The sequence below is a fragment of the Legionella impletisoli genome (assembly GCF_900639875.1).
Classification (GTDB): Bacteria; Pseudomonadota; Gammaproteobacteria; order Legionellales; family Legionellaceae; genus Legionella_A; species Legionella_A impletisoli.
This window is the reverse complement of sequence record NZ_CAAAIA010000001.1, coordinates 346,029-403,699: the sequence shown is the minus strand read 5'-3', so window position 1 is coordinate 403,699 and position 57,671 is coordinate 346,029. Positions and strand designations below refer to the sequence as shown.

Below are 57,671 nucleotides of genomic sequence, written 5' to 3'. Positions count from 1 at the left end.
ATATGCGTGTTCTTTGTAGCCTTTTAACGCAAAAAATAAGGGGCAATTGCCTGAATGATTCTGTTGTTGGTTAACCTCCCCACCATGCAGAATAAGCCAGTCCACATTGTTGACTTGACCTAATAAACAGGCAACCATCAAAGGTGTGAATAAATCTGCCTCTAGGGCATCAATCATTACATCATCCATTAATCTTATATAAGGAAGGTTGACTTCATCTGCGAAGACTTGGCCAATTGAGGTTAGTGGCTCATTGCAAAGAACTCGTTTTCCGATGGGAGTGGAATAATAACTTTGTCCTGGGCTTAATTCGATAGCATCAATGGCTTCAGGGCTGGTTTGTTTTTCGTACTGGTTTCTGTGGGCCTCATAAAATTCTAATGTCGAAAGCCAGGTATCCTGAGCATTTAAAAAATAAAAATATTTCGAGGCACGCTCATCGTAGGTATTATAATCTACTAATAGCTGCTCACCAGGCGCTATTCTTCTTGTTGCTACTAATATAACTCGTTCTTGGTTATCAAGTTGAGTACTTACGAATTCTACATTTGCATGATTATCTGAAAAATTAATATAACGAGTAAAATTACCCTTAATGCGAGCGTCAATAATTTTATCAGCTATCATCATAGCATAACTTCTGTCAGCGTCAGGGGTGGTTTCTAAATACCGATCAAATTCCTGGTGTGTAAATACTTGACCAGTATATTCTCCTATCCATGTGTTAGCGGAGATTTCCTTTTCCGCAAATAAACCCTGTCCAGCATGTTTTTTTAAAAGATGAACGATTCTTACAGAAAATAAATCAGGTTTATCAATAGGAGAGGAAATATAGTTATTATCCGTCATATTTTTGATGCCGAGGTTGGCTAAGAGATGTATATTGTTTTTAAAGTGGCGTATTGACTTTGCTTTTTTAGCATTTTTGTGTTTAAAAAATCGAGTACTGTCTGGTTTTGTAGAAGCTGTTAATTTACCCATAAATATACTACGCAGAGTAATAAAAGCACAATTGTATATTAATTGAATAGTTTTTTCAATTATTTACCTATTGGTTTTAGGGTAAACGCATCTAATAGCATTAAATAAAAACCAATCCGCGTTATGGTCTTTGTGGGCGAATCCAGCTCTGAACTTCACTCAAGATCGACTGGATACCCTGCATAACAAGGGGAAGTAGGCAAAAAAAGCGTGTAATGTTCAAAAATTAAATGCGTTTGTCCTGTTTTGAGTTCTTTTTGTATGGATCATGGTTTGAATGAAGGTGGTAAACATAACCGATCGTGCAAGGGTAAGCTGCTAAATAGTGTATTAATCCTCTAGGTGGATGTGAGATTTTATTATGTTTGAGAATTGTTTTAAGATACTTAAATCTTATTGCAAAAGGCAATTCAAATGTTTCGATGGTTGGCTATAAGAAAAGGATTGATACTCGCTTTACCTTGGAGTATTTGGTTTCTAGCCATGTTATTTTTTATTCATCAGTATTTTTTGCGACTTTCAATAAGCGGTTTGTCTCCTAAGCTGGTTGTATTGTTTCATTTAAATATGATGCAACTCTCAGATATTAGTAATGCTTTCTTTTATACCTTTATCGTGATGCAGCTTTTGGGCGGTTTTCTAATTGATCGTATTGGGGCAAGAATAATGCTCACCTTAGGTGCATTATTTATGGCCGCTGGTTGTTTTGTTTTTGCATCATCACCTGACTTAAGCCAGCTTGAATTTTCACGATCGCTCATGGGGGTGGGGGCGCCAATTGGAATAATTGCGTCAGTAAAATTAATCAATAGTTGGTTTAAAAAAGAATATTTTCAAATGCTAACGGGTATAACCATTGCCGTTGGTAGTCTAGGGGCCTTTTTAGGCGAGGGCCTCTTATCGGTATGGATACAAAATGTAAATTGGCGCCACTTGGTGGTTTTGGCCGGATTTATTGCCCTTCTATTAGCGGTGCTGATGTTTTTGATTATTCGTAATTTCCCGAAAGATAATGCTAGGGAGATGGAAAAAAAGGAAAAAATATCTCTTATTTTATCGAACGTCATGCATCAGTTAGGCAAAAAAGAGATTTGGCTAGTCATGCTTTCTTTTGGTTTATTACAAATACCGATGTATTCTTTTTTTAGCTTGTGGGCTATTCATTTTATCATGATACGATTTTCGGAGTCTGCTGAGCACGCAAGCTTAGTCGGCGCCTCGTTTTTTATATTCTATGCAATTGGAGTGATTTTCTTTTCTTCTTTATACAATAAAATTAATCACAAAATTTCTTGTATGATACTAGCAACATCAATTGCAATGGTGTTTTACATCGTCATGATTTATTCACCAGAGATAAATGAGCCATTACTGATTTTCTTTATTGCGGTTATAGGGATTTTATTAGGTGTGGCGGCATTCAGTTACTCTTTTTTACGGGAGTTATCGGATAATAATTCATTGGCAACCATGACAGCAATCATGATTGTACTCAGTATTATTTTATCAACCCTTAAAAATAACTTGATAGCTTGGTTAATTGACGACAAGCATTCAGTTATAGCAACGATTTTAAATTTTGCAGGATATTCTTTACATGTTTATGAACGAGGGCTAGGGTTAATTATATTGGATTTTTTATGTGCGATCGTATTGCTTGCTCTATTAGGTAGACATAGGAAAAAGGAAAAAAGCCTAAGGCATGCCTTATGAAAAAATATAAGAGAAAATTACGCTAAAAAATATGACTAAATCATTATGAACCATGTGTCTCAGTAAATCCCATCGAGTGATCTTATTTTAAATATGGGGGACAATGCTATGTCAAACGCTATCCACTTTAATAGAGAGCCAACAGAAATCCGACACAATCGCGTTAGACATCACGCGCGCAGTAATGCAATGACATTTTTTGGGGATTTGACCTCTGAGCGAGACGATACCTCCTTAATAGAAAATGAACCATCCCAACAAACTTCTCTAGAATCATCAAGTTTCGATGAAACAACGTTTAGAGCAAGAAGAATTAGCCGTTAGGAGTAAAAACGATCCTTCCTCGAGCAATATCTTAAATACTAACGCTTTAGCCCAGACTTTGGATACCTCTGCCATGAGTACCCTCAAACACAGAGTAGTCAATACAGATTATTTACACCTGGCAATTCTGATAGTTCTAATAAAAACATATCTCCAACAGACCAACTAAACATTAGTCCTTTAAAACATTAAAATGGAGAAAATAAGAAAAGATATCGACTCGAGGCATGGCTTAGGACTTCTAGTATTTTCAGAAGTTCTATTTGATCCCCTACTTCAGATAAAAGAGAGAGTAGGGTCAATAGACCCTAAAGATTACTCAAAAAAATCCACTTCACCCGTAGCGATATCATATAGGCCACCAATGAGACCGATTTGCCCCTGTTCAATTAGCTCTTTTAAAACAGGACTCTTTTCTTTTATTTCTTTCATACTGTGTTTAACATTTAATTTAGCGACGTCGTCAATAAATTCTAAATTACATTCTGGGTTGGATGATTCTTGTAATTTTTTTTCATGTATTGCTGGTTCAATTTTTTTCAGTAATGTGGTTAAGTGCCCAAGCTCAGCTTTATCACACGCGCCCTTAATAGCACCGCAGCTTGTGTGGCCTAATACCATAATGAGCTTTGAACCCGCCAATTTACAGGAAAACTCCAAGCTACCCAAAATATCATCGTTAATGATATTTCCCGCAATGCGAACACTAAAAATATCTCCAAGACCTTGGTCAAAAATTAATTCCGCGGGGGTTCTCGAGTCAATACAGTTTAAAATTGTTGCAAATGGGTATTGTCCCTCTGCAGTTTCATTCACTTGTTGTAAAAGGTTTCGGTTAAGTCGCAAGTTGTTCAAAAAACGCTCGTTTCCTCGGCGCAGTAATTCAATGGCTTCATTAGGGGTGATTTTACGCTGTTTTTCTTTGGTTAAAGTCTTCATGTATTTTTTTCTCCACTGTATTTATCTTTAAGTAAGATAGGGCAAAATGAAGCGAAGCCCAACAAATGCCCTGATATTAGAGATAACCAAGAAATAAAACAATAGTTAACAAGGATGATGGACTAATCCGTGAAACAATTCCTAATGGAGATAGCATCCATCAAAAAGAGAAAAATTGCCTTTATTGCTTTCGTGGATCACGAGTTATGGCTAGGTTTAGGGGGTGTGTTCTCATCGCCTTCTTTCTTTTTCATATATTCTTTCTGTTTCTTATGTGATTGAAAGAGGCCATTCCTGCCAATCATGCCTTCAGGTGGTTTTTGACTTTGGATATTCATGGCATTTTCAAGACTTGTAGCTAAGACTTTTGCGTTGCCTTTGAGGGGTTTTTTAGATGAAGCCATTATTTTTAAATCATCTAAAGTGATATCAGAAGAAAGGGAGATATCTGTCAAATCACTCAGTAATGGTGTCAAACCGGAGGTGAGCACATCAACATCTGATTTGGCCCCTAACGATGCAATTAAATTGATCGCTCGATTTAAAGTGGTTTGAAATCGGCTGTGTCCGAAGAAATTAACGGGCTTAATGGCTCGAAACGTAGAGCTTTGGTTTGCTTTAATATCTTTTGTTGCAATGTCTACTTGACTTTGGCTTAAAGCGGCTATGATGTCTTCCACAGAATTTGTTTGCTGAACCTGCTCTTTCAGCCCGAGTGCTGCTTCTCGCTTACTTTTACTGATAAACCAGCCGGTATCTAGATATTCGTCCAAAAGAGCAATGATAGCTGTTTTCATTACGTCTATATCTACAACGGGTCCATCAGCTAGATTGGCATACGCTTGAAACATGAGTAAGTAATTTTGGTTACTGGTAATTCTATTAAGATTGCTTTCAAAACCCAGCCAACGGGCTACAAAATTTTGTCTTTTTGACTGATGACGAAGATAATCGGTTAGAAATTCTTTATGCGCGCTTACAACGATCTCCTGGGTAGAGGGGTTGGTAAATAAATAGTGAAGATAATCTTGTGCGCTTTGGTAAAGCGTTTGGGTTTTACTTGCAAAAAGTTTTTCTAGTTTTGCTTGAATAGATTGTTTTGTTACCTCTGGAGCAGCATCTTCCATGGTAAAAGGCAAAAGTTGACACGCAATCACAGTGGTAGGGGTGCAATCACTAAATCGCACGTCAACATCATAGTGTCTGTATTTTTCTCTAAATGCGTATTCCTGCTCAGTTAAGCGGATTAAATCGTCTACTGATATCACAAGCTTTTTGGTGAGTTCGGCTTCAACCAGTTTGTTAAAGTCATTAAGCGTTTCTGTGATAAACTGCTCTTTATTATACTGTGAATCCCGTTTACTTTCCCTAAATCGCGTCTCGACTTCTTTGCTAAACTTTGCCCAAGCATCTGTTAGGAATTCAGATTTTCCTCTGATAAACTGTTCTGATGGTATGTTGTCTAGTTGTTCTAATAAATATCCCAGCACATCATATAATTCTTCGTTAAGGCTACGCTCAGAGGCTAACTGCTCGTCCACGGCGGTCTTGAACTCCTCGATGCTTTTATCATGAAGATCTTCTTGATTTAAAATATAATGCACCTGACCTTGTGAACCTTGTCTTCCCGTTCTACCAGCTTTTTGCCCCATACTGCGGGGTGAGTCAACATACGTATGCCATACATTAAGACCAATGTCTCTATTATAAGGGATATCCGTATTTCGACCGAGTGCAGAGGTGGTTATGGTGATCATGCCAGGTATCGCAGCATGACGGATGTATTCTTCTTCTTGTCCTAGGCCAATGTAAAGTTGCATAGGATGTTCTTTGTCATTGTCGTCACTGAGCTTACGATACAGTCTTTTCGCGGACTCAATGTCTTTACAAAAAATAAGATTCGGCGCAGTTGAATCACTTGGCGAAGTCTCTATTAATCGTTTGCTTAATTCAGCATATTGCTCATCTTCACTGGGCAATAGAATAGGGGTATGGAATTGAACCCGATTTTTTTGATGTGGTTCTCTTTTTGAAAAATCAAAGCCATATTTTTTATATTGCCAATCAATATCAAGATCTGAACCAACTGTCCCTGATGAGCCCCAAATATACCCTTTTCTTGAGCGATAATAGGCAAGTAAATTCTTATTATTTGATGAAATAATGGTTTTGTGTTGTGGCTCAATCACAAAGTCATTCGAGTTTTTTTCTTGGTTCAATCGTGCATAAAGAAGTTGCTGTATTCCGTTCCCAAAGGTTGAATCAGGGCTAACTTTGCCATCTTTCATAAGAACCTTGGCTACTTTTGTCGAGACTTCTTTACCATTAATTTTCTTTTTCAGAGGCTCATCCGGAATCACAAAATCTTCATTTTCTTTTAATTGATAATTCACAATAAGCGCTGATTCCAACCAGGATAAATATTGCGCATCGCTGAATTTTGAAACAATTTTTGGGGATTTTTTTAACGCTTTGGCTTTAACTTTTAAATACGCCTTCAAATCATCGATGTCTTCCTGCGCACTCGTTTCAGTTTGTTTAATAAATTCAGGTCTGGATACAAACTCATTGATGGCTGAATAAATCCATTCTTGACCAAAACTGACGCCAGCCCCATCGGAAGAGGCAAAGCGATAGATAGTATTATCATCCAAAATGGAATAATCAGACTCGTTCACCACTAACGATACCCGGCTTTCTGGTGTATCGAAGGAATGATTCATAACTTTTGCTTTAGAGAAAAACAATGCAAGTTGAGCAAAGGTGCTGTAATTAATCCCTTCGGTTTGAAAATCTTCAAGAGACGAGGTGGAGCTGATGGGATTTTGTGAAAAAGGTATTCCTAATAATTTAAAAAAAGGACCATAATTCGCAAGGTCTCGTTTTGCATCGACCAGTGAGGAGGTACTGACATCCACGCGTGAGGAATCCAGCCATAAAAGAACGGCTTTCATTGCATCAATGAGACTTTTGCCTTGCCCGGTATCAATATTGGAAATCACATCGCCTGGATGCATCATGGCATCAATTATCGCAAGCATTTGGGTTGAATAGGGAAGCTCGCCGGTGCTTCGATACATGGCCTCACGCATCAAACCTAACGCCAACAATCGCTTTTGAAAAGGTGTATGCTGGGTATCCTTTTTGAGGCTAGAAAACAACTCGGCCAACTCAGCGTTGGTTAAGTCTTTTGCGGGTTTATGGTTATAAACAGGTAAGTCATGGCCAATATCATTAACAAATAAAAAGGCTTCCATGAGTTGTTTGCGGTACAGATAAGGAAAAGGAGTGTTGTTTACTAAGTCTCTTGATGCATTTACTACCCGCTCAACTTCAGACGTATCGTACTGTTTTGGAAGATCTCTTGGACCAAAGGGTTCTTTTTCAAATCCCAGTAGAAAGTGTTCAAAATCGTCATTAACGTCTGGTGCTTGCAAAGCATTGAATAAACAGTCCGCACTGACGGGTGTGGTTTCAAAAAAAGTATATAACCGGTCCAGATTATCCTTAGACAATTTAGCTAAGTGATTAATTAGCGTCGCGTACTCTTTGACGCTTTTTAAAATAGAGTTGGTGCGGCAAAGTGCATGACCTTGACTGATTATTTCAAGAATTTTATGTTGTGAATTTGGTGGGCAGCTTATTAATCCATCTAATAATGTTTCCCATTCTTGGTTTCCTTTAAAACGAACAAATAACATCGCAATTTTATCGCGATGGTTTTCAATACCGTCTGTTATCTGAATCAGCTTGTTGATATTCTGATAACTGAGATCCGGTTGAGACATAACTAACTCAAATATTGGATCCTTATTGTCCTTTTCAAAGAGAGCAACAAGCTTCCCAGTGAGTAAGTAAAGCCCTTCATTTTCTTCTGTGGTTACGGCTAGTCGAGCTAATACTTCAAGGTACTGGGAAGGCAAGCAATGACTATTGCCTAGCGTTAATATATCAATGAGCAGAGTAAATCGTTTAGGATTAGCAACAAGGCTTGAATTGCCAAAAACCATGTTCGCCAAAGATAGGTAATTTCTTCCTGGCATATTGCTTAATAAAAAAAGCGCTGAGTAGAAGGATTCATAGCGCATCTTAGAAAAATCTACGCGCTTAAATAAAGCGATATAAGCTTGTTCATGTTGCTTAACAAAGGGATTGTTAAGAATTTGCTCAGTCAAATGACTGAGCGTTTTAGCTTGAAGTTGTATTTGATTGACTCGTTCAAAATCTTGATAAGATTGAAAATCAGGTAGTCCTTGCAACTTCTTGGCTAACTCTTCACGCAATCCTTTAGCCCCAGGCATTTTAAAAGCTGATTGGATGCATAATTCTTTTAATGACGTTAATATACGCTTAACAGCACTTTTTGCGACAACCGAGAGCAATGTGCCTGAGGTTAACCACTTTTCACTTAATAGGGTTTGCAACTCCTCCATCGACATGGATGATAGTTCACTGTCAGAGAGTGGTTTTTCATGGTCTTCCAACTTATCCAGTACGAGAATGAGCTCTTGCATTGGTTTTCTTAAATCAAGGCCTTCGCCGCTAAAAAAAGTCATCGGTGACGGTTGATTTGCCTTAATCTTATTGCGTATAAGAATTTCATCGACCTTTGAGGCATCAAACGTTTCGAGTTTGCTAATTTCTTGACATGCGCTGATAAATTCGGTGTAGGTCAACCGTTTACGGGCATGGATAACTCGTTGTATAGCGTATTGTAAGTTATTGGGGCTTTCTGTTACGGCTGATTGACGTAGATATTCTTTTACTTGCTTAAGCTCATCTTTAAGCTTCTCATCAATTTTACCCTCATAAAATAGTTCACTTCCTAAAAAAGAGGATAATAGCAATAAATCATCCTGATAAAACTGCGCAATATCGGAGTCTTTTGCAAAAAAATTGCAAGTTTTAATGGCATAAAAGGTATGAAAGGGACCACTGCAACCATAATTAAGAAATTTAAACGTGGCATACTTATTCTTTTTTAATTCATTAAACAGACCATCAATTACTGCCAGTTTGTTAATCTTTGTACTCTCAAACTCATAGGTATTCATGTCCGATATGAGTCGCAGAATTCGACGAGCCTCGTCATCATTTAATTTAATATCACGCTTATAAAGACTTTGGAGATTTCGAATGGCATCATAGAGCACATCTCGGTGAATATCAGCATGCTTTATATTTGTAAATAATCCCTCTAAAGGCTTACCTGTATAACGCTCATGCGTTATAAAACATAAGGTCGTTGCAAGTAATTTTTCGGAAAATAGCCGTAAGCTATGATGAAATTCAGTTTTATATGAGCGTCCAAAGTTTTGATTGATAAAGTCATCGATTTGCTCTGTTAAGGAACTTACCGTAATCCCAGCCATTTGCTGCCCTATAAAGCGAAGCGAAAGAGCCTTAAAATTATCAATCGGAATCGGGTTGTTGTCCGTAAAAAGCAATCGATATTCTTTTGATTTATCAAATTTGTAAAATAGTTTAAAGGGTGGTGTAAATTTGCCTTTGTCAAAAGGAATAGCCTGATTGGACTGCTTTAATTGTTCTAATTGATCTTCTGGAATGCTCTCTTGGTCACAGTCAACTAAATAGAAATCATAACGGTCTGGGTAGATTTTAGAATCATTCCATATTTCCCAGTTAATCCATTCTGCCAGTGTTTCCAGATCAGTACGGTAAAGAAATAAATTGGGATTAAAAGGCTCTTGACTTAGTTTTTCATAATCGTAATCAAAGTCCATTACAGCTGCGACCGACCTAAACCCTTCATATTTAGCAGCGTAATAAGCTCCATAATTATCCAACGTGAGGTCTTTTAGGCCCTTGAGTTGATCCTCTAAAGAACGAGCATTTTTAAGTATAAATAATAATCTTTCCATGTAAACAACTGGCTCACCGCCTTGTGGAGTGGACCAAGTTGTATTAATTGCTGCGGTGGATACACGATGTTGAGCACATAAGTGTTGCCATTCATTCCAGAATAACTCAAACCCCGCAACCGTTTTGGTTAAGTCATGCCTTGATGAGCCGGTATGTTCTAGAAATTTTTTAAAACAGGTAAGCTTTGGCTCATCATAATGGCTAATCCGTTCAAGAACGTTAAAGAACTCGCTATTGACCAGATGATCCCATTGCGGGATATAGGCAAGGTAGTTATGAAGTAAAAATGAAACGATGCCTGGTTGTTTTTCATAGACTGATTTAAGTTGACTAAAAAATTGCTTAACCCCATCTTCCCCAAACTTTATCCATAGATTAATCAGAGCGGTTGGTGTTTCAGCGCTAAGCAATTTAGAGTCGGAAAGAAGGGCATTCCAATTTAAGTCATTATGTTTGGGGTGTTCTGAAGGAGACACATATCCCATCCACTCTCGTGCCGCATTTGCTGGAAATTTGATCGCATAAATTGGATCGATCTCTGCATCTGGAGGAAAGCCAGAGGGAGTAAAGGGATTAGCGTTTTCATTTTCTAAATAAGTGTCATAATCTAAAACCCATTCGCCAATATCAGTTTTTTTTAAGAAAAACCCTTGGGGCAAATTATCTTTATTTAAGGTAATTAACTCCGGCAAATTCAGAGCCAATTGTTCTGCTGCAGAGGGTGTTAGATATTTTATCGCATGAGGTAAATTAGCAAACAATTCTTTTTTGAGTAGATCATATAAAGATTCGATGGCTTTGGGATCATGAACCCCAAGTTCAACCATTCGTCTATAATGTGGGGCTTGAAATGCTTCAAAACCAACGAGTTGTCCTGAGTATTGTTGTATTTCACTCAGTTGGACTTCAGCTTGTTGCTCTACAACTTCTTCTTGCACTACTTGCTGTTCCACTTGTTCAACGTGTTGTACTTCAAAGCTAACAAACTTGGCGCGTTCGTGCTGTCGTAAGCGTTTATTTGCAATTAAATCTTTGAGCGCTATTTTCTTTTGCGATAATTGAGTCTTGTATTTTTCTGTCTTCTCAGTAGGGAGCTCACTTTCAGCGGCATCAGTAGACGTTTGGTTATTTCTTTTTTGGATGTTTCCAATGATTGTGTCTTGAAATTGCTCTAAGGTAATTGGGATAAGATTTCCATTTTGCTCTTCTTTTATTTGTAAAGGAAAAGAAACAGTGGGTGCGATTGTATTTGTTAAAAATTCCGCTGCATGCTCTGATTCATGTTCACCAAAAATTAACTCTAAACCGATAGACGAGTGATTCAATACCTGGAGAATATTTAAAAAATGCTCTCCCTGAATCAACTCTGGATTGACGTAAAGAGAGAGCTTTTGGATAGGAAGAGATTTAGTTCGAATACGTTCTTCTAGTTGCGACAGCTCGCTCTCTGTAAGAATCCCATTTATAACTAGATGGATTTGATTGCCCGGTTCTTCAATCAATCGATTGAGTTGTTCAATGAGTGATAATGACTCAGTCGATCTCGCTTCCAAGAGTTTGATCATAGGAATAACTTGTAGGTGTGTATGTTTGAAATTTTAGCATAATGTTTTGTATTAAGCCAAAAACAAAGATCAACCCAGCATCTTGAAGTATTAAAACTTTCAAAAACCCATGAATTTACATTGGACGATTAACGATCCGGACTTCCTCTGAGAGAAGGGGAGGTATCCTCTTCTTCAATAGAGCGCGGACTTGCATCAGGGAAGAATCTTACAGTGCCTATTCTTCTAGTACTTGGTAAGGGATGTTCTGCAAGTTGACGAACTTCAGGAATTCGCAGCAAAAACTCTACCGCAGGCTGATTTCTGATATATGATGCTGCGTGAAGAAGCGAATTGTGAATTGGACTTGAATTGATTTCACCTCTAGGAGCTAAACGTCTAATAGCTGGGATATCTAAAAGGAATTCCATCTCGGAAGTTGAATGTTCTGGATGATGGATGAAATAGTGGACAAAGTGATAATAAAGTTCTGCTTCTTGTGAAGAAATATCAAATACCTCACCAGGAGTTTGTGGTCTAAAGGATGCCTTTCGTTCGACCAACGCTTCAAATTTTTCCGTCAGGAAAGGACGGTAATAGGGACCATAATGTTGTTCATAATCCCCCGAACAAGAGGTCATGCAAGCAAACACTTCTGGAATATTTAACAAGGTTCTATATGCCCTATCTCTTATTTCACTTTGTGGAGGCTGGCACAAGGCATCTAAACGAGCTTGGGTTAACCACGGGTTTTGAACTTGCCCTGGTTGTGGAACTTTGATCCATAATCCCTCAAGCCAATAATCAAATAATGTCGCCGCATAAGGAAAAACTATATTTTCCAAATTGGGTTGATTTAATAAACCAAACGCATCAATTATTGATATAGCTCTTGCTACGGATCCAACAAAAGGATGTTGCGCTATTTGTTCACGATTCCTATCTAAGAGTTCTTTATTTTGCAGCAAAATGAAAGCATCGATGACTCGCTCAGGGATCTCGCTTCGATTCGCTGCATCAATATAAACTTGTTGAAGATTATTTTGTCTATTTTCTTCATTAGAACGCATAATCTACTCTTATCTCATTACACTTGGCTGTCAAAATATTACAATTCTATACCATATGCAATGGGTTACAATAGTGCAAAATATTGGGCATTAAAACTTTTTCTGAATCAGAGGCGTTCGCTAGTATGTCATGATAAGTTTTAAACATAATAAATCATCAGTGATAAATGTAACAAATGTTATCAACTGACCAATAAGTTGTCACTGGATTTTAAACTTGATGTCCAGCAACCTAGAGTTAAACTATCTTAAACGATGTATCCCAAGGATTAAAAAGGACGACTGAGCTAGTCTGTATTAATAAAAAAAATTTAGGATGCTTTGGGAATTGTTTATTTTAAAAACATACGGTATGATAGTTATTCGCACAGAAATTGCATTCAATTAACGAATTGATAAGAATATGAAACATTGCGGCCACCAGTACCCAAACTGCATGCAAACAGTTAATTCTGTTACGGTAGTGCTTGGCCGGAATTTCGCATTATTTCTAATTAACCTTCTCTCTATCGTAATTATCCCACTCTCCTTCCCCTAGAGCAGTCATACTTTTTGATCATCCGCTTCTCTAGGGAAGATAGATTCGGATGATCCTAAGATGATTAATTATTTTGGAGAGTAATGATGACTCAATCGAATCATGAGAATAACACGACGCAAATCACAAATATTAATAAAGTTGAGCCTAAAGTAACCATAGCCCAAAGTTTAACAATTGGATCAATAGCTGGAGCGGCAGAAGTTTTGATTGACCACCCGCTTTGGACTATAAAAACGAGAATACAAAGTGGTCAGCCATTTACATTGAATCCTTCTTTGCTGTATCGCGGTGTTTTGCCGAACGCCGCCAGCATGATACCTATTACGTCTGTCCAGGTTGGCCTGAATCGATTTGTGCAAAACGTATGGTCTCATAAGACAAATAATCAATCCTCTACAGAGCGCATTTTAAGCAGTTTTGTGGCGGGGGTTGGATCTTCATTCATAAGCTGTCCCACTGAAATGGCTATGACTTATCAAAGCAAGGCAGGTGGAAGTTTTTGCACTGCTGTAAACTCTCTGGTCAAAGAAGGGGGCTGGCGATGTTTATTTACCGGTTTACCAGCTACAGCTTTAAGAGATGGTAAGTTTGCAGCGTTTTTTTTGGCAGGCATTCCTATGATAAAAACTCAAATAAGGCCATACTACTCTAATGAGGAAGAGGCCACATTTGTTGCAGGGCTTGGTGCCGGAGCTTGTGCGACATTAGTCTCCCAAGGGCATGACACCTTAAAAACCGAACAGCAAGCCGCCACTCCAGTTGGGTCACTTTCTTATCGTAATGCTGTTAAACAAATCTACTCTAATGCAGGTGGTTATGGATTTTTTAAAGGCGTGATTCCTCGAGGTTCACGAGTTGTCTCAGCAATTACCATTATGGGATTGGTTTGTGAAAAAATGGAAGCTAAGTTTAGTCAATATAATGCTGAACATATTCACGATGAAGAATGCGGGGAAAGTATGGGAAAAACATTATAGTTTTTAAGTACTTAATACGGCCAGGGTAACCTGGCCTTACTGATTGTTAATTTTAAAACAATAGGATTATACTATATTTCTTTGGTAAATTAATGAAAGGGATATCTTCATGCACCATAACATGATTAGGCTGGGAGGCTTATTTGGCATATTACCCCTTGTGCAAGGGCTGGTCGTTTCCTTTGTCTTTGATCTAAAGTTACCATCATCTAACATGAGTGTGGCCGAGCTTACCAATCATTTTGTTCATTCTAATCGAGCTGCCTATGCAGTTGATCTGCATACTTCGGTAATGTTTGGTGTTTCAGTCCTCATATTTTATGGCGTATTACGGACTGCTTGGAATCAACCTGGTGTAAAAGAGCAAGCGAGCATCTGGGGGTGGTTGGCTGATGCAGGAATTATTCTTTGCGCAGTCTTTGGGATGCTTACAACGATACTTTGGGAAAGTTTTACTTTAACGTATAAATCCTTTGAAGCATTTAAAGTACTTCCACCTGATATAGGACTTGCACTTGTACTCTATTCCGCAGGCAACTGGGCCATTTCATATTCCACCTTTATCTTTGGATTGGCAGCAATAAGTATTGCTGTAATCGCTTTAAAGACCGGTGTGATCGTTAAATGGATTGGTTGGATTACTATGATAGTCGGTGTTATTGCTATGATTGGATATTTTAATCCTAATACGTTTATTCTTATGTTGCTATGGTATCCCATACTTGGATTGGTCATGCTAATCGCCCCAGGTCATATTATCCCAGGGCGACCAAGTAGGCAAAATGTAACGGGGCTTTAAAAAATTAAATCATTAATTACAGGAATTTTACAGGAGAATTCATGACAAATTCTAACAAGCCTGTTTCAAACCGCACCGTATTTCTTGTGCTATTTTTGATTTTAGCTGCCATTTTACTTTGGCATTTCTTTCTTCCTATTCTCGGCATTGCTATTGGCATGACGGCCTTAGTATGGGGTATTTTGGTATCCGCATCCGTTTTAACCGTTATTTTAATCCTTTTATTTTTTATTTTTACAGGCATTGGAGTTATTGTTTTAAGTTTGGTCGGAATTGTTGGGTTTATTGTGGCAATCGTTATTGCACCGGTTGTATTTCCTTTTCTCTTGCCTTTATTGGTATTAATACTCTTTATTGCTTATATTAGACGTCGCTCTAGTAAGTAAGTGTTACTCATCAGGGCTTTATGCGCAGTATCGGTTTGAGGCTCCTAGCATGGATGTTGTGCTTAAAGCACAGCAGGTAGGTGATTATGGCTTGAACGTGGCAGCCCTTCGTCATCTCTACTTACTACCTAGTTAAAGTTTTTTCTTAAGACTGGTTTCTGGTTCGGAAGGTTGTTCTGATTGACGCAGTTTAGTTGCTTGCTCTTTGAAGTGATTAAAGTAGGTGGTTGTCGTTGTGCTAGGTCCAAAAAAACGACTAGAGGATTTTCGCTCACCGCTGTCAATGACTCGGTTTACTGCGTTATTCGTGGAAGCGCTGCCTTGTTCGTACTCTTTTATTGCTTGGTATTGCTCATAAATCCTTTTAGGGACTGGATAGGTTTTATGTTCAATGGTAATGCGATAGCGGCTTAGCGTATCCCACCCCTTTTTGCTCAGTGTTGTAACCTCAATATCTTGTTTTACCGATAATAAAAACAGTCTTTTGTTTGCTTCACTCAACTCCTGATATAACACCTCATCTGTAACCTCAGGCAGTAAAGCCTCACTTAATGAAAGTGCTTTGTTGACCAGAGAGTTAACCTCGGTGGCTTCCTCTAGATTTACTTGTATATTATCCGTTGAACCAATGGAATCGGCCAAGTTATTAAAATGGTGTATTAAATTTACTAAAAATGTACGGCCAGGAGACTCAGGTTCAAGATTTAAATTGACTGCTTTGGTAACGCTGGATACCGATAGGGGACCTGTTTGTTCCATGGATTGATAAAGCGCTTCAGTAACAAAATGACTATAAAGTGACTTTAATGTTTCGTTTTGTGTTGTTTGGGAGGAAGAGAGGTCTTTCGATTTCGAATTGTAGAGTTCCAGTGCTATATTAGCATTTGAAATCAAATCTTGCTGCGGTATGCTACCTTCTAAAAATTCTTTAGAGCGCGCTAGTTGCGTAAGTTCCTCAGTAAGAGCTGGCACAACTGGCTGAAGGTCAATCTTTTCTCGAAACGCCTTGAACAGTAATTGGTTTCTTGCCCCGATGAGAGATTGTTGTAAGCCTGGATCCTTTAGGACACTAATTAATTTAGTTGCGACGGTGAGCTGTTGAATGATGGTTTCGGGGCTTTGGGTTGATTCTTCGACACGATTAAGCTCATCTATTATGTCAAAAACAACGTCGCGATCAGGCGATTGAAGCCTAGGCGTGAAGTGAATTTGCTGAGTTATTTCATTGATTGAATCAATATTCTTTTTCATTGCAGCTTGTTGAAAAGCCTGCTTAACAATCGAGCTATAAAGTGATTTTAATTGTTTGACTTCAGGTCGAAATGCTTCAGCATCTTCATGCTCAAACATTTGTTTGGCATCGTTTGCTGTTGCAATTAATTCATCCAGTGAGGTTTCTGGATTATTAGCTTTCTCTAAAACATCCATTAGCCGCTCGAAGCTTTCTAGTTTTTCTTCGCGAATTTTGTCTATAGTGTGTTTCTTTTTTTGCTCAGCTTGGTTTGTTCTTTGAATAGCTGCTTTGTAATCCGTTTCATCAGAAGCCAAAGGAGTTACTAAATCGTCATCCACTTCGACAGTTAATGGAGTTTCTGGCTTTGTTTCAATCTCTGTAATTTTGTGTTCTATACGTTGAATAAACACCTCTTTATGTTCATGCAATTGCCTAAAATCGATATCTTGAAACGCCTCTCTCATGATTTCTTCTGCGTTACTTATTGCTTGTATCTCATCGGATGAATTAGAAGCCATTAGAAGAGTTACATCGGTTAACGAACTGGATATATCATAAAATAAGGCATCGAGTACTAATCGCTCTTCATCAGAAAGCGCATCCACTTGTTCTTTAGGAAGAAATTTATTAGGGTTTTGTAAATCGGAGCGATTGAGCTTAATTCCTGCAATGGTTGCGTTTTTTTCCTGAAATTGACCATTTGAATCAAAAACATCCCAAATGTTAGCGGTAGAAAGCGCTACCTTCCCGCCAAGATGTGAGCGTTCATCATACTCTAAACCCGGTTTTTTCAGTTTACCCGCTCGAAGTACGGCAACATCAATTCCTTCTTTCGATTTAGCCAGTAATTTCAAAGCATGTAAAGCATCTAACAACCGCTTCTTTTTGCTAATTCGGATGGTAGCCATAAATGCAATTTATACATTAGTTTAAGTAAATATAGCACACAATGACTAAGATATAATCAGGTTGTTGATGGCTAAGAAGTTTGAATCTTTCGATTGGGTGAATAGAGGTATTTAGATTAGACCGTTTCGGTATATCGGCGGTAGTCTTTTCCTCCTTGTTGTTTTGCTTGATACATGGCCTCATCCGCGTGAATCAATAATTTTTCCCGACTTGTTCCTGCTTCTGGATAAGTCGCTATCCCAACACTTAGAGAAATGGTGCGATCCTCTTGAAAATTGAGAACATTTTGGGTGACGATTTTTTCAGCTAATTTTTCAGGCGCAACAGGTGTCTTAATAGGTTGCATGATAATAGCAAACTCATCACCGCCTAATCGGGCAATAAAATCATCTATACGGATGCTTGAAGCAAGTCGATTGGCTATTTGCTTGATAAGTTCATCTCCTGCATGATGGCCTAGTGTGTCGTTGACTCCTTTAAAACCATCAATATCAATAAATAACAAGGCGAAATTTAGTTGATGGCGTTCGGCTCGAGCAATGGTTTTTTCCAACACTTTATCAAACTCCAAACGATTATTAAGCCCAGTTAAGGGATCCGTTCGAGATAAAACTTTTAATTTTTCTGTTATATCGATCAGTTGTGATCGCATATCAGCGATACGTTGCATTGCTTTGATTTTGGCGGCTAAAGTAACCTTGCTAATCGGTTTGGTTAAATAATCATCTCCCCCTGCATCAATGCCTTTAGAAATATATTCATCATCAATGGAGCTACTTAAAAAAATAATGGGGATCCATTCGCTTTGATTCAGCGCGCGTAATTTTCTTGCGCACTCAAACCCGCTCATTCCTTCCATCACTACGTCTAATATAATCAAATCAGGATGTTCAGATTGGAAAAGCGCGATTGCATCTTCACCACTAGTCGCCTCTAAGACCTGATGTCCCAGCTCATTCAGCGCATCGGATAATTTTTTTCGAGTTAATTTGGAATCGTCGGCGATTAAAATATTCATCTTCAGTCCTTTGATAGTCCTAGGCGGTTAAGTAATTTTTCTTGACTGCTTGGGTCAAACGACAATAAAAAAAATCCTTTAATTTTTTTATTTTTTATTGAAAACTCGGTATCAATTAGACTGACTTCATCCGTTTGCTCGGCAAGGCTAATGAGCATCTCTTGAATTAACGCACCAAGCATATCAATCGCCAAAGCAGGAGGAGTGCACATGATAGTATAGCCCGTTAGTTGGTTTAAGGCAGTTAAATACCCCCCTAAACAAATATTACTCATTTCGGTTAGAGCGGATGTTTCAAGTTCTTCTAAGGCATTTAATGACTTAGGCTGTTTTCCTAGCCAAGTTTCCAGTAGCATTAAGGGGGTATCGCCTGGATAAATGATTAATACAGTTCCGGATAAATCTCCTTCTAGTCTAGAGAAAACACCACAGGTTACTTGTTCTGCACTGCCTAAATAATCGGTTACTTCTTCAAGTAAAAGTTGTTTCACTTTGGGTGGGGTAATTTCAACCCGATGATTTAATAGTAGAGATAACCCTTTTGCCGCATGCCCCATACCGCTGGTGCCGACTTCTTTTAAGGTATCCAATATGAGTTGATTGGCTATATTCATTGTATTATCCTTTTTAAGCATCATCCTATATGATTAACTAATGTCGATGCATCCAAAATCAATGCCGCGCGACCATCGGCTAACAAGGTTGCCCCTGAAAAAATATCAAGATTTTCGATGGATGTTTCGAGAGGTTTAATGACAATTTCTTGCTCACCTAGGAATTCATCAACCAATAAGCCCAGTTTATGATGGTTCACTTGGCATACGACGATAGACATGAATTTTATGGACTCAGTTCTATTTTGTGGTGAAGAAAACTTTAATATTTCACCCAAACGTATTAGGGGGATCACTTCATTACGATAAGGTAAAAACTCTTGAGCCCCCACATTCCGAATGGACTTGGGGTCTAGTTTTACGGCTTCTAGAATATGATATAAAGGGATGACCAGGGTATCGCTTTCCAAACGAATTAACAAGGCATGAATAATGGCCATGGAAATCGGCAAACGCAGAGTAAAAATGCACCCTTTATCGGGTTTGTTTTGAATTAAAAGACTTCCTCCTATTGCATCGATTTTACGTTTAACGACACTCATACCCATACCGCGGCCAGAACGTTCAGTAATTTCTTCTGTAAGAGAAAAACCTGGCTGGGCGATCATCAATAAAAGCTCTTGCTCGGTGAGTTGTGTTAGGCTTTCTTTTGTAACCAAGCCTTGTTTAAGCAACTTGGTTTTTAATACGTTAATATCTATCCCAGCTCCATCATCTTCTACTTGAATGACAACTTGGTTCTGCTCACGATGTGCACTGACGTAGATATGCCCTGTTTCAGATTTACCTTTCTCTTTACGTTGTTCAGGGGATTCAATACCATGGCTGAGCGCGTTTCTTAAGATGTGTAATAAGGGATCGTTGATTTCATCTAAAATCATTCGATCTAGTCCTATATCCGAGCCGCTAAAGATTAATTCAACAATTTTATTTTCTTTTTGAGCATCATTACGAATCAGGCGCGGATAGTAATTGAAAATATACTGTAATGGTAGTAGACGCATTTGCATGGTTTCATTTTGGAGTTGATTGATAATGCGCTCCAACTCATTTACATTTTTTTCAAAGGCTTCATGTTCGATAGATTGAGAAAGTTTTATTAATCGAATCTTACTTAAATGCAATTCTCCAACTAAATTCATTAATGATTCCAGTCGTTCTAAGTTAATTCGAACATATTTTAAGCTAGAGGTGCTTTTAATCTCTTCAGCACCGGCAGGTTGTTCGTTGGTTATAACTTGTGAAGTGGCTTTAGGTGCATCTTCTTTGAGTTCTTGGAGTGTGGCAATTAGCGGTTTTTCATCCAATTGTGGTGCTTGGCCGGATTGAATTTCTTCAACCATGGCTTGGAGCAAGTCTACGCCATTCAGTAATTCTGTTGCTACTGATGCGGTATAAGTTAACTGACCTTCACGAATAAGACTTAAGGTGTTTTCCATGGCATGAGCTAAATTGACGACCCGCTCATAGCCCATTGCTGCAGCATTTCCTTTTAAGGTATGGCTCGCGCGAAACACCTCATCTAATGTATGAGTATCATTGGAAGACTTTTCAAGTTGAATTAAGCCTTGATTTAACGTCGTGAGTAATTCATGAGCCTCGCTGACAAAGAGTTCTAGGTATTGATCCGTATTCATGATGGCTCCTGCACTTCTTTAAGAATAGCTATAGGGATTTCATGAATCGGTAAAATACGATCGATGACTTGAGCAGCGATGGCCGATTTGGGCATACCAAATACCGCCGAGGATGCTTCATCTTGGGCAATCGTTCTACCTCCATAGGATTTAATGGTTTGACAGCCTTCAACCCCGTCTTTACCCATACCTGTTAAAATCACACCCAAGACACGGTTTTTGAGTAGTGCTGCGGCTGAGTTAAACGTGGCATTGATGGAAGGTGAAGTAGTGTAGACATTATTTTTATTCAAAATTATCCGATAAAGCTCATCAGATTTACTTATTTTTTCTAAGATTAAGTCAAAGCCATAAGGAGCGATATACGCATGCCCAGGTTGTAAAATATCTTCTGCTTCTGCGAGAACCACAGTTAGCGGGGAGGTCGCATTTAAACGCTTTGCAAAATTTGCAATAAAAAATTCTGGCATATGCTGAAGTACAATAACCGTAGCTGGAAAATCGTTTGGTAGGTTTTCCAAAATCTGGGTAACCGCTTTAGGCCCTCCTGTGGATGCGCCAATCAGGATAAGTTTTTGAAGTGGGGCTTTGTTGTCTGAAAGAGAATTATTCACCTTACCTTACCCTTAAAAACATATCGTTTTTCTATCGATTCCTTTGATTTTTTCAGCTTCACCTGGCCACGACAGGTATCAAAATAAATACTTCGACCGCTATGACCACCAATATCGCATCCGAGTACTGGAATATTCGCTAACTTTAATTCATACAACACGGCTTCAGCATTTGATTTTCCAATCGAGCGCTCTGGATTGCCTCGTTGAGGGAACATATTGGCCCCTCCAAATACGAGAGCCTGTATTTCTTCAAGCTTAGCACCTTTAGCGCGCATTTTTTTAAGTAATTCGGGTAGGGCTGTGTTAGCGAATTTTCCTGGATGAGTTATTGTGTCGACGTTTCTTGAATTTGGTAACATAACATGAGCAATCCCACCAATTTTTTGACGTGGATCATATAACACGAGCCCAATGCATGAGCCTAAACCAATGCATATTAATTCATCTGGGCATCTGGCAACTTGTAGATCAGCCATATTAATGTGTACTTGTTTTATACTCATTTAAGTAAATTATTAACCACTTCAATAATTTGGTTTTCTTGAAACGGTTTGGTAATAAAATCATCGGCCCCAGCTTGGAGCAATTCAACTTTGATTTCTTCTTGCCCCATTGCACTAACAATGATAATAAACGTATTTTGATTTTGACTTTTGATGGTTTTCACAGCCTTTAGCGTATTAATACCATCTTCTTCTGGCATAACCACATCGATAGTCATTAGATCTGGCTTTGAACGTTCATACAATGAAATCGCTTCTTTAGCTGTGGCGCCTTCACCCACGATCGTATGTCCTAATTTACTTAATATGTCGTTGAGCATTTTTCGCATAAACAATGCATCATCAACGATTACTATGTTACTCATGCGCTTCTCCGTGTGAGGCATTTTCTACTAAGTTTTGGTCGGCTAGAGAAAGAATTTCTGATAAATCGAGAATAATAATCAAACGAGTATCTAACTTTCCCACACCCTGTATGTACCAAGCATTTTTGCGTTTTTTAATGATTTCAGATGAGGATTCAATTTTGTCTTTAGCTATTCGCAGTATTTCGGGAACGTCATCAACCAGTAAGCCTATTGTGGCCTCATCCACTTCAACCACCACAATCCGTTTGGGTTGAATAGATTCAGAGAATTGAGATAGACCCAAACGTTCATTCAAATTCATTACAGGAATAACACGCCCTCGCAAATTGATAACGCCCTCAATATGATTCGGAGCATTAGGGAGACGCGAAATTATCATCATGGGGACGATTTCACGTACTTGCATGATATCAATACCAAACTCTTCTTGTTGGAGACGAAAGATAACCAGTTGTTTTTCGCTATCGCTTTGATTACTCATCATCTTTGTTCAATCCTTATGCGTAGATTCTTCTACTTTAAATCGCTTTACCATCTCTTGAAGCATTAATGCCATTTGCGCTAATTCTTGTGATGAAGAAGCGATTTCTTGCATGGATGCTGACATTTGCTGAGTTGAGGAACCAACTTCTTCAGAGCTTGCGGCAGATTCTTCAGCCGCTGATGCAATTTCTTCAATGCGAAGAACCACTTGATTATGTCCTGTGGCTAAATGCTCGGTCGATTCAGAAATTAGCTGAATGGAATCGGAAGTTTTTTCAACGGTGGAAATGATGTTTTCTAGTGCTTCACTGGTTTTAGCGGCTATTTCACGACCTTCCTCTACTTCTTCGCTACCAAGTTTCATAGCCTTAACGGCATTGGCGGTTTCTTTTTGTATGCCTATGATTAATTCACTGATTTGATCGGCTGCTTTGGCTGAGCCTTCTGCGAGTTTTCGAACTTCTTCTGCAACCACGGCGAACCCCCGGCCGGCTTCACCTGCCCGTGCGGCTTCAATTGCAGCATTTAGCGCGAGTAAGTTGGTTTGATCAGCAATATTAGTAATTGTTTCAACAATTTCACCAATTTGCTCGGAGCGTTGGTATAAGGTTTTAATGACATTAGCTGTATCGGTGACTTTATCATGAATAGAATTCATTTTACTTAATGTATTTAACATAGACACACCACCTTGCTGAGCCACTTCCGTTGCTTGATCTGAGGTGGATGCGGATTGTTGAGAAGCTTTTTTAACTTCGTCTAAATTTTTATTCAGTTGCTCAATCACCTGGCTCGTTTCTTGAACCTGTTGAGCTTGATTTTGCGATGCGCGAGAAATTTGTTGAACTGCAGCAGCTATTTCTTCAGTTGCTGCACTTAATTCCTCTGAAGATGAGGATAGTTGTTGGCTGGATGAAGAAACACCATCCGAGGTTTCTAAAACACGCTGAACAATTTCACGGATCCCAGAAATCATGCGGTTAAATGCTTCTGCTAGTTTCCCAATCTCATCTTGAGTTGTTATCTCGATACGCTGTGTCAAGTCGCCAGACGCATTGGCAATTTCGTTAATGCGTTTTGACATTTGATTTAAAGGTTTGGTGATGTATCGAGCTAAAAGATAAGACAGGATTAAAACCAATACGATAATAATGACCGATGTCCAAAGTAAGGTATTTTGTAATTTATCTACCGGAGCAAAAATAACGTTAACAGGTGCCACAGAAAAAACCTCCCAACTGCCTCCTTTATTAACGCCAAATTCCTCCAAATCGGCATATCCAGCTAACACTCGATCACCTGATTTATCCGTGTAAATTGTAAAGCCATCCTCATCGCTAGCGGCGATAGTTTTTAGTTTAGGATTGATTTCGGCGTCGGGTAGGGTTTGCCAAAGGACTGCATCTGGATTTCCTGAAGCCAGTAATCTTCCTTTTTTATCCACCAAAAACGCAGCTTTATCCCCGGGAGTTTTTTTTTCGAGTTGGACAACAAAATTTTTAATGGCGTCCATGTTTAGGGCAATGACTAAAACGCCTGTTAAGGATGGTTTTTCATCATATACAGGTATTAATATATGTATTTCCAAAGCGTTAGTTTGCTCATTGTAATAGCCGTCTTGAAAAATGACTTCATCGGGCTTGAGTTCTTTCACATTATTAAAGAGTGTATCTAATATAGGACTTTCTTCTGCTACCTTTTTATTAATTAAATTAGGAGCCGTAGAGGCAACGATGATGCCATCCTTGTTTACAAAAAAAATATCTTGATAATCGTTTGTTTCTTCCTTTAAATTGGTAAAGTATTGATTAAGCCCTTGGGGATCTTCTTTTTGGGTCAATAAAGTTTCAGAAATAATTTTGGCATCGGTAATTTTGGATTGTAGATACCGATCAATTGAATTAGCAGCCGATTGGCAAATGTGCTTTAAGTCATTACCAATCGAATCTTGTAATGCTTCTGTAGCACTTTTTGTTGCAACGAAAGAGACAACGGCAAGAGAAATGAGAAATAACAAACCAAAACTTAACATGAGTTTGGCATAAAGTTTCATCGTCAATCCCTTTGATTTTTTTCTTTGATTTATAACAGTTTAGCACAAACTAATTTGTAATTTTTTTGTAGATACGCTCGCGCAGGTGATATATTTCGAATCGATGGGCTACGTTTGATAATAAGAATTCGGTTTTGCCAAGCATTAAAAACCCATTTTTTTTCAACGATTGGTGAAACATTTCAAAAATATTGGCTTGCAGTGGGCGGTTGAAATAAATTAAAACATTTCTACAAACGATCAAATCCATCGATTTTAAAGGCTTAGAAGAAATAAGATCGTGCCGTTGAAATTGCGTTACTTTTTTTAGCAACGGGGAAACAACATAATCCTCGTTATCTTGAATGAAATAACGTTTGAGCATCGACTTTGGTAGGAATTCAAGGTTTTTTGCAGGATAACGACCTGCTTTAGCTCTCTCTAGTGATGCCACATCGATGTCTGTACCATAAATCATCAAAGAGAATTCTTTTTTTTGTTTTCCAAGTGCTTCTAAAAAAATCATGGCTAAGGTATAAGCTTCTTCACCACTGCTGCTTCCTGCGCTCCAAATATTAATACTTGAGCGCCGCTCTGTTGCTTTCTCTTCGATGATGCTTGGAGCAACCTCATGTGCAATAATATTCCATGCTTCCTTATCACGATAAAATTCGGTTAAATTAATCGTGAGATAATTAAGTAGTGCATCAATTTCAGAAGGGTTTAGGTCTAAAAAGGTAAGATAATCCTCATAACTTTGAAGATTAATAAGCCTTAAACGGCTATCAATACGGCGTTTTAAGCAAGAAGGACGATATTGACTAAAATCCAAACCACTCATGTTTTTTATTTTTAGAATAAGTGTTGCAAAATGGTCTGTGGCTTCTTTTTTATTGGTCATGCTTATAATTTCTTATGGGTGTTCTTATAGGATAATTTAGTATTAAAGATCCGAGGAGTCTCTCTTGTTTAAATCCAAATCCCAACGTCGACCATCAACGCTATAAACCTGTAATTGGTATTCTTTTTGTGGGTTTAGCTTTTTAGATGAATTCAATCGAATGATTGCTTCAGCGCTTTCGGGTGCAATGAGCCCATATTGTCCAACTCGCACTTGATTGTAAGCGTAACTGTTTTGAATGGCCTGCTTTGGTAGTTTTTGTAGCTCTGTTCCAGGCCAGGCTTCAATTAAGGCATTGTTTTCATCTCTTAATTCTATTCGAACGAGGTACATCGGGACGGCATCTGGGCCTGCATCAACATACATTTTGAATTGAATCTCATCATCAGGAAGTAATTTTGCATTGCTCAAGCTAAGATGAAAGACATTAGGATTTACAGGCCCTGCATGATAGGGCGTAAATACGGCACCACGATAATAATCATAGGTGCCAACCGTGAATATAGCTGTTACTACAAAAAACCAAATCGCAACTTTTTTTAATGTTGGAAAAGACCATGGGGCACTGCCGAGCAGCATAAACCACTTTTTGTTAATCATTTCAGGTCTTTTTTTCATTAACCAAGCATCAATTGAATAAGCCATGCTGCCACTTAAGACTAGGGTTAACCCAATCGAAAGATTTGAAACGGCCATCGTCCACTCATCCATGCACGTAGAGCCTTGCCAACCGAATAAAATCATGAGAATCACACTAATAAACGCTGTAAGGAGTGCTGCTGCACGTGTGAAAAAACCAAAAATTAATGCTAAACCGCTTATTAATTCTAATAAACTAAAAATAATGATTGAAATATAGAGAAGGACAAAATGTTGTAATAAAAAACTAACTACAGGGCTTAAATCAAATAACATTCCCGGCATGGCGCTTTGGACTTTATTCGCCATCCACTGTGGTGCATATGGGTCTAACTTATAGGGGTCATAAATAAATCGTCTTGATCCACCACCCCAGAATATCCATCCTTGAACAAATCGAATGCACAGTATAACTAAACCAATTGCCCGCCAATTATTTGAAGCGACATTTAAATGAGCTTGAGATTGCACAGTCCCTCTGCAAACCTATATGAATAAAAATGATTATTTCATAATAAAGATAGGAAATTAAAGCTTTTATTTTGAATGTTATCATCCAGATGACTATATTTTACTCAAGCACACCTATTTTTTTTAGTTATGACTTTTGACCATTCAAAAAAAGAGCTTGATTTTACCAAAGACGATCGAACCATGAGCGAAGTTGCCAGTTATGTTATGAATCTGACAAAAAATCTTATTAAACAAAGTTCCACACGTGAAGCTTTAAATGAAAAGGGCTATCCCGAAAATGGGCCTATTGAGCAAACCATCCGAGCCTATCAATCGAAAGGAAGTTCAGTTTATGAGCAAGCTCTAGATGCTATGCAGACAGGCTGTGGCAATTGCCAGGAGATGGCTTATACAGGAGCACTATTGTTACGGCTGGGGGGTTATCAAGGGCCTGTAAAAATCGGGATATTTGGACTGAATCATATGTTTTTGATACTGGATGATTATATTATTGATACATGGGCAGGAAAACATTATCCCTTTAAGCGTTGGCGAGAAAATCTTGTGGGGTATGGTGGGGCAATTCGTGATGGAGTCATGATGGGGAAGGTTTTTCCCGCCAATCATTTTGAGTTGGAAGATGAAATTCCAGAGGTCACGCAAGAAGTAGGAACCTTATCGGATTGCCTGCCATCTTTAAATTCACAGAAGGAACTTCGAGGAATCGTTCACAGTCATTTTATAAGACTGGACAAACAAAAGAAGGAAGCGCCTACTCATACCCATAAACCATAGGTTAAGCAGCTTTGTGTTCGGATATCATAAATGGTTCTGTTTTTTTTACCCTTGATTGGTATAATTCCTCGATAATTTTTTACTTGGAGTTCGTATGCTTGCCATTTCAAAGGGTATTCAAGATTCTATAAAGCAACTGTGTGTTGAGAGATACTATAATCCCGGTGATTTTGTGGAATTTACTGATAAATTGCTGTCTTTAGGTGTGATTAGGCAAACATATGACGTATTACAAAATGGTCTTATTTTTTATTCTAAAGACGCAGTTCTATACCATTTACCAGTCAGTGAGGTTGATTCATCGATTGATGAAAGTTCATTTGATATTGGTGATTCATTGGATTTAACTCGGATTAAAAGCGCTATTCAGAATTTTGATGAGGATAAACTATCAGTTAATGAATTTCATCACGAAGTTGCTTGTGCTGGAATTGTGTATGTTAGCGTGCATTTAAACCAAAGAACAATCTATTATTTAAGCCAAGATGGGAAATATTTCCTTGAAACTTATTAATGAGATTAAAAATTAGCATCGCGTCGCGACTTAGAATAACAAATGCCATTTTTGTATTTTAGTGGTAGTTGTATTAGGGGTGTTTCGAACCAACTTAAGAGTCTAAAGCGAAAAACAATTCCTTGGAGTTAGGTCGTCTGATTCTGCCAATTCCGATTGTTCTCCATTTTCTTGCTCTACTACTTCCCAAGTGGGATGGTTTTCTGTCATTATGATGTTTAAAAATTGGTCGCCAGTTTTTAAATAGTTAATGCTTTGGAATTCAATTTTCTCGGGAGTGCAAAAATATAAGTTACACTGCTCGATTGCGTATTGTTTCAAGGCTTGTACTTCAAGTTCAGTGCCAGTCACTAATAATTCACCTTGGGTATTATGTTGGCGTCGTTCTCCGCCAACAATAAACAATCGGTTAAGATGGAGTTTTTGCGAAGGTGAGCTTTGGAGCTGTCGACGAGCTTCGGAATATACGGTGTATATTAGTTTAGAGACTTCATCAAGAAAGAAACCTTTATCCTCTTCATCATCCTCAAAGGTTCGATCGAAACCAGACCAATGATACATCCCAATAAAGGGTTGGGTATTAAGATGGCCATAGAACATTAGGCATATACACGTGGTGACACCGATGGTCATTAAAGAATCGTTGTCATTTTTTATCAGCTTAAATACGCATTCATCCATTTCAACTAGGGTTGGATCAAAAGATGATTCAGGCTTCTCGAACATGACACCGATGGGATTGATGAAAATTAAACCATTATAGCATGAAATGTTCCTTAAATTGACAGCTTTGAAAGCCCGCCTCATGATTAATTTATTTGTAACCGAGCTTATAATTTGTAAGAATATCTCGTAATTAACACAATATGGACAACCGCTGGCTATTTTTTACAGCATCCCTTTTCCGGACTTTTCCCACGAAAACCAAGTTTTTATGAGGTTTGATAAACTATCTATTTTTTATTTTCCAATTTGGATGACCAAGATGAAGTTAACTGATGACCATTGCAAGGAAGCTACCAATTCCCCGCTCGGAAAAAAAATAACGTATATTTCGGAGTATACTCCAGAGTTGTTATTTCCCATACCTCGAAAAGGAAAGCGGGATGAACTCCATGTTCCCAATCCCATTCCATTTTTTGGCTTTGACACGTGGAATGCTTATGAGGTTTCTTGGCTTAATCTCAAAGGAAAGCCGCAAAATGCGATTATTCGATTTGATATTAATTGCCACTCCGTGAATATTATTGAGTCAAAATCATTTAAATTATATTTAAACTCATTCAACAATACACGTCTTGAATCGATGGAGGAATTGGAAGCGCTTTTGACAAAAGATATTAAGCGATTAGTGGAGGGAGAAGTGCGAATCACCCTTTATACATTGGATGATTTGCTGAACCAAAACATCGAAACTTTCGACGGAACTTGTCTTGATGGCTTAGATATTGAAATAGATTCATTCCAAGTTAATCCAGGTCTATTGACCACCGATAACACTCAGATTGTCCATGAAACATTATATTCTCACTTATTAAAATCAAATTGCCTTGTCACAGGGCAGCCTGATTGGGGCTCAATTCAAATCCTTTACTCTGGAACAAAAATTAATCACGTGGATTTATTGAAATATCTAGTCTCTTTTCGAAATCATAATGAATTCCACGAGCAATGCGTCGAGCGTATCTTCATGGATATTCAAACATTTTGCCAACCATCTGAATTAACCGTAACGGCAAGATACACAAGGCGAGGAGGTTTAGATATTAACCCAACTCGAAGTTCAAAACCTATCGGCCCAGTAAGCAACATCAGGATGGCTAGACAGTAAATCTCTTATGGCGTTCAAATTAATAGTGATGGCATCAATATATCGTATGGTTTCATCTTAAGTTTTATCTTAGAGGTTTTGACTAAGAAAAAATGTATGCTATCGTGAAGCTATCACCCATTGGAACTATGGAATATATGGGATTGATTCAAGAACGATAAGGAATATCTGTATGGAATCAGAACGCCGTTTGAACCTAGCATTAAGAAAAAGACCCAATAGTCAAAATGCCGTCTCCAAACCCTCCTTTTTTGTTCATCAACCTACTAAAGTGCCTTCTTACGTTGCGCGAGAACAAAAACATGCCCCATTTCTTCCACCCTTAGATGATTGTAAACCTTCCTCCCAAGTAGAGCTGTCTTTAGCCAGAGTTAAGCCAAGACGACCTCCTTCTGAACAAAAATCATTCTTTTCTAAGGTACCAAATGCTAAGCTACCTCCTATAGAAGAAAAAAAGCCAAGCATAATAAATGAACGTTCATTCACTGAGGTAGAGATATTAAAGCAGCTACTCCAATATAAAAAACAAACGCTAGCAGAAATACTTGAGATTCATCGATTGTTACATGAGATCTATATTCTTACCTGTAATGACGTCACGCTTTCTCATAAAGAAAAAAATAAATTAATTGATACAGCCCTTAAAGATATGTCTGTTAATAATGTTCGTATAAAAGAAATCCGTGAAGAAATCAAAAAAGTTCAATTAGAACTCGACGAACTCCGTGCACCCTCTGAAAGAGCGCTTCCTTCTATATCATACTTGGTGCGCAAGTAGGGCTGTGTTATTAGGTATGTTGGCCATTGTCCTTGCTTAAGTGCCTCGGCTGATCCGCATCCAGAAAAACCTTGGTAAAAGGGGAAAAAATAGTTAATCCAATTGTATAAAGAATGCTTTTAGATAATAAGTTTCTGGCATAGCCGGATGAATGGGGTGATCAAATCCAGGGTGGCCTCGTAAGATTAGCCGTCCCGTTCGACCGGCTTGAGCAAGACTTTGTTGAATGACTTCTTGTAAATCATGTTCAGATAGATGATGGGAGCAAGAGGCAGAGACTAGGATTCCCCCTGGTTGCAACAATTTAAGTGCTTGTTGATTAGCACGATAATAAGCCGTTAAACCTTGTTTGAAATCTTTTCGTCGTTTAATAAAAGCGGGGGGATCTAAAACGACAACATCAAAAAGTTCTTCTTGATGTTTTAAGAGCTTTAATGCTTCAAAGGCATCTGATTGAAAGATATGAACGTTATCTTGAACCTGATTTAGTCGGGCATTATGTTGCACAAATTCCATTGCCGTGTGTGATGAATCTACACAAGTCACATTGGCAGCACCTCCCATTGCGGCTTGGATCCCCCAGCCCCCTGCATAACTAAATACATCTAAAACACGCTTACCTTGAGCTAATGACTTTAAAAAAGCACGATTTTCACGATGATCATAGAACCAACCAGTTTTTTGTGAAGCTTCACGAGGAATTTCAAATCGCACGTCATTCTCAATAATGGTTAAATATTCAGGTAATTCTCCATGTAACTCTTTTGCATATTTAGGGAGATTTTCTAACTCGCGCATGCTGCTATCGGCTCGTAACCAGATAGAGTTTGGTTGAAACAGTTCGATGAGTGCACCATAAATTGCTTCAATCTGTTGTTCCATGCCTGCGGTATTAATTTGAATCACAAAATCTTGATCATAACGATCAATGACTAAACCTGGTAACGCATCGCTTTCCCCATAAACTAAACGATAATAGGGTTTGTCATAAAACTGCTCACGGTAACGTAAGGCATTTTGTATACGTAGCTTAATCCAATCATCAGGTAGAGTAGATTGATCAGTAAGCAGCCTTGCGGTAATTAAGGAATGAGGATTTACATAGGCAATACCCAACGTTTGCCCTTGAGAATCACACACCTCAACGAGTTCTCCTTGAGAAAAATCTTTTAAAGATGAGCGCTTGGTATTAATTTCATTGCTGTATATCCAGCGATGACCTTGGAGTAAACGTTTTTGATGGTTTTTTTGTAGAATTAACTGTTTCATAGTTCGTTATATGTGCATCGGCTTTATCAAAAGCGAATGATATCCTAATCGCTATGGTGTAACAAAGTAAACGCTCCAAACTAGAGTTATTTTTTAATTATTCTTGCCTAGTTACTGTGTTTCATTAGCCTTCTTGATAAATGCGTATTTCTTATTCAATTATTGATTATCTGATTTCCAACAATAGACGTAGACACTTTTATCTTGAATCAAGATCTGGGAGATTTTAATTCATTATGTCTATATTTTGACACAAGATGCATCGCAGACTAAATTTAAAATATAGGTTTTATAACCGGTATTCTTAATGGGGTTATTAGATAAACTTCGTAAACACCCAAATAAAGATGATTTATTGAGCGGTGATATTTATAAGGACAAAACGGGTTCTCTTTCAAAACGATTAGATTACGCCTGGAAAGTATATACCAGTCACGATACCAAATATACTCAAGAGCATAAAGATCTGGCTGTGCTCTTTTTAAAAACCAAGTTTAATACAAACGAAATCGAAAAAATAAATCAATTAATGCAATTAAAGCAAACGAATCCTGACAAAAATTTCATTCCTTCATTAGCTGATCTAAGTGCTCAACCTCAAATGAGAGCTCCTCCTGAAAGAAATAGCAATCCTAAAAAATTCATTCCCATGGAAAAGTTATCTGAGATTTTGAATCCATACCCCATGGATGAGCAAGCAAGACGCTTTGTTTCTGAGGCAAATGAAGGGATTCGTCGTCTTAATAGATTAATCGAGCAATACAACAAGGCTCAAACCAAAGAAGAAAAAACAGAAATTTATAAGCAGATTTATCAAGAGCGAATACGAATTGATGAGCAATTTTCAGGAGACGTTATTCAAGACTTTCCTGAATATCGAACACAAATGTACCACCGTTTATTTAATGAGCTTAAGAAGCAACAATCCTTTTTAGAGTTAGCTTCTTTAAGCAAAATTTCATTGGAATTAGTAAGTTCTGTTCAAAGCGACTCACAAAGCTCATTGCCAGAGTTCTTAGCTAATATGTCGCCTAAAAAAGCAAATCGGTTATTAGTTATTTTATCTGCTAAGAACTTTAATGCGGATGATCTTAAAAATCTATATTCTACTTCTGATCCAGAATACCCTCAGTGGAAAGAGTTTCTAGAAAATCATACCCTCGAATTTTTAGGTGGAAATAATTCTAAAAATTTTAAAGTAACCAATACTCAAACGGGTAAGATGTCTGTTTTAAAGGTAGAGTATCGTTTAGGTATGCCCAAAGCCGCTGAAACTTATTTAAGAGAAAGTGCATTAAAAGATATTTTAACACCAGTTTATGCAGAGAGGGTGGCTACCTATAAACAGGGTAGTCAAATGATTACAAGAAACCTACTAATAACTGATTTTTGTCTTGGAGGTGATCTTGAAAGTCATGCACAAAAGCAACCAAATACTGCGGCACGTTTAAATTCTGCCTTAAATGTTTATAGTCAAATGGGTGTTATTTTGGAGGGCGTGCGACAAGATGGTTGCTTATTTCCCGATATGAAAAATACGAACTGGCTCATTGATGAAAATGATGTCGTTAAAATCGCAGATTCAAAATCGTTTGTATATTTAAATACGGATGGAAATTACGATGCCAATAATCCTCAAAATCGCTGGGGAGATTTACTCCGAACGCGTTATATGATGCCTCCCGAATTTAAACAGGCTAAATTTTCCGCCGATAAAGCACATTCTTTTATGCTAGGGAAAAATCTCTATCAATATATGACTAAATGTGATTACCAATATCTTAATGATAAAAATCATTGGCGTGACTTTGATTTCAAGGATCCAATTTTTCAAACAGAGCAAGGAAAAGAATTAAAAAGCCTAATAGAGCGGATGATTAACCCCAATGCTAGCATGAGGATATCTGTCGCAGAAGCGACTAAAAGGCTAGAAGAAATAAAAATGATGCCATTAAAAAAAGAGTGTTATAGTCAAGTCCAAGCAGTAACAACTATGCTTAATGAGCAATATGCTTTATTTCCAATGTCGCATCGGCAGGAGCTTAATGATTTCATTCGTCTTAAAAGCCTAGCAATACATACTGCGAAAAACGATTCAGAGCTTAAGCAAATAAAAACGGAGGTACAGAAAAAACTATCTGAAATAAAAGAGCTTGTACATGCCAAGCAAACTACTTTGTCAAGAGTAGTAGCATTAAAACCATTTACTAAGGATCCTGCCATACAACGACTTATAGAGAGTACTAGACAAAAAATCATAGCTCAAACCGATAAGAGCGCATTATTAGCAATTAGTGATGATTTATCGCAGAAGTTAGCAATGATGGAAAGCAAAAAATCTTGTGAAGATATCTTAAGTGATATTAAGAAATATCAGTTTGGTGATAATGATATTGAAATGGAAAAATTTATTTCCGAGAACAGGAAGCGTATTTTAACCGCAAATACAAACGAGGAACTCTTGGCTATTAAAGAGAGCCTAACTAAAGCTCAGTGTGGTTTTAAAAATCCAGAAATAGACTATGTTAGGGATGCTATTAATTCGTTTCGAAATGGAGCAAATGCGTTTACAGTAGGAATGAAAAGAAAAGCCGAACTAATCGAGTCAGCAATGGCAAAAGTACCCTTGGCCGAACGAGGAAATATTTCACTAGGAAAGACAGAAGCCACCAAAAACGTACAGTTGGCTATGGCATCACACCGTCATATGTTCAGATCGAGAGAACCTTCATTGGATGAAAAAAAAGCAGCAGATACATTTGTTAAATTTAAAAATAAATTTCAGCAGGCTAAAGAGTCTGTAAAAGAGCAGGTAAAACCAGAGGAAGTGAAAGAGCATAGTAGCAGGTATACTCCTCGCTAGATGCAAAAAAAATAGTCAGGGGTGGATATAAATTATGATTAAAAACTATCAAATGCTTTGTGAAGAACTAAATTTAACTTCTGAATATACCGAAAAAAGTTTAGAAGTCATAAAACGTTGGTGTTATGAACACGTTTCAAGAGACATTTCATTTTATGGTGAGCCAGAAGAACAATATAATCATTATTTAAAGTTTTCTAAGTCATACTTAGAAGATTTTTTGCCCCATACGGCTCAAAATCCATCAATATCTATTCCTGAGCTGGATTATTTAACTTTAATTCAATACGCTTCTGCTCATGGATATGATCGTTTTATAACGAATACTGTCTCAGAGTCTAAAGAGCTTTGGAGTTTAAAAAATCAGTATGGGATGACCCCCTTACATCTTTCTGCAGGTAGAGGTTATGTGCACACAGTAAGGGCCCTTTTAGAAAAAGGTGCTAATCCTGAAGTAGAAAATAGCACGGGCCAGTTGCCAATCTATACTACTTTGCTGATACCCATTGATTCCTCCCTTGATCTCGTTGAGAGAAAAAAAGCCGTTTATCAGCTATTAAAGATAAAAGCGCCGCACTCGGTGTTTCATCAAGACAAAAGTGGTGATTCATTATTGCATTTAATTGCAGTAAATGGGCTTTATGAGGTGTATGTTGAGGATGAAGCAGAACTAAGCCCTATGTTGCTTCAATCAAATAATTATCAAGTATATCCTATTCATAAAGCTATTTTAAATCAACATACCAAACTTATCGAACTTTGGTTAGATTACGATAACGTTTCTTCTCTTTCTGATGCCAAGGGTAGGGTAGCTTTGCACTATGCTGCTCTCTATGGTACAGAAGAGATTACTAAACTTGTTTGTGGTAAAACCCATGATTTAGATGTTAGGGATGCTTATAATAAAACGCCGTTAATTTTAGCAGCTGAGGCAGGAAATTTACCTGCAATGAAGGTATTGATAGAAAAAGGAGCGGATCCAAATTTAAAGGATTATGAGGGGTATTCTGTTTTACATCGAGCCGTTCTTGAAGGGCATGTTGAAATGGTCCAATGGCTCTTACAACATACCTCTGTAAATACTCATGATGTTACCGAGGATGGTGATACCCCTTTATCTTTATCTGAGAAAAATGAAGATATTCCAGAAATAAAAAATCTTTTACTTGAAAAAGGTGGCAGCAACGCTTGTTGTTTAAAATAAGAATAAAGATGTTACTTATAGAACTGCGGTAAGTGGTTCATCTTTTTCTCTTTGTGGCGTTATAATAATTGAATCAATAGCTAAATCGATTGTCTCATTATCTATTGCGGTAAAAAGTTGATGAAAGGACATGACGATATAATTGATCGGCTGATTTAAGCGCTTACCGAGTTGATCCATAATTTCCATGTCAAACCCATAATAGTGATGGCTTTGATCAGCAGTTGAGCAAAATGGGGGATTGTCCCCCGTGATGCCAACGTTAAGAGATCCAGCGTATGCAGGAAGAATCCAAAAAAGAAATACAACAATAAAGATCTTCCATTTCATAAAAGTAAGCCCTGTTTAAGGTTCATTATACTTTTTGTGACAAGTTTACCTGACTTAATTTTAGTATAGCTAACTGTTGCACTTCCCTGACGTAGTACAAAGCAGGAGCTTAAAAGTCTGCATATTGAGTCTAAACTTCGCTCTTTGTCTACAGGAGCTATTCAAGCCATAGTTCGTGCTTTTTGTGCCACGCTTCAATCGATAAAGGCGGATAATTCTGGTATTTCAATTCCTTATCTGGAATGTCGCACCAGCTCACAGCAAACTCAACCATCATATGAATGGTTTCAGGTGCTTTAGGGAGGGGGGTATCGATGGCCGAGGCAAAGGGATGAATTAACTGAGGCCAGTTTGGATCAGAAACCCATAAACAACTTCCACACTGCTTACAAAAATGGCGACGACCAGAACTGAGTTCTGATTTTTCTTTCTTTTCTGGAAAAAGCCCGGCTTGATAAATAGATATAGATTCTTGGCCTTGAACCGTTAATGTATCGGCTATACCCATAATATTAATGGCATATCCTCCGCCTCCGGCTGTTTTTCTACATATCGAACAATAGCAGCGCATGTAAGGATAGGGAGAATGACTTTCGCATTCAAATTGTACAGACTGACAATGGCAGGATCCTTTGAGTTTCATAATCGTATCCTTTGATATTCCAGTTAAGGTACAAGACCAAATGTAGACTCTAGCGGAAGATATGCTAGTATGGTCTAGTCTATTTTTCCAATAATATAGGAATTCTGTTCAACTATGTCTTGTGAACAAACGAATGAAGATCTAGAACAAGCGCATAGCGCGCTTCAAGCCTTATTTCAAAAGCTTCATAACGCTCATATTTTTAAAGTGAATATACTCAAAACCGCATTAATAGTTGATGCTTGTGAGCTAGCGTTAGGTGTCTGGAATATGCTTGATGAACAAGAAGGGTTAGAGGGTGCTGTCTTAGGTATGGGGGTCTTGTCTGTAGGACTTTCTGTGTACGGGTTATTTAGGCATAAAAATATAATTCCCGATAAAAAGGATGAACCGGTTCAAACGCCCTCATTACCGGTTTAAATTAATGATTCTTTAAAGAAGCTTAATTCCAGTTTGGAGAGGTTATGCCAGTCAGTTATTCTCAACAATTACACATTGCTAATCAAGCATTAGAAGAGGCGGAAGCTTCTAACACCTTTAAAAAATACATTCTTACTGCTGCCGTTGTGGTCAATGTCATTGGTATGGGGCTTGGCATCGCAAGCTTAGTTGGAGAAAAGCAACCAGGGATGGAGCCTACCATGTTTGGTCTTCAGGTAGTGTCATTGGGTATATCTTGTTTTGGTCTATTTCGCCCTCGAAGGCACAATGAGTCTATTCAAACGTCTCCTGAACCACATACCCCAGCGATAGAGGTATAATTTTTATCAAGGACTGCATCATGACAGAAGCAAAGGACTGTGTTTCAGAGAGACTAATCGATGTTTTATGTATTGGCGCAGGTCCAGCTGGGCTAACGGCTGGCTATTTACTAGGAAAAGAAAAAAAATCTTGCTTAATTTTAGAAAAAGATCCCCAATACGTTGGAGGTATCTCTAAAACAGTCCAATATAAAGGATTTCGTTTTGATATTGGTGGACATCGTTTTTTCTCCAAATCATCTGAAATTGAAGCGTTGTGGGAAGAGCTTTTAGGCGAGGATTTTATCGAACGCCCAAGAAAATCGCGCATTTATTATCAAAAAAAATTTTTTAGCTACCCAATTAAGCCCTTTGAAGCCCTATGGAAGTTAGGAGTTTATCGATCGTTTTCTGCTTTATTTTCCTATCTTCGCTATCGTCTTTATCCGATTAAGCCCGTTCGGTCTTTCCAAGATTGGGTAACCAACCAGTTTGGGCGTTTTTTTTTCCAGATATTCTTTAAAACCTATACAGAAAAAGTCTGGGGTATGGCTTGTACGGAGATCTCATCCGATTGGGCAGCACAAAGAATTAAGGGGCTTTCTTTAATCACTGCGCTGAAAAATGCGTGCTTTGCAAAAGCACCTCAACATCAACAATCTATTAAAACCCTGATTACTCATTTTCGATACCCTAAGTTGGGGCCAGGGATGATGTGGGAAGCAGCGCGAGCAAAAATTCAGCAGCAGGGAAATTGTGTCGAGCTTGGAGCATGCGTTACAACTATTGAGTATTTAAGCCAGGATAATACTTGGTGTGTACATTACCAAACTCCTGATGGAGAAAAAATAGCTTACGCTCGGCAAATTATTTCTTCTATGCCGCTTCGAGAGTTAGTGCAGGCGTTATCCTATGACTTACCCCCTAAAATAATTCAGGCTGCGGATGGCTTAAGGTATCGTGACTTTTTGATGGTCGCTTTGATCGTCAATGAAGACGGACATTTTGATGACAACTGGATTTATATTCATGATCCCACTGTTAAAGTCGGCCGCATTCAAAATTTTCGTTCTTGGTCTCCCTATTTAATACCAACCCAGGGTATGAACTGTTACGGACTAGAATATTTTTGCTTTGAAGGTGATGGTCTATGGAGCGCTGATGATGAGGATCTTTTAGATCTGGCCAAAAAAGAAATCCATCAGATAGGACTTATCAAAGAATCTACAATTGTGGATGGTTGTGTAGTTCGGCAACCTAAAGCCTATCCAATCTATGATGATACTTATAAAATGAATGTTGCAACAATTCGTGAGTATTTAAATGAACACTTTCCAGGATTGCACCTGGTCGGCCGAAATGGTATGCATAAGTATAACAATCAAGATCACGCGATGATGACGGCCAAGTTAACTGTAGAAAATATACTGGCAGAAAAGACAATTTATAATGTTTGGAATGTCAATGAAGATGCCGAATACCATGAGGATAAAGATCGAGAGCCCCGAGTGACGGAGCGTTTAGTTCCTGAGAGACTTCGATGAAATCATCCCCTCTTTTTATTACAAAACTCTTAGGGTATATCGGTGTTGGAGGAGCAGCTGCGTTCGTTGATGCGCTTGCTTTTTATATAGCTAAATATCACTTAGGTCTATTTTATTTATGGGCATTGGTACTGGGGTTTATCCCTGGTGTTACAACAAATTTTTTATTATGTAACGCGTTACTTTTTTACAAATACAAGCGAAGTTTTTTCGGAGCTTGGTATCGGCATTTGGTTGTTAGTTTATTTAGTCTTTTAATAAATGCGGTCATGATGATCATATTGATAGAAGTTCTAAACATCAACAACTACTTATGTGCAAGGATTTTCGCGCTGGCTTTTGGGTTTATTATAAGTTTTGTCTTGATTCGAAATATTGCGTTTCAAGATAATAAATATTTCAAAACGCTTGCTTCATCGCGAATACAGAGTGGATAGCCCGAATAATGCTCAGAAAGGACAGTTATCGTGCATATTTTAGTGACTGGAGGTTTGGGGTATATTGGTAGTCATTTTGTGGTTGAGGCTTTAAATAAAGGATTTAAGATTACGGCAATTGATAATCTCATCAATTCCTCAATTGACATTATAACGGCTATTGAAACACTCACCGCAACATCATTCGAATTTTATAAGATCGATTTAAGAAATAAAAATGAGTTACACGCTTTATTCAAAAACAGAAGCTTTGATCTCGTTGTTCATTTCGCGGGTTTAAAATCAGTCTATGAATCAAGGCTCTCCCCTCTAGATTATTATGAAACCAATTTGGTTGGCAGTTTTAATTTATTACAAGCCATGCAGGGTGTTAATCTGAAAAAAATTGTTTTTTCTTCTTCCGCAACAGTATATGGCCAGCCAATTACCAGCCCTTATACTGAATCGCATCCAACTGTTCCTATCAATACCTATGGTGATACAAAACAATCCGTTGAAGTCTTATTAAAGAATATTTGTCATTCCGATGATGATTTTTCAGCGATTGCATTACGATATTTTAATCCCATTGGCGCTCACCCAGATGGGCTCATTGGCGATACGCAAAGAGGAGTACCAAATAACTTGATGCCTTATATAAACGAGGTCGCGCTGAAAAAACGTGATTACTTGCCGATATTCGGTGATGACTATTCCACCCATGATGGGACTGGAGTTCGTGATTATATTCACGTTTTAGACTTAGTAGAAGGTCATATTTCCGCGATAAATTACTTAATAAACCATACAGGATTTGACGTATTTAATTTAGGAACCGGCAAGGGATATTCGGTATTAGATGTGGTTCAAACCTTCGAACAAGTGAACTGTTGCACTATTCCAACTAAGATAAAATCACGACGCCCAGGAGATTTAGCGGCTTATTGGGCCGATACATCAAAAGCACAATTAAAGTTAAATTGGCATGCAACTCGTTCTTTAGAGCAAATGGTGCATGATAGTTGGAATTGGCAAAAAAATCGTTCAAGCTTTTCGGCCTAAGAGCTCAAAACCTCAATAAAATCATCTAAGATCGTTTTAAATAAAGATCAAATGAATACAAAGGATTATATTGAATCCGCTTCACCCAATGATATTCTTGCCACAGTTGTTTAAAAGCCTTATTTTTTTCCATAAAGGTTAGGAAATTGAAATCCGAGTCATGAATATACCCATACTGTTCATAATTATTCACATTGATATTAACAAGGACTAACTTGGGTTTAAATCGTTTAAAATCTTCTAAGATGCGTTGTTGCAATGAGTATTCCATGTCTGGATTAGCTGGATGGTTCACTAAGCCAGGCAGTGGCCATAAGGAACAAAAACGTGACCCTAACTTCATGTGACCGTAATACATAAAATAGGCGGATTGCATGTAAGTGCTAAACATAAAAAAAGGTTCATTTTGAGCATAGTAAGATACTTCATTTACCATATGATTAAACGCACACTGGCTATTAAACGCGCATTGCATCTGATTTTTAGTATTTAATGCAATCGGAACAACATAAAATGAGACGCTAGAAATAAATAGCGTCATTATTAATAAATACCTTTCTATTCGAGCATGTTTAAACTTTCGAAACCCGGATAATCCAATTAAGCTCACTAATAGAATGTTTGTTGCATATAGCGGCAATGCTTGATAGCGCCAACCTTTACTCTGTAAAAGATAACTTAATGCAAACCCAAGGCATATCATAAATAAATACTGGATTATCGAATTCAAGCGGTTTTTTTGATAACAAAATGCCCAGATAATGAGTGAAATGAAAAAAAATAACAGAGGGGCTTGGAGCAGTAAAATATTAATATGTACATAATGTTCTGGCACATAAGTGGCTAAGATGACCGGCAAAATTTCGGTAAGATAGGTCGGTGTAAAGATAATAAAACTAATCAAATAAACAACTTGAACAAGTGCTAAAGCAGCAAGGTCCCAACGTAGAAATACTGACAATGATTTTTTATTCCAAAAAAGCCATAGTTCCGTTAAACAAAATGGAATAAAAAAATATGGAGGCTTTAAAGCAAAGCCAATGCCAGCCATGGCACCAACTAGACCTCCTAGCCAAGCCGAGCGCGGTTTATTCAATAGAAAAGAAAGATTTAAGAAAAAATAGGGTAATGATAAAAGCAACATGATTTGCTCTTTTTGACCGTAATCAGCAAGCGTTGCCAATCCTAAGCTAAGAGCCAGAGCAATGAGTAAATAATTCCCGGCTGTTTCATCTATGCTAAATAAATTCCGAATTATTTTAAACGAAATAAAATAACAAAGTCCCGTCAAACCAGCTAGAAAACTATAAAATGCGGTAATGGGTTTAATCGGTATCGCCTCAGCAAGTAGGACTAAACTCCCATGTATAAAATATAAAAGTGATGGGTTGGTTTCAAAAAAATCACTTCCATAGTGGCCTCCTGAAAACATGCGCTTGCCAATTTCTAAACTCCAGATGATGTCATGATGGATGAGACTATTGGCCTCGATTAGTATTTGAATAGCCAGAAAAGTGATAAAGAAAAACCAGATAAATCTATCGGCAGAGCGATGCATAGGGTGTTGCCTATATAAAGTTTAGATTAAGCTACGCATTTGTTAATATAAGCAGGATATTGCAATTGTTCAACACTAATTCTGCTATCATAAGAATTACAAAAGAATGAGCTATTAAATAATGTTAGCCAGCTCCCGTTGGTTGAGTCGCATCAACAAGCGTTTATAGTTTCAAGCGTATCTAAGCTCAGGTAAGCGGGCGAAATTAGGGAAGTTTTTTTTGTTATTAAGGAGCGGTAATGAGTCATAATTCAGAACTTGAAATTCCTTTTTACGAGCGTTTATTAGAGGATTCTAAGGGAATTGTTCATTCTTTAAAAACGGCTATTGTCCATCCTGTTGAAAAAAATTCTATAGAAGGGGCTATAGCCGCTGCAAAAGAAAACTTAATAGAACCGGTTTTCGTTGGTCCTGAAGATAAAATTTTAAAAGCAGCAGAAGACGCCTCGCTCGATATATCAAACTTTGAGTTAATTGCAACGAAACATAGTCATGAAGCTGCTGAAACGGCTGTACGCATGGCAAGTAAAGGGGAAGTGGATGCCTTAATGAAAGGTCATATCCATACAGATGAGTTGCTCAGTTTTGTGGTCAGTAAAGATTCTGGGTTGCGAACGGCAAGACGAATTAGTCATGTTTTTTGCATGGATATACCGCGAGAGATTTACCCCAAACCACTATGGCTAAGCGATGCCGCCATTAATATAAAGCCGACTCTCGAAGATAAAAAAGATATTATTCAAAATGCCATTGACCTATTTCGCGCCTGTGGATTTGGAACCCCCAAAGTAGCAATACTCTCTGCAACAGAAAAAATTACGCATAAAATTCCATCGACAGTAGAGGCTGCCGCGTTATGCAAAATGGCAGAAAGGGATTGGATTACGGGGGGAGTTTTAGATGGGCCCTTGGCTTTTGACAATGCCATCTCAAAAGAAGCCGCCGAAATCAAGCAGATTAAATCAAACGTCGCGGGTGATGTAGACATTCTCATTGTGCCCGATATTGAATCCGGCAATATGCTTTATAAGCAAATGAAATACCTTTCAGGGTATAATGCCGCAGGAATTGTCATGGGAGCGCATGTTCCCATTATGTTGACGAGTCGTGTAGGCGGGGTAAAGGCGCGCTTAGCATCCGCTGCGTTAGCCTTACTTTATGTCAATGGTAAGGAAACCAGGGAATTATGACGGAGAATATTTTAACCTGTAACGCCGGGTCAAATAGCCTAAAATGTGCGTTGTATGAGGCGGGTAAACATACCTTAGCATGGCGCTTTGAAGTGGATCGCATCCATGATGAGGCAACCTTAAGCATAAAAGACAAACATGGTGAAAAGCTTAAGGATAAACAATCCATCGATAGCGGTTATAAAAATGCTTTATTCGAAATATTAACGTGGTGTGAAGAGCAATCATCATTTGAGCTGGTGGCTGCAGGTCATCGCATCGTTCATGGTGGTCTAGAGTTTAAGGGCCCTGTCGAAATTAACGAATCTATCATGAAAAAACTCAAGGCGCTGATCCCTTTGGCGCCACTTCATCAGCCCCATAATTTAATACTCATTGATTGTTTGTCAGAAAAATATCCTAATTTAAAACAAGTTGCTTGCTTTGATACTGCTTTTCATCGAACTCAGCCCTGGTTAGCGCAACAATATGCCTTGCCTCGAGAACTTGTGCATCGAGAATCTATTCTTCGCTATGGATTTCACGGCCTATCTTACGAGTATATCGCTTCTATTTTACCTGAATATATTGGTTCTTTAGAGAATAGCCGAGTTATCATTGCTCACCTTGGCAGTGGGGCGAGTATGTGTGCGTTGAAAAATGGCAAAAGTGTTTCTACGACTATGGGATTTACCGCTCTAGAAGGGTTAATGATGTCAACACGTTGTGGTCAGCTTGACCCTGGCATCGTGCTTTATTTGCAACAAGAAAAAGAATACGCTCTAAGTGAAATTGACACGTTACTATATGAACGTTCGGGCCTTCTTGGCGTATCAGGCATTAGTGGCGATATGCGAGATTTAGAAGACTCAGATGATGCTGAAGCAAACGAAGCCATCGAACTTTTTTGTTATATGGCGGCAAAAGAATTGGGCAGTTTAATCATGACCTTAGGCGGGATGGATGCTTTTGTATTTACCGGGGCAATGGGCTGTAATGATGTATTCGTTCGTCGTCTTATCTGTAACTATATGGATTGGTTCGGAGTGAGTATTCAGGATGACGCTAATGCAAATCATTCTATCAGGATTTCAACGCCAGCCTCTTCAATTCCTGTATTGGTACTTCCAACAGATGAAGAAGAAATTATCGCGAAACAAACGGCGGGTGTTTTATGAGTTCAAAAGTAATTTTCATCACGGGGTGCTCAACTGGAATAGGACTTAAGGCGAGTCAGGCTTTATCTAAACGTGGTCATCGAGTGATCGCATCGTGTCGCAAGCTTGAAGATGTAAATCGACTAATTGAGCAAGGCATTGAGGCTTTGCAAATGGACCTGAGTTCTAGTGAATCCATCCGAGCTGGTTTTGAAGAATTGATGATCAAGGTGGATGGGCGTTTAGATGTGTTGATCAATAATGCCGGCTATGGTCAAGCCGGTGCTTTAGAGGATATTTCAAGAGATGCGTTACGACAACAATTTGAAACGAACGTCTTTGGGCTGATGGAGCTAACTCGCTTAGTTATTCCTGTGATGCGAGCACAAAGAACAGGGCGAATCATTAATATCAGCTCTATTCTTGGAGTCATTAGTTTGCCTTTTCGCGGTGCTTACAACGCTTCAAAATATGCAGTTGAAGGACTGACTGATACTTTAAGGCTTGAATTGAAACCCTCAGGAATTGAAGTCATTTGTATTGAGCCTGGGCCAATAACCAGTCAATTCAGAGAGACCAGTGTTTCCCAAGCCCAAGATGAAATTAATATGACAGAAAGTCATTTTAATGCCCAGTACCAGCGAATGCTAGGAGATTATCGCATGCAGAAAAAAGACTCTATCTTTACTAAATCTCCTGAGGCTGTGGTGAATAAATTGATTCACGCAATTGAGTCAAAAAAGCCTAAAGCAAAATATCTGGTCACCTTACCAGCTTACCTCTTTATTATGTTAAAGCGCCTATTGAGCGTTAAGATGATGGATAAATTGCTCATTGCCGTATCAAAAAAGGAGCTTGGAGCATGAGCCAAGCGCTTGCTTAATAAAGCCTAAAGCAAACAAAGCGTTGTTTCTCAGTATGGTATTAGTAATGAAAACGTCGTTACGAGTAACGTAGTGACGAAACAATTATAAATACCGTACGGACCTTTTTTATTAAAATTCGTACAAATTTAAGAGTTTTTAAATAAGCTCGCAACATACTCATCTATATTTTCATGAAGCACATCTAACGGATTGATTGAGTAACGTTGAGTGGGTGCAAGAGAATCAACGGAAAGATTGTGGCTAGACAATCTACGGCGTTTATAAGCAGGGGATTCGTCATCCCAAATATCTTGAGGGGTCGGGTTGGAAGTTGAGGCGGTAACTGAACTTGAACTAGGGTTTGAGAAAAAACTCTGGCGACTTTGTGATGGATAAAACCTCTCAGGCGTCCATCGATTATCGTAAGAAATTGAAGAAAAAGCTGGTCCAAATTCTGATTCAAGTTGAGTGTCTAATGTAGCCTCTTCCCTTTGAAGAATAATCGCTGGTTGTACTTCTGGTTCGGTTGATTCGAATCGCTTAGGGGCTTCATGAGTATCTAGATTTGTCGCACTCACCTGATCTTGCACAAGAGGCAAGTTATAAAGATCTCCAAGTTCGCGCTCTAGATCTTCTGCTAAGCACTCTTTAAGTCGATTGGCGTTTAAAATCACTCCTCGGAACTTAAATTGTCTTAAGTAATCATTTAAATGAGATAGATAAACTCCTAATCGATTGGCCCCAGCAACCGAAGAGTCACGTTCTAAAAGAAGCGTTGCGTGAATTTCTCGCAAACTAAGCTTAGAAAGATCGACCGGTTTTTTAAGGATAATTTCGGTGTATGCATCTTGAAAGACGTCTTGTAATAATTGAGGGCACATAGTGTTGAGCTGCTGAAACGTTAAGGGCACTCCTTGGTAACTAAATTGACTTAAAAAAATTCGAATTTTCTCCAAAGAGCATCCGAGCTTTTGAGACGTTACTTTTAAGCTTAGGCCAGCGCGAGCGAAGGAGTGAATTTTAGCTAAAGTTATTTCGTGCTGAGGGTTAAGGGTATATCGCTCTCGGGATATTGGTCCATCATATTGATTCCCTAATTTAGATTTTAATTCTTCAACTGAAATCGTTCTGAATTCTTGAAGGGTTAGATTGCCCCCATTGTATTCAAATTTATTTAAAATAGTTTCTAACTGGGATCGTTTTAAGTTAAGAGCGAAAAGAGCGCTATCTAGCGATTTGTTTGAAAGAATTACTTGATGTATGCTTGCTAGAGTCAAATGATAACTGGATGTTGACAGCTCTGGGTTAACTGGATTTACCGTGGATGATTGTTCTTTAGGAATAGGGTAGAAACGGGCAATAAATTGGTCAGTTGGTAGATGATAGGCGTCACCAAAATAAGTTGCTAAATGTTCAACTGAATATTTCCTTATTTCTTGAACTGTAAGAGAACATTGATAACAATGGTAATGTGACAATAGCTTATCTAGTTGAGGACGGTTTAAGCCAAGTATCTTAAGCACATTAGGTATCGTATTCTGTAAAATGGTTTCATGTATTTTTGCCAAGGAAAAAGCATTAAAATTAATTTTTTTCATAATCGTTGGACCAATATTAAAGAGCAATTATTATACATAAACTTACAAAAAATACAAATTGTATAATTATTTCTCTTCCTCTTTGCGGTTAATTTAAAATGCATAGAGAGTATTATGTACATAATGGATTAACATCATCCTGAACCAAAGGGAAGATCTCCTAGAGTTAGCTTCAATCATTAACAACTTGAGATCCTTCACTGCATTCAGGATGACATAGTTTTGGAGCTACGAGAATAAAGTCCTGGTTAAATATAAAACAGATATTAGTCATACCCTTTTGAAGCTAAGGCAGGAGATTTATTAGAGTCTCTGAGAGGATATTTACTGGTTAAACGATTATATAGCTTAGAAAATAAGATAGGAAAAGCTCCATTTGAAGTGACATTAGCCGTCGTGCCAAATGGATCGCAAATCATATAAACGGCAGTTACAATCCCTACCATCTCACTTGAAAAACCTAAGTGCGCTTCTAAAATAGGTGCAACTACAATAACTACCCCGCCAGGAACAGCAGCCACTGCATATTTAGCTAATGCCGTATACAGTGCAAAGACTATAAACGCTGAAAGGGTTGGGGTAGGCATGCCAAACGTTGATAAAGTCGCTAAGGCTAAAATAGGAATGGCAATGGCGCTTCCTATCGTATGAATATTGATAATTGCGGGTACAAGCATTTTTGCTTTTTGAGTATCTTGAAGATTTTTTTCTGTTGAGACCAACAAGACCGGCATGGAGGCGGCGCTTGAGATAGTACTTAAGCCAGTTAAGCTAGCCGGAAGAACGTTTTTAATATAGAGAACGAAGGTTTTAATTGAAAACCGACTCGCAATCATGTACCACGAACCAATATAGAACCATTGGCAAATCAGGATTAAGACTAAAATAGGCCCATAAATTTTTAAGGACGTCTGTAGAATATTCTCATGTTCTAACTTAAAGACAAATCCTAAAATAAATAAAGGCAAAAGAGGGATAAATACCTTTTTAAGAAATCCGTTAGAGAGAAGATTGAGATGGTTTCCAATTCGTTTTGCCATGTTGCTTGGGAAAATTGAATAGAAAATGCCTGTTATAAAACCACATAGTAATGCCACATCATTGGTCACTAATTTTTTTAAATGAAAGTGCCAAGCCGGCATCAATTCGGTGGAATGATTGATTGTCGCTTCCTTAAAATGCAATAAATGTAATCCGACTTTGCCCATGGTATAGCCATACATCAATGCTGTGAAGTTAGATACAAATACACAGCTCACCAATAATGTAACAAAAAATATGGCGCCTTTTTGGAAATTCGATAGGCATGAAAATATGAAACTAAATATGATAAAAGGTAATAAAAACTCTAATATGCTTTTCATGCTCAAACTAAAAGCATAAGAAATGGATTTAATTTCAACGGGTACGTATGAGCCTAAAAATTGAGGAAAAATAAGTATTGCTAGAAGCAATAAGGGCAATTTTACCTTTTTTAAAAACTCTATAGATATCATATACAATCCTTTCGAAAGTTTACTTAACGCCATTCCCGAGTAACTACACCGGCAATGTATTATCCTAAACCCAGTAGCGGAATTTGTTCGAACAGCTTGTTCATATTGACTGCTCTTTTGAGGATTCAACGACCGAATTTAGGATTATTGATGGACGTAGCATCACGACCGAATAAAAAAAATGTCTGAAAAAAAGATGCACGAACCCAAAAACAAACCAGTATGCCATTGTGCTTCTTATTAAATCAATATTGACAATGACTTTACGTATATAAATATTTGAAGTTACACTGCCAGAAAAAAAATCAACTCAAGGACTCTATGCTTCTTCAACTCAATGATATTTCGGTAGAAATCATTCGAAAACCAATTAAACATATTTACATTCGGATTGATTCAAATGGCTTTGTAAAACTTAGTGCGCCAATAGGGTGCACAGAACATTACATCAAACGATTTGTATCTAGTAGGCAAGACTGGATTCGTAAACACACCAGGGCACTTAAGTCCAGATCGGAAGCGCCATCATTCATGTACGTCTCTGGTGAGCATCATCTCTATTTAGGAAATTCTTATCCCATATCAATTCAGTCTGCAATGGGTAAAAATAAAATCATTTTGTCTCCACCGCTGCTTCATTTTTTTGTTAAAGAAAACACGACGAAAGCAACCATGGAAAAAATGATCAATGCATGGTATCGCTCTGAGCTTAAAAAAATTCTCCCAACGCTCATCGCAAAATGGGAGCCAATCCTTGGCGTCAAAGTTAAAGAATGGGGGATAAAGCGCATGAAGACTAGGTGGGGAACGTGCAATCCCCATGCAGAACGGATTTGGTTAAATCTTTCTTTGATAAAAAAACCTATTCGATGTTTAGAGTATGTGGTCGTTCATGAAATGGTACATCTTTTAGAAGCGAGCCATAATAAACGTTTCTATGCGCTGATGGATCAATTTTTACCCGAGTGGCAATCAATTCGTCGAGAACTTAAAAGCACTTGAAAACAAGCAAAAATACAGGTTATAAGGTTTTTAAAAGAGTGTAAACGTGCTAATTTATTTCATTCGTTAAGGTTCGCGTGATGGAATTTGACTATAACAATGGCTCTGCCTCTTGACTACCTGTCTCTTATCCTCGGCCTGACCTTGTGGCCCAGTGTTTTGCACAGTGCATCTGCATTGCGTGGACAAGCCAATGGAACGTAAAGGAGTAGAACTGAGCTTAATCGAGGATGTATAGAAGATTCAGAATAGCAGTCGTTGAATTTGTTCTTACAAAGAATTCAGGGAATTCGTTTATTTAATCCAATAAAGGAAGGCAGGATGCTTGTAGAAATACTCTCTAGAATACAATTTGCTTTTAGTATTGGTTTTCATATTTTATTTCCCACATTAAATCTAGGATTAGCATTATTTATTGCAGGCATGGAAGGGGCCTGGCTTTATACTCAAAATCCAATCTATTTAAAACTTTGCAAATTTTTCGTTAAAATTTTTGCGCTTACCTTTGGAATGGGTGTTGTCTCTGGAATTGTTCTTGCTTATCAAATTGGGACAAATTTTGGTCCATTTATTTCTGAGTTTGGAAATGTTCTCGGAGCCTTATTTGCCTACGAAACACTAACTGCATTTTTCCTGGAGGCTGGGTTTCTTGGGGTGATGTTATTTGGTTGGGAGCGCGTCAACCCATATTTGCATTTTTTTGCAACACTCTTTGTGACAATTGGCACTACCGTATCGGCTTTTTGGATTATGTCAGCAAACTCATGGATGCAGACCCCATTCGGTTATGAATTTTTGGATGGGAAGTATCTGGTTGCCAACTGGTGGGATATTGTATTTAATCCTTCCTTCATACCACGCGTGCTGCATATGTTGTTTGCCTCTTATACAACAACGTGCTTTGTTCTAGCTGGAATTTCTAGTTATTTTTTATTAAAAGGTCGGTTTGTTGAGCAATTTTGTAGGGTGCTTTCAATCGCCATGTGGTCTGCGTTAGTCGTTGTTCCTTTGCAAATCGCGATTGGTGATAAAGTGGGGCTAGATGTACATAAGTATCAGCCTTTAAAGACTGCGGCTATGGAGGGGGTTTGGGAAACTCAACGTGGTGCTCCCTTGCTTTTATTCGCATGGCCTTCACAAAAAGAGCAAAAAAATGAGTATGTGGTAGGTATTCCCAAATTGGCTAGTCTTATTAATACCCATGAATGGGATGGTGAGCTAGTTGGACTCCGTTCGGTTTCTCGCCAGGACCAGCCTTTAGTCGCCCCAGTATTTTATACGTTTCGTATCATGGTTGGCATTGGTGTGTTAATGTTGGGAACGGCCATTGCCGCTGTGTTTTTACGACGACATGAGCGGCTTTATAAGTCTTCATTGTTTCATTATTGGTGTTTGTTTATGGCTCCGTTGGGTTTTGTGGCAGCCATTGCCGGCTGGCTAACAGCTGAAATTGGCCGCCAACCTTGGGTGGTTTATCATTTGATGCGCACGCGAGAGGCAGTATCTGCCATTAGCATGGAAGAAGTCGTTATATCTTTTTCTTTACTGATTCTTGCTTATGGAATTGTTTTTAGTTTCTATCTGTATTACTTAATGAAAACCATAAGGACAGGACCAAAAGATTTGAGAAAAGATGAGATTGAGCACCATACGTTCCAATATATGACTGACATGAACGGAGATAAAAAATAATGCTGCCCTTAATTTTCGCATGTCTTTTAGGCTTTATTATCATCATGTACGTCATTTTGGATGGGTTCGATTTAGGAATTGGTATTCTCTTTATTTTTGCTCACAATGAACGTGAGCGAGATATTATGATGAATGCAATTGCGCCGGTATGGGACGGTAATGAAACTTGGTTAGTATTTGGTGGCGCTATGCTTTATGGTGCTTTTCCCATTGTTTATGGTTTATTGCTGCCGATTTTATATATGCCAATCATGTTGATGCTAGTGGCTTTAATTTTTCGTGGTGTGTCCTTTGAGTTTCGCTTTAAAGCCGAAGCATCAAAGCCAATTTGGAATTGGGCGTTTGCTCTTAGCTCAATCGCTGCGGCGTTTTTCCAAGGGGTAATTTTAGGCGCTTTTGTCCAAGGGTTTAACATTGATGAAACGGCGATGGTCATTAGCGAGGCTGACTGGCTAACTCCTTTTAGTTTGCTGACAGGTATTGCGTTGATTTGTGGTTACGCTTTATTGGGTGCAACTTGGATGGTAATAAAAAGTGAAGATGAATTACAGCGAAAAATGATTCATTTTGCTAAAGGGTTTTTATGCTTAATCTCTGCTTTTCTGGTATTTGTTAGCATTTGGACCCCGTTACATGATGAAGAAATTTTCAATCGGTGGTATAGTATGCCGAACTTTTTACTACTAATGCCTTTGCCTGCGATCACCGCTTTAATGATTTTTTTAACATGGAGAAATTTGACTCTGGGTAATGAAGTGAGACCCTTCATTTACAGTGTGATCATTTTTCTATGTTCTTATGCTGGGATTGGGATTAGTGTTTACCCTTATTTAATCCCTCATGATGTAACGTTATGGGAAGCCGCGGCTCCGGATTCTACACTGGTTTTTATTTTAATTGGTGTGGTCATTATGTTACCAATATTACTAGGATATACCTTTTACGCATATAAGGTTTTTTGGGGGAAATCTGCCCAAGTGGGGTATCATTAAGGCTTTTAATAACCTCAGTTCCGAACTGGGGTTTAGATAGTGAGTTATTAATCTATGCATGACGGCGCGGTGTTTTATACAATTTTCTTAATATTCGGTGGAGCAGCCGTCTTTTCTACCGTTGTGCTTTACACCCGCCAATCTTTATTAGTTGCCTATATTCTTTTAGGAGCAGCCTTTGGTCCCTGGGGGTTGAAGTTAGTCCCTGATCTAGGAGCACTGCAGCAAGTCGGTGAGATGGGCATTGTGTTTTTGTTGTTTTTGTTAGGCCTTCATTTGCAGCCTCAAAATTTAGTCCATATGCTTAAAAAAGTCACTTGGATTGCATTGCTAAGTTCAGTCTTTTTTGCTGTTTTATCTTATTTTATTGGCCGCTGGTTTGGGCTTTCTGTTACGGAAGCCTGGGTATTAGGTGGCGCAATGATGTTTTCTAGTACGATTATCGGTTTGAAGTTACTTCCCACTACGATTCTGCATCATCAACACACCGGTGAGGTTATGATCAGTGTTTTATTGATGCAAGATTTGATTGCTATTGTTGTTTTAATTTTAATTAATGGTGCACAGCAGGGTGGAGGATTGTCTTGGAATGATCTCTTATTAGTAGGCGTTGCCTTACCCGCACTTATTTTTTTCTCTTTTGCTGTAGAACGATACATTTTAATTAAACTACTCGCTCGTTTTGATAGAACACAAGAATACGTATTTCTATTATCTATTGGTTGGTGCTTGGGATTATCTATTCTTGCTGCACGACTAGGTTTGTCTGAAGATATTGGTGCTTTCGTTGCGGGAGTAGCACTGGCAGCGAGCCCTATTTCTTTGTTTATTGCTGAGAGTCTTAAGCCCCTTAGAGATTTTTTCTTGGTCATGTTTTTCTTCTCTGTTGGCGCTACGTTTAATTTTGGTTATGCTGCTCAAGTCGTCATTCCCGCACTTATTTTATCTGTACTTATTCTAGTATTAAAGCCTTTGTGTTTTTATTGGCTCTTAGCGAAAGCCGGCGAAAGTCGCCCGGTTGCCAAAGAAGTTGGGTATCGACTTGGTCAAGCCAGTGAGTTTTCGCTGCTTGTAGCTAGCATCGCTCTGACAACCAATTTAATTTCGGAAGTTGCTTCGAATCTTATCCAGGCGACAACCATTTTAACATTCATCGTTTCTTCGTATTTAGTTGTGTTAAAATACCCAACACCGATGTCTCTGTCAGATAAAATGCGTAAAGATTAAGGCAGGAGCTATTTATGAAATTACTGGTTATTGTTCTTTGTTTATTAAGTGAGCGATTTCTAATTCATATGAGCTCGCATCACCGCTTTGAATGGTTTGGGGCCTACGCTACGGGTCTTTTCAATAAATTGCCAGAAAAAGGGTTTCGCTCGAACCCTTGGGTTTGTTTAGCTTACTTAATTTTACCTCCTGTCATTGTTTCATCGTTACTTTTTTTCTTTTTAAATAATGTAGCGTTCGGTTTTGCTAGTTTAATATTAAATATTTTATTTTTTTATTACTGCCTTGGGCCAAATAATCCGTTTTATCCTAAACGACGATACTCTAATCAAGAGGTGACTGAAGAGGAGGTTGGTGCTTATTTAGCCGATGTAAATGGTCAGTTATTTGCTGTGATTTTTTGGTATATTTTGACAGGCCCAATCGGAGTATTGCTCTATCGATTAATCTCCTTATCTCGCTCTATTAAAGTGAGCGAGCCGGTGGCTACTCTTTTAACCGCTATTCTCGATTGGCTCCCTGCAAAGATGACCTCTTTACTTTATTTGCTGGCTGGAAATTTTCAGGCTGGGCTAAATCAATTTGTAAAATATTTTTTTACACCTCCAGAAGCCAATCGGTTGATGCTCATGAACTGTGGTTTGCAAGCTGTAGAAAAAGAACAAGAGTCCCAAATGCTCTTGCCTCAAGCAGAAACATTAGTAGAGCACGCGTTGGTTGTGCTATTAGTTTTTCTGGCATTGTTTACTATGGTGGCTTGGTTATGATGGTACGAATTTTGGTCACCGCAATAATATTGCTTTTAACTGCATGTGCTAAGCATCCAATGACTCCCCATCAAATTGCCTGTAAAGCTGAATGCGCAAAACGCTTTGAGGCATGTTGTAAGGTTTGTAAAAATAGTTGTAAAAACTGCTCTCAATGCACCACTCAGGCTGCTGCCCGTAGTTATGCTCAGTTTAAACATCGTCAATGCGTCCAAGGTGCGATGATTTCGCGTGAGTTGCAATCCTTTCGTGATCCACTACAATGCAGCAAAACGACCTGCGAATGCATCGGAGATTATCGTATTTGCGAGCAATCCTGCACAGGCTTGATCCATAAACGGCTGCAAGTTGCTCCGACTTGTTGCTAATCGTTCTTCAGGTGAGGAAACTTAATGTCCATCGATAATACAAAAGATATTGATCCAGTAGAAACGCGAGAATGGCTGGATGCTTTAGAATCGATTGTTGCCCATGAAGGCAGTGACCGAGCTAAATTTATTCTTAAACAATTATTAGAAAAAGCGAATGCGTCTGGGATAAAGCTTGCTTCGTCTATCCATACACCCTATCGTAACTCGATTAAACCGCATGAAGAGAAGCAAATGCCGCCCGATGAAGGCATTGGGAAACGTATTAATGCGTTAATTCGATGGAATGCGGTTGCTATGGTGCTTCGTGCCGGTAAATATGCCCCTGAGTTGGGTGGCCATATAGCAACCTACGCTTCTGCATCCACGTTATATGAAATTGGATTTAATTATTTTTTTAAAGGCCCAGAGAAAAATGGCGGCGATTTATTATATATCCAAGGTCATTCTTCCCCGGGGATCTATGCCCGAGCCTTTTTAGAAGGTCGTTTATCAGAACAGCAACTTGATCATTTCAGACAAGAAGTTGAGGTAGATGGTTTGTCTTCTTATCCCCATCCATGGCTGATGGGTGATTTTTGGCAATTCCCAACGGTTTCTATGGGACTTGGTCCTTTGCAAGCCATTTATCAAGCCCGTTTTCTCAAATATTTAGAAAACAGAGGATTAATTGAAAACAATGGTCGTAAAGTTTGGGCTTTCTTAGGTGATGGCGAAACAGATGAGCCAGAGTCTCTTGGTGCTTTAACGATTGCAGCAAGAGAAAAATTAGACAATTTAATCTTTGTAATAAACTGTAACCTTCAGCGATTAGACGGGCCGGTTCGTGGTAACGGCAAAATCATACAAGAGCTTGAAGGGGTTTTCCGTGGTGCTGGCTGGAATGTCATTAAAGTGATCTGGGGTGGGCGATGGGATCCTCTGCTTGCTAGAGATAAAGACGGTATTTTGCAAAAGCGTATGGAAGAATGCGTTGATGGCGATTACCAGGCATATAAAGCAAATGACGGTGCCTATGTCCGAGAGCATTTCTTCAATCAATACCCTGAACTTAAAAAAATGGTTGAACATATGTCGGATGAAGAAATCTGGCGCTTAAACCGTGGCGGCCATGATCCTCAAAAAGTATTTGCAGCGTATTCGGAAGCGGTTGAACATAAAGGTACACCAACAGTCATCTTAGCTAAAACCATTAAAGGATATGGAATGGGTGCCGCTGGTGAAGGAATGAATATCACCCATCAGCAAAAGAAAATGACCATTGAGCAGTTACGGGCTTTTCGGGATCGGTTTAGCATTCCCATTAATGACGATAAAATCACAGAAGTTCCGTTCTATCGCCCCGAGGACGACAGCCCAGAAGTCCAATTTTTACAGAAGCAGCGCGAAGCGCTTGGTGGATTTCTTCCATATCGCAATCATGAGTGCGAATCATTGAACGTACCTGAGCTTGAAGCATTTTCTACGGTGACAAAAAACTCAGGTGATCGTGAAATTTCAACGACCATGGCTTTTGTGCGTATCCTTTCAGTATTATTAAAAGACAAAGAAATTAATAAGCGTATTGTGCCAATTGTTCCCGATGAATGCCGAACATTTGGAATGGAAGGGTTATTCAGACAAGTTGGAATTTATTCACCAGTTGGCCAGCTTTATACCCCAGTAGATCATGAACAAGTTATGTATTACAAAGAAGCGAAAGATGGCCAGATTTTAGAAGAGGGAATTAATGAAGCTGGAGCCTTCTGCTCTTGGATGGCTGCTGCAACCTCTTACAGTACGAATCATTTACCGATGATCCCTTTTTATATTTACTACTCCATGTTTGGCTTCCAACGTGTGGGCGATTTGGCTTGGGCCGCAGGGGATATGAAAGCGAGGGGCTTCTTATTAGGTGGTACAGCAGGTCGTACGACGCTGGCTGGCGAAGGTCTACAACATCAAGATGGTCATAGCCACATTTTCGCTTCGACCATACCAAATTGTGTAGCATACGACCCAACCTATGCCTATGAGCTTGCCGTAATCATTCAAGATGGTTTACGCCGTATGTATAAAAACCAAGAGAATGTGTTTTATTACATTACGGTAATGAATGAGAACTATCATCATCCGGATATGCCAGAAGGGGTAGAAGAGGGGATTATTAAAGGCATGTATCTACTTGAAACCTGTGCTAAGCCCTCTAAAAAACATGTTCAATTGATGGGATCGGGTACTATCTTAAGAGAAGTACAGGAAGCTTCACGTATGTTGAAAGAAGATTTCTCTGTTACTTCAGAGGTGTGGAGCGTCACAAGTTTTAATGAACTTCGTAAAGAAGGGCTTGAAATTGAGCGATTCAATCGCATGCATCCTGGAGAAAAGCCACGGGAAAGCTATGTCACTCAGCAATTGGCGGAGAAAAAGGGGCCAGTTATTGCTGCAACAGACTACATGCGACTTTACGCTGATCAAATTCGTCAATTTATAAGTGCTCCATATATTACGTTAGGAACGGACGGATTTGGACGAAGTGATACACGAGCTAAATTGCGTCATTTCTTTGAAGTGGATGCTAAATTCATTGTACTTGCATCATTAACGGCTTTAGCAAATGAAGGGTCGATTCCTAAATCGACCGTTAAAGAAGCATTTAAACGATACAATATTGATCAGGATAAACTCGATCCAGCAACGCATTGAGTAAATTGAATCTTATGACTTTGATGATCTTTGTTTATCAAAGTCGAATTAATGTATTGATCAAAAGGGTGAGAGATAATTCATATGGCAGATGACAATAAGATAACTGTGCCAGACATCGGGGGAGCTGCTGATGTTGATGTAATTGAAATTCTGGTTAAATCCGGCGATGAAATCAGTAAGGATACGCCTTTAATCACCTTAGAGTCTGATAAGGCAAGTATGGATATTCCTTCTCCTAAAGCCGGAAAAGTTAAAGCGATTGAGCTTAACGTCGGTGATAAAGTTTCCGAAGGTGATCTCATTTTAACCTTAGAAGAAGAGAAAGAAAGTTCATCAGAAAAGAAAAAAGAAAAGAAAGATAAAGAGTCGGAGGAAAAGAAAGCAGAGCCCAAATCGAATAAAGAAATGGACGAATCAAAAGAAGAACAAAAATCGTTTGAAACGAAAAGCAAAGAAGAAATTAAAGTACCAGACATAGGTGGTGCAACTCAGGTTGAAGTGATTGAGATTTTTGTAAAAACGGGAGATACAGTTAGT

Annotated in this window: 49 protein-coding genes (2 of these 49 cut by a window edge); 27 read left to right on the top strand and 22 right to left on the bottom strand. The window is 38.4% G+C overall.

Translation table 11 applies throughout. The features are described from left to right. Positions 1-981, bottom strand: the 5' portion of a protein-coding gene (ankI, locus tag E1O41_RS01875) for a Dot/Icm T4SS effector AnkI/LegAS4 (protein WP_131775606.1). 474 nt of this gene lie to the left of the window's left edge; 981 of the gene's 1,455 nt are visible here — the first part of the coding sequence; the start codon lies at positions 979-981; the stop codon falls past the left edge of the window. A gap of 414 nt (positions 982-1,395) precedes the next feature. Here ankI and E1O41_RS01870 point away from each other — a divergent pair, with 414 nt between their 5' ends. Then, on the top strand, positions 1,396-2,694 hold the full coding sequence (locus tag E1O41_RS01870) for an MFS transporter (RefSeq protein ID WP_131775605.1): 1,299 nt from the start codon (positions 1,396-1,398) through the stop codon (positions 2,692-2,694). A gap of 108 nt (positions 2,695-2,802) precedes the next feature. Next, complete coding sequence (locus E1O41_RS01865) at positions 2,803-3,018, top strand: hypothetical protein (protein WP_131775604.1); 216 nt, start codon at positions 2,803-2,805, stop codon at positions 3,016-3,018. Positions 3,019-3,333: 315 nt separating this feature from the next. On the opposite strand, the gene E1O41_RS01860 is transcribed toward E1O41_RS01865, so the two are convergent. The 3 genes from E1O41_RS01860 to E1O41_RS01850 form a co-directional block, all read right to left on the bottom strand. Next, positions 3,334-3,957 (bottom strand): carbonic anhydrase family protein, encoded by a 624-nt coding sequence (locus E1O41_RS01860; protein WP_131775603.1) that lies wholly within the window; start codon positions 3,955-3,957, stop codon positions 3,334-3,336. 197 nt (positions 3,958-4,154) lie between these two features. Next, entirely contained in the window at positions 4,155-11,405 is a 7,251-nt protein-coding gene (locus tag E1O41_RS01855; RefSeq protein WP_131775602.1) for a hypothetical protein, read from the bottom strand. A 128-nt stretch (positions 11,406-11,533) separates the two neighbouring features. Continuing rightward, positions 11,534-12,454, bottom strand: a complete 921-nt coding sequence (locus E1O41_RS01850; protein ID WP_131775601.1) for a hypothetical protein — start codon at positions 12,452-12,454, stop codon at positions 11,534-11,536. Positions 12,455-13,075: 621 nt separating this feature from the next. Between E1O41_RS01850 and E1O41_RS01845 the strand changes: the two genes are divergently transcribed. From E1O41_RS01845 to E1O41_RS01835, 3 genes are all read left to right on the top strand, one after another. After that, entirely contained in the window at positions 13,076-13,972 is an 897-nt protein-coding gene (locus E1O41_RS01845) for an MC/SLC25 family protein (RefSeq protein ID WP_131775600.1), read from the top strand. 109 nt (positions 13,973-14,081) lie between these two features. After that, on the top strand, positions 14,082-14,771 hold the full coding sequence (locus E1O41_RS01840; protein ID WP_165481066.1) for a hypothetical protein: 690 nt from the start codon (positions 14,082-14,084) through the stop codon (positions 14,769-14,771). Positions 14,772-14,812: 41 nt separating this feature from the next. Beyond that, positions 14,813-15,157 (top strand): hypothetical protein, encoded by a 345-nt coding sequence (locus E1O41_RS01835; RefSeq protein ID WP_131775598.1) that lies wholly within the window; start codon positions 14,813-14,815, stop codon positions 15,155-15,157. Between the two features lie 132 nt (positions 15,158-15,289). Here the strand turns inward: E1O41_RS01835 and E1O41_RS01830 are convergent, their stop codons facing one another. The 11 genes from E1O41_RS01830 to E1O41_RS01780 form a co-directional block, all read right to left on the bottom strand. Next, entirely contained in the window at positions 15,290-17,299 is a 2,010-nt protein-coding gene (locus E1O41_RS01830) for a hypothetical protein (RefSeq protein ID WP_131775597.1), read from the bottom strand. A gap of 116 nt (positions 17,300-17,415) precedes the next feature. After that, positions 17,416-18,318: a two-component system response regulator gene (locus E1O41_RS01825; protein ID WP_131775596.1), complete on the bottom strand. Its 903-nt coding sequence runs from the start codon at positions 18,316-18,318 to the stop codon at positions 17,416-17,418. 2 nt (positions 18,319-18,320) lie between these two features. Next, positions 18,321-18,932, bottom strand: coding sequence for a chemotaxis protein CheC (locus E1O41_RS01820; protein ID WP_165481065.1), 612 nt, complete (start codon positions 18,930-18,932; stop codon positions 18,321-18,323). 20 nt (positions 18,933-18,952) lie between these two features. Beyond that, a complete protein-coding gene (locus E1O41_RS01815) occupies positions 18,953-20,569 on the bottom strand; it encodes a chemotaxis protein CheA (RefSeq protein WP_131775594.1) in 1,617 nt (538 codons plus the stop codon). Continuing rightward, entirely contained in the window at positions 20,566-21,183 is a 618-nt protein-coding gene (locus E1O41_RS01810) for a CheB methylesterase domain-containing protein (protein WP_131775593.1), read from the bottom strand. Before E1O41_RS01810 ends, E1O41_RS01815 begins: the two co-directional genes overlap by 4 nt. Continuing rightward, positions 21,180-21,689, bottom strand: coding sequence for a chemotaxis protein CheD (locus E1O41_RS01805; protein ID WP_131775592.1), 510 nt, complete (start codon positions 21,687-21,689; stop codon positions 21,180-21,182). Before E1O41_RS01805 ends, E1O41_RS01810 begins: the two co-directional genes overlap by 4 nt. Next, the gene (locus tag E1O41_RS01800) at positions 21,686-22,054 is read right to left on the bottom strand and encodes a response regulator (protein ID WP_131775591.1); all 369 of its coding nucleotides are present in this window, start codon (positions 22,052-22,054) and stop codon (positions 21,686-21,688) included. The genes E1O41_RS01805 and E1O41_RS01800 overlap by 4 nt, the downstream gene beginning before the upstream one ends. Then, the gene (locus E1O41_RS01795; protein ID WP_131775590.1) at positions 22,047-22,541 is read right to left on the bottom strand and encodes a chemotaxis protein CheW; all 495 of its coding nucleotides are present in this window, start codon (positions 22,539-22,541) and stop codon (positions 22,047-22,049) included. Before E1O41_RS01795 ends, E1O41_RS01800 begins: the two co-directional genes overlap by 8 nt. 6 nt (positions 22,542-22,547) lie before the next feature. Next, complete coding sequence (locus tag E1O41_RS01790) at positions 22,548-24,593, bottom strand: methyl-accepting chemotaxis protein (RefSeq protein ID WP_131775589.1); 2,046 nt, start codon at positions 24,591-24,593, stop codon at positions 22,548-22,550. A gap of 49 nt (positions 24,594-24,642) precedes the next feature. Beyond that, entirely contained in the window at positions 24,643-25,473 is an 831-nt protein-coding gene (locus E1O41_RS01785) for a CheR family methyltransferase (RefSeq protein WP_131775588.1), read from the bottom strand. Positions 25,474-25,515: 42 nt separating this feature from the next. Next, positions 25,516-26,583: a TQO small subunit DoxD gene (locus E1O41_RS01780; protein WP_131775587.1), complete on the bottom strand. Its 1,068-nt coding sequence runs from the start codon at positions 26,581-26,583 to the stop codon at positions 25,516-25,518. A gap of 183 nt (positions 26,584-26,766) precedes the next feature. On the opposite strand from E1O41_RS01780, the gene E1O41_RS01775 reads away from it, so the two are divergent. Next, a complete protein-coding gene (locus tag E1O41_RS01775; RefSeq protein WP_165481064.1) occupies positions 26,767-27,360 on the top strand; it encodes a hypothetical protein in 594 nt (197 codons plus the stop codon). 94 nt (positions 27,361-27,454) lie between these two features. Further along, positions 27,455-27,874 (top strand): DUF1398 family protein, encoded by a 420-nt coding sequence (locus E1O41_RS01770; protein WP_131775585.1) that lies wholly within the window; start codon positions 27,455-27,457, stop codon positions 27,872-27,874. Between the two features lie 102 nt (positions 27,875-27,976). On the opposite strand, the gene E1O41_RS01765 is transcribed toward E1O41_RS01770, so the two are convergent. After that, complete coding sequence (locus E1O41_RS01765) at positions 27,977-28,600, bottom strand: hypothetical protein (RefSeq protein WP_131775584.1); 624 nt, start codon at positions 28,598-28,600, stop codon at positions 27,977-27,979. A gap of 259 nt (positions 28,601-28,859) precedes the next feature. On the opposite strand from E1O41_RS01765, the gene queF reads away from it, so the two are divergent. Together queF and E1O41_RS01755 are read left to right on the top strand one after the other, a co-directional pair. After that, complete coding sequence (gene queF / locus E1O41_RS01760) at positions 28,860-29,705, top strand: NADPH-dependent 7-cyano-7-deazaguanine reductase QueF (RefSeq protein WP_131775688.1); 846 nt, start codon at positions 28,860-28,862, stop codon at positions 29,703-29,705. A gap of 172 nt (positions 29,706-29,877) precedes the next feature. Beyond that, positions 29,878-30,483, top strand: coding sequence for a hypothetical protein (locus E1O41_RS01755; RefSeq protein WP_131775583.1), 606 nt, complete (start codon positions 29,878-29,880; stop codon positions 30,481-30,483). 93 nt (positions 30,484-30,576) lie between these two features. Here E1O41_RS01755 and E1O41_RS01750 read toward each other — a convergent pair whose 3' ends face one another. Then, entirely contained in the window at positions 30,577-31,752 is a 1,176-nt protein-coding gene (locus tag E1O41_RS01750; protein ID WP_131775582.1) for a class I SAM-dependent rRNA methyltransferase, read from the bottom strand. Positions 31,753-32,059: 307 nt separating this feature from the next. On the opposite strand from E1O41_RS01750, the gene E1O41_RS01745 reads away from it, so the two are divergent. Both E1O41_RS01745 and E1O41_RS01740 read left to right on the top strand, forming a co-directional pair. Next, on the top strand, positions 32,060-34,615 hold the full coding sequence (locus E1O41_RS01745) for a protein kinase domain-containing protein (RefSeq protein ID WP_131775581.1): 2,556 nt from the start codon (positions 32,060-32,062) through the stop codon (positions 34,613-34,615). Positions 34,616-34,649: 34 nt separating this feature from the next. Beyond that, positions 34,650-35,819: an ankyrin repeat domain-containing protein gene (locus tag E1O41_RS01740; RefSeq protein ID WP_131775580.1), complete on the top strand. Its 1,170-nt coding sequence runs from the start codon at positions 34,650-34,652 to the stop codon at positions 35,817-35,819. Positions 35,820-35,834: 15 nt separating this feature from the next. Here E1O41_RS01740 and E1O41_RS01735 read toward each other — a convergent pair whose 3' ends face one another. Together E1O41_RS01735 and E1O41_RS01730 are read right to left on the bottom strand one after the other, a co-directional pair. Beyond that, entirely contained in the window at positions 35,835-36,149 is a 315-nt protein-coding gene (locus tag E1O41_RS01735) for a transporter substrate-binding domain-containing protein (RefSeq protein WP_131775579.1), read from the bottom strand. A 157-nt stretch (positions 36,150-36,306) separates the two neighbouring features. After that, on the bottom strand, positions 36,307-36,792 hold the full coding sequence (locus E1O41_RS01730; RefSeq protein WP_188668157.1) for a GFA family protein: 486 nt from the start codon (positions 36,790-36,792) through the stop codon (positions 36,307-36,309). 114 nt (positions 36,793-36,906) lie between these two features. On the opposite strand from E1O41_RS01730, the gene E1O41_RS01725 reads away from it, so the two are divergent. The 5 genes from E1O41_RS01725 to galE are packed head-to-tail and all read left to right on the top strand — an operon-like array spanning position 36,907 to position 40,554. Continuing rightward, positions 36,907-37,212, top strand: coding sequence for a hypothetical protein (locus E1O41_RS01725; RefSeq protein ID WP_131775577.1), 306 nt, complete (start codon positions 36,907-36,909; stop codon positions 37,210-37,212). Between the two features lie 44 nt (positions 37,213-37,256). Then, on the top strand, positions 37,257-37,553 hold the full coding sequence (locus E1O41_RS01720) for a hypothetical protein (protein WP_131775576.1): 297 nt from the start codon (positions 37,257-37,259) through the stop codon (positions 37,551-37,553). A 20-nt stretch (positions 37,554-37,573) separates the two neighbouring features. After that, positions 37,574-39,076, top strand: coding sequence for an NAD(P)/FAD-dependent oxidoreductase (locus E1O41_RS01715; RefSeq protein ID WP_131775575.1), 1,503 nt, complete (start codon positions 37,574-37,576; stop codon positions 39,074-39,076). Next, positions 39,073-39,513 carry a GtrA family protein gene (locus tag E1O41_RS01710; protein ID WP_131775574.1) on the top strand — a complete coding sequence of 147 codons (441 nt, stop codon included), beginning with the start codon at positions 39,073-39,075 and terminating at the stop codon, positions 39,511-39,513. The genes E1O41_RS01715 and E1O41_RS01710 overlap by 4 nt, the downstream gene beginning before the upstream one ends. Positions 39,514-39,543: 30 nt before the next feature. Then, entirely contained in the window at positions 39,544-40,554 is a 1,011-nt protein-coding gene (gene galE / locus E1O41_RS01705; protein ID WP_131775573.1) for a UDP-glucose 4-epimerase GalE, read from the top strand. A gap of 25 nt (positions 40,555-40,579) precedes the next feature. Here galE and E1O41_RS01700 read toward each other — a convergent pair whose 3' ends face one another. Beyond that, positions 40,580-42,112 (bottom strand): hypothetical protein, encoded by a 1,533-nt coding sequence (locus tag E1O41_RS01700; protein ID WP_131775572.1) that lies wholly within the window; start codon positions 42,110-42,112, stop codon positions 40,580-40,582. A 239-nt stretch (positions 42,113-42,351) separates the two neighbouring features. On the opposite strand from E1O41_RS01700, the gene E1O41_RS01695 reads away from it, so the two are divergent. Genes E1O41_RS01695 through E1O41_RS01685 form a run of 3 tightly spaced genes read left to right on the top strand, consistent with a single transcriptional unit; the run spans position 42,352 to position 45,304 of the window. Continuing rightward, positions 42,352-43,302 carry a bifunctional enoyl-CoA hydratase/phosphate acetyltransferase gene (locus E1O41_RS01695; protein ID WP_131775571.1) on the top strand — a complete coding sequence of 317 codons (951 nt, stop codon included), beginning with the start codon at positions 42,352-42,354 and terminating at the stop codon, positions 43,300-43,302. Beyond that, positions 43,299-44,459, top strand: coding sequence for an acetate/propionate family kinase (locus tag E1O41_RS01690; RefSeq protein ID WP_131775570.1), 1,161 nt, complete (start codon positions 43,299-43,301; stop codon positions 44,457-44,459). The genes E1O41_RS01695 and E1O41_RS01690 overlap by 4 nt, the downstream gene beginning before the upstream one ends. Continuing rightward, a complete protein-coding gene (locus tag E1O41_RS01685) occupies positions 44,456-45,304 on the top strand; it encodes an SDR family NAD(P)-dependent oxidoreductase (RefSeq protein WP_131775569.1) in 849 nt (282 codons plus the stop codon). The genes E1O41_RS01690 and E1O41_RS01685 overlap by 4 nt, the downstream gene beginning before the upstream one ends. A 146-nt stretch (positions 45,305-45,450) precedes the next feature. On the opposite strand, the gene E1O41_RS01680 is transcribed toward E1O41_RS01685, so the two are convergent. Together E1O41_RS01680 and E1O41_RS01675 are read right to left on the bottom strand one after the other, a co-directional pair. Then, the gene (locus tag E1O41_RS01680) at positions 45,451-46,902 is read right to left on the bottom strand and encodes a hypothetical protein (protein WP_131775568.1); all 1,452 of its coding nucleotides are present in this window, start codon (positions 46,900-46,902) and stop codon (positions 45,451-45,453) included. A gap of 266 nt (positions 46,903-47,168) precedes the next feature. Continuing rightward, entirely contained in the window at positions 47,169-48,398 is a 1,230-nt protein-coding gene (locus tag E1O41_RS01675; RefSeq protein WP_165481063.1) for a cation:dicarboxylate symporter family transporter, read from the bottom strand. A 321-nt stretch (positions 48,399-48,719) separates the two neighbouring features. On the opposite strand from E1O41_RS01675, the gene E1O41_RS01670 reads away from it, so the two are divergent. The 8 genes from E1O41_RS01670 to aceF all read left to right on the top strand — a co-directional run. Beyond that, positions 48,720-49,400, top strand: a complete 681-nt coding sequence (locus E1O41_RS01670; RefSeq protein ID WP_131775566.1) for a M48 family metallopeptidase — start codon at positions 48,720-48,722, stop codon at positions 49,398-49,400. A gap of 321 nt (positions 49,401-49,721) precedes the next feature. Then, entirely contained in the window at positions 49,722-51,092 is a 1,371-nt protein-coding gene (locus E1O41_RS01665; RefSeq protein WP_131775565.1) for a cytochrome ubiquinol oxidase subunit I, read from the top strand. Further along, positions 51,092-52,084, top strand: coding sequence for a cytochrome d ubiquinol oxidase subunit II (gene cydB / locus E1O41_RS01660; RefSeq protein ID WP_131775564.1), 993 nt, complete (start codon positions 51,092-51,094; stop codon positions 52,082-52,084). Before E1O41_RS01665 ends, cydB begins: the two co-directional genes overlap by 1 nt. A 54-nt stretch (positions 52,085-52,138) precedes the next feature. Further along, complete coding sequence (locus E1O41_RS01655; RefSeq protein ID WP_131775563.1) at positions 52,139-53,311, top strand: cation:proton antiporter; 1,173 nt, start codon at positions 52,139-52,141, stop codon at positions 53,309-53,311. A 14-nt stretch (positions 53,312-53,325) separates the two neighbouring features. Next, positions 53,326-54,078 (top strand): CobD/CbiB family protein, encoded by a 753-nt coding sequence (locus tag E1O41_RS01650; protein ID WP_131775562.1) that lies wholly within the window; start codon positions 53,326-53,328, stop codon positions 54,076-54,078. Beyond that, entirely contained in the window at positions 54,075-54,446 is a 372-nt protein-coding gene (locus E1O41_RS01645; RefSeq protein ID WP_131775561.1) for an acyltransferase, read from the top strand. Before E1O41_RS01650 ends, E1O41_RS01645 begins: the two co-directional genes overlap by 4 nt. 24 nt (positions 54,447-54,470) lie before the next feature. Further along, complete coding sequence (gene aceE, locus E1O41_RS01640; protein ID WP_131775560.1) at positions 54,471-57,131, top strand: pyruvate dehydrogenase (acetyl-transferring), homodimeric type; 2,661 nt, start codon at positions 54,471-54,473, stop codon at positions 57,129-57,131. 84 nt (positions 57,132-57,215) lie between these two features. Further along, positions 57,216-57,671, top strand: partial view of a dihydrolipoyllysine-residue acetyltransferase gene (gene aceF / locus E1O41_RS01635; protein ID WP_131775559.1) — the start only. 1,206 nt of this gene lie beyond the right edge of the window; the window shows 456 of its 1,662 coding nt (coding positions 1-456); it begins with the start codon at positions 57,216-57,218; the stop codon falls past the right edge of the window.

What these genes read in the sequence shown, in the direction of transcription:
- E1O41_RS01795 (WP_131775590.1), bottom strand. Translation starts at nt 22,541, where the DNA reads ATGATGAGTAATCAAAGCGATAGCGAAAAACAACTGGTTATCTTTCGT.
- E1O41_RS01685 (WP_131775569.1), top strand. Translation starts at nt 44,456, where the DNA reads ATGAGTTCAAAAGTAATTTTCATCACGGGGTGCTCAACTGGAATAGGA.
- E1O41_RS01815 (WP_131775594.1), bottom strand. Translation starts at nt 20,569, where the DNA reads ATGAATACGGATCAATACCTAGAACTCTTTGTCAGCGAGGCTCATGAA.
- E1O41_RS01865 (WP_131775604.1), top strand. Translation starts at nt 2,803, where the DNA reads ATGTCAAACGCTATCCACTTTAATAGAGAGCCAACAGAAATCCGACAC.
- E1O41_RS01735 (WP_131775579.1), bottom strand. Translation starts at nt 36,149, where the DNA reads ATGAAATGGAAGATCTTTATTGTTGTATTTCTTTTTTGGATTCTTCCT.
- E1O41_RS01870 (WP_131775605.1), top strand. Translation starts at nt 1,396, where the DNA reads ATGTTTCGATGGTTGGCTATAAGAAAAGGATTGATACTCGCTTTACCT.
- E1O41_RS01785 (WP_131775588.1), bottom strand. Translation starts at nt 25,473, where the DNA reads ATGACCAATAAAAAAGAAGCCACAGACCATTTTGCAACACTTATTCTA.
- E1O41_RS01750 (WP_131775582.1), bottom strand. Translation starts at nt 31,752, where the DNA reads ATGAAACAGTTAATTCTACAAAAAAACCATCAAAAACGTTTACTCCAA.
- E1O41_RS01715 (WP_131775575.1), top strand. Translation starts at nt 37,574, where the DNA reads ATGACAGAAGCAAAGGACTGTGTTTCAGAGAGACTAATCGATGTTTTA.
- E1O41_RS01645 (WP_131775561.1), top strand. Translation starts at nt 54,075, where the DNA reads ATGATGGTACGAATTTTGGTCACCGCAATAATATTGCTTTTAACTGCA.
- E1O41_RS01790 (WP_131775589.1), bottom strand. Translation starts at nt 24,593, where the DNA reads ATGAAACTTTATGCCAAACTCATGTTAAGTTTTGGTTTGTTATTTCTC.
- E1O41_RS01655 (WP_131775563.1), top strand. Translation starts at nt 52,139, where the DNA reads ATGCATGACGGCGCGGTGTTTTATACAATTTTCTTAATATTCGGTGGA.
- E1O41_RS01845 (WP_131775600.1), top strand. Translation starts at nt 13,076, where the DNA reads ATGATGACTCAATCGAATCATGAGAATAACACGACGCAAATCACAAAT.
- E1O41_RS01800 (WP_131775591.1), bottom strand. Translation starts at nt 22,054, where the DNA reads ATGAGTAACATAGTAATCGTTGATGATGCATTGTTTATGCGAAAAATG.
- E1O41_RS01765 (WP_131775584.1), bottom strand. Translation starts at nt 28,600, where the DNA reads ATGTTCGAGAAGCCTGAATCATCTTTTGATCCAACCCTAGTTGAAATG.
- E1O41_RS01755 (WP_131775583.1), top strand. Translation starts at nt 29,878, where the DNA reads ATGGAATCAGAACGCCGTTTGAACCTAGCATTAAGAAAAAGACCCAAT.
- E1O41_RS01825 (WP_131775596.1), bottom strand. Translation starts at nt 18,318, where the DNA reads ATGAATATTTTAATCGCCGACGATTCCAAATTAACTCGAAAAAAATTA.
- E1O41_RS01730 (WP_188668157.1), bottom strand. Translation starts at nt 36,792, where the DNA reads ATGAAACTCAAAGGATCCTGCCATTGTCAGTCTGTACAATTTGAATGC.
- E1O41_RS01665 (WP_131775565.1), top strand. Translation starts at nt 49,722, where the DNA reads ATGCTTGTAGAAATACTCTCTAGAATACAATTTGCTTTTAGTATTGGT.
- E1O41_RS01830 (WP_131775597.1), bottom strand. Translation starts at nt 17,299, where the DNA reads ATGGCTACCATCCGAATTAGCAAAAAGAAGCGGTTGTTAGATGCTTTA.
- E1O41_RS01710 (WP_131775574.1), top strand. Translation starts at nt 39,073, where the DNA reads ATGAAATCATCCCCTCTTTTTATTACAAAACTCTTAGGGTATATCGGT.
- E1O41_RS01695 (WP_131775571.1), top strand. Translation starts at nt 42,352, where the DNA reads ATGAGTCATAATTCAGAACTTGAAATTCCTTTTTACGAGCGTTTATTA.
- E1O41_RS01740 (WP_131775580.1), top strand. Translation starts at nt 34,650, where the DNA reads ATGATTAAAAACTATCAAATGCTTTGTGAAGAACTAAATTTAACTTCT.
- E1O41_RS01770 (WP_131775585.1), top strand. Translation starts at nt 27,455, where the DNA reads ATGCTTGCCATTTCAAAGGGTATTCAAGATTCTATAAAGCAACTGTGT.
- E1O41_RS01850 (WP_131775601.1), bottom strand. Translation starts at nt 12,454, where the DNA reads ATGCGTTCTAATGAAGAAAATAGACAAAATAATCTTCAACAAGTTTAT.
- E1O41_RS01670 (WP_131775566.1), top strand. Translation starts at nt 48,720, where the DNA reads ATGCTTCTTCAACTCAATGATATTTCGGTAGAAATCATTCGAAAACCA.
- cydB (WP_131775564.1), top strand. Translation starts at nt 51,092, where the DNA reads ATGCTGCCCTTAATTTTCGCATGTCTTTTAGGCTTTATTATCATCATG.
- E1O41_RS01650 (WP_131775562.1), top strand. Translation starts at nt 53,326, where the DNA reads ATGAAATTACTGGTTATTGTTCTTTGTTTATTAAGTGAGCGATTTCTA.
- E1O41_RS01675 (WP_165481063.1), bottom strand. Translation starts at nt 48,398, where the DNA reads ATGATATCTATAGAGTTTTTAAAAAAGGTAAAATTGCCCTTATTGCTT.
- E1O41_RS01805 (WP_131775592.1), bottom strand. Translation starts at nt 21,689, where the DNA reads ATGAGTATAAAACAAGTACACATTAATATGGCTGATCTACAAGTTGCC.
- E1O41_RS01840 (WP_165481066.1), top strand. Translation starts at nt 14,082, where the DNA reads ATGCACCATAACATGATTAGGCTGGGAGGCTTATTTGGCATATTACCC.
- E1O41_RS01725 (WP_131775577.1), top strand. Translation starts at nt 36,907, where the DNA reads ATGTCTTGTGAACAAACGAATGAAGATCTAGAACAAGCGCATAGCGCG.
- E1O41_RS01690 (WP_131775570.1), top strand. Translation starts at nt 43,299, where the DNA reads ATGACGGAGAATATTTTAACCTGTAACGCCGGGTCAAATAGCCTAAAA.
- aceE (WP_131775560.1), top strand. Translation starts at nt 54,471, where the DNA reads ATGTCCATCGATAATACAAAAGATATTGATCCAGTAGAAACGCGAGAA.
- E1O41_RS01775 (WP_165481064.1), top strand. Translation starts at nt 26,767, where the DNA reads ATGAGCGAAGTTGCCAGTTATGTTATGAATCTGACAAAAAATCTTATT.
- E1O41_RS01680 (WP_131775568.1), bottom strand. Translation starts at nt 46,902, where the DNA reads ATGAAAAAAATTAATTTTAATGCTTTTTCCTTGGCAAAAATACATGAA.
- queF (WP_131775688.1), top strand. Translation starts at nt 28,860, where the DNA reads ATGAAGTTAACTGATGACCATTGCAAGGAAGCTACCAATTCCCCGCTC.
- E1O41_RS01700 (WP_131775572.1), bottom strand. Translation starts at nt 42,112, where the DNA reads ATGCATCGCTCTGCCGATAGATTTATCTGGTTTTTCTTTATCACTTTT.
- E1O41_RS01745 (WP_131775581.1), top strand. Translation starts at nt 32,060, where the DNA reads ATGGGGTTATTAGATAAACTTCGTAAACACCCAAATAAAGATGATTTA.
- E1O41_RS01820 (WP_165481065.1), bottom strand. Translation starts at nt 18,932, where the DNA reads ATGAATATAGCCAATCAACTCATATTGGATACCTTAAAAGAAGTCGGC.
- E1O41_RS01835 (WP_131775598.1), top strand. Translation starts at nt 14,813, where the DNA reads ATGACAAATTCTAACAAGCCTGTTTCAAACCGCACCGTATTTCTTGTG.
- E1O41_RS01720 (WP_131775576.1), top strand. Translation starts at nt 37,257, where the DNA reads ATGCCAGTCAGTTATTCTCAACAATTACACATTGCTAATCAAGCATTA.
- E1O41_RS01860 (WP_131775603.1), bottom strand. Translation starts at nt 3,957, where the DNA reads ATGAAGACTTTAACCAAAGAAAAACAGCGTAAAATCACCCCTAATGAA.
- E1O41_RS01855 (WP_131775602.1), bottom strand. Translation starts at nt 11,405, where the DNA reads ATGATCAAACTCTTGGAAGCGAGATCGACTGAGTCATTATCACTCATT.